Origin of the sequence: Sphingomonas sp. Leaf34 (assembly GCF_001421805.1) — a bacterium.
Classification (GTDB): domain Bacteria; phylum Pseudomonadota; class Alphaproteobacteria; order Sphingomonadales; family Sphingomonadaceae; genus Sphingomonas.
Genome location: NZ_LMLC01000003.1, coordinates 511213 through 568464 on the forward strand (window position 1 = coordinate 511213; position 57252 = coordinate 568464).

Below are 57252 nucleotides of genomic sequence, written 5' to 3' on the forward strand. Positions count from 1 at the left end.
ACTTCCCGGCCCCGGCAAGGACCGGTTCGGGAGGAAGGAGAGTTGAGCGGTGATGGGGTACCAATTCGCATATAGTCCTGAGTCGGAGCGAGCGTTTCCGCGCGCGATCCGCGCCCTCGCATCGAGCCGGATGACGAACGCGCGCGCGGGCCCGGCGCAGCCGCAGACCAAGCCACAATCCATCCCGCGACCCGCCGCGGTTTCGACCATCACGACGATCGGCGACGTCCTGCTGCACGGCCGCCCGGTGACGCTCGAGGCGAAAACCAAGCATTTCCCCGGTCTGCTGGGTCCGGTCCGGTACTCTCGGCGGGCGAAGCGCCCGCTGGCGGATGTGCCGCATTACCGCGACCTGCTGCGCAAGATCGCCGAGCGTGGTCCGTCGACACGATGACTCTCTTGCACCGAAGCGGCAATCGCATGAGAAACCGACCGTCGACCCTTGTCTCCGCCGCCGCACTGGGGCTCACCACAGCGTTGGGCGGCCCGGCTGGAGCGGCCGATCCTACCGGCCCACGCCTCGACGGGCTGATCGGTGATCATGCCGTGCTGCAACGTGGTCAGCCGATCGTCGTGCGCGGCGCCAGTGGACCAGGACAGCCGGTCACGCTCCGGCTCGCAGGGCGCAGCACGACGGTGACAGCCGATCGCCAGGGTCGGTTCGAGACGCGTCTGCCCGCACTCCCAGCGGGCGGGCCGTACGACCTGACTCTCACGGCCGCTGGCGGTACGACGACGGTGCGCGACCTGCTGATCGGCGACGTGTTCCTGTGTTCGGGGCAGAGCAATATGGAGCTTCCGGTCAACGCCGCGCAGGATCTCATCCCCGACGCGCATCCCCCGCTCGACGATCACCTGCGTCTCGTGACGATCGCCAAGACGAGCAGCGAGACGCCGTTGCCGCGGTTCGCGACGATGCCGCAATGGGCGGTGGCGGGACCGGACACGGTACCCGCTTTCTCCGCGGCCTGTTTCTACATGGTGCAGGCCTTGCGCCGCAGCGAGGGTGTGCCGATCGGTGCGATCCACGCGAGCTGGGGCGGCTCGCGGATCAGCGCGTGGATGGACGACGCGGCCTTGCGATCCGCCGGGATGGCGCGCGAGGCGGCGCTGCTCTCGCGACACGCCAGGGACCCGGTGGTCGCGGAGCGCGGCGCTTCGACGATCTGGGAGGAGTGGTGGCGGCGTGGCACCGGCGACGTGGCGGGTCGCGAACCGTGGCAGCCCGACGCCGCGCTCGACTGGAAGCCCGTGCCGAAGATGGCCAATTTCGAGCTTTGGGGCGTCGCCGCGCTCGCCGACTATCACGGCATGATCTGGTATCAGCGCGTCATCACGCTGACCGAGGCGCAGGCGCGCGGCGCGGCGACTCTGGCGATCGGCGTCGTCGACGATGCGGACCGCACCTGGATCAACGGGATCGGCGTCGGCGGCACCAGCAACGCGGCCCGCGCCCGCGTCTATGCGTTGCCCGCGGGTGCGCTGAAACCGGGGCGCAATGTCATCACCGTCAACGACGACGACGTCTATGCCTATGGCGGGATGACCGGCCCGGCGGACACGATGAAGCTGACGCTGGCGGATGGGACGCCTATGCCGATCGGCGACGGCTGGCGTTACGCGGTCGCCAAACGCGTGCAGGGCAATGCACCGCGCTCGCCCTGGGACGACATCAACGGCGCGGGGACGCTGTATAACGGCATGATCGCGCCGCTCGGATCGACCGCGCTCGCAGGGATTGCCTGGTGTCAGGGCGAGTCCGACACCGGCCTGCCTGGATACGAGACGCGACTCGCGGCGATGACCCACGGCTGGCGCGAGCAATTCGGACAGGCGACAATCCCGCTCGCGGTCGCGCAGCTCGCCAATTACGGCAAGCCGCCGATCGCGCCGGGCGAGAGTGGCTGGGCCGACGTCCGCGAGGCGCAGCGCCTGATGGCGGCGCGCGATGGTCATGCCGGTGTCGCGGTGACGGTCGATCTTGGCGATCCGCTCGATATTCATCCGGGCGAGAAGCATGCCGTTGGACAGCGTCTCGCGCGTGTCATCCGCCCGCTCGCCTATGCCGGCCGCAAGCCGATGGGTCCGAGTATCGCCACCGCGTCGCGCACTGATGACGGCGTGGCGCTGCGCTTCGCCGGGGTGACGGGATCGCTCCATGCGCAGGCGTCGCGCATCGCGATCGGCTTCGAACTCTGCGGTCCAACGGCCGGCAGTTGCCGCTACGCGAACGGCCTGGTCCAGGGCGACCGGGTGACGCTCGCGCCCGATGGCTGGCCTGTGGTCCGCGTCCGCTATGCCTGGGCGGACAGCCCGGTCGTCAATCTCGTCGACGACGCGCAACTGCCGGTCGGACCATTCGAAATCCCGCTTCCCTGACGTTAGACGATGGAGAAACGCCATGCGTGCATATCCAATTTCTTGGCGCGGTGGCGTGGTTGTGGCAGCGACCCTGGCGGCGACCGGGCAGATTTGCGCGCAGGCTCCTGCCCCGGCGATCGCGTCGAATGCGGTCGACCCCGACGCGTATCGCGCCGCAGCGGCTTTGGTCGCGCGGCTAACGATCGACGAGAAGATCGCGCAGTTGCTCAATGTGGCCCCAGCGATTCCCCGCCTTGGCATTCCGGCCTATAACTGGTGGACCGAGTCGCTTCACGGCGCGCTCGGCCCTGTCCCAACCACCAATTTCCCCGAGCCAATCGGACTCGCCGCAAGCTTCGACGCGCCGTTGCTGAAGACCGTGGCCGGCGCGATCAGCACCGAGGTGCGGGCGCTCCACACGCTCGGTCGCGCCACGGGGCGTCTCGGCAAGATCGGCACCGGGCTCGACACCTGGTCCCCCAACATCAACCTCTTCCGCGATCCGCGTTGGGGGCGTGGCCAGGAAACCTATGGCGAGGACCCGTATCTGACCGCCACCCTCGGCGTGGCGTTTATCCAAGGCATGCAGGGGCCCAACCCGGCCTCGCCCGACGTAATCGCCACGCCTAAGCATTTTGCCGTGCATAGCGGTCCTGAATCGACGCGGCACAGCGCCGACGTGATCGTCTCGCTGCACGATCTCGAGGACAGCTATCTGCCCGCGTTCCGCGCCGCGATCGTAGATGGCAGGGCGGGCTCGATCATGTGCGCGTACAACCGCGTCAACGGCCAGCCAGCCTGTGGCAGTACAATGCTGTTGAAGGACCATTTGCGCGGCGCATGGGGGTTCCGCGGCTATGTGGTGTCCGATTGCGATGCGGTCGTCGATATCTCCGAGCATCACAAATACGCACCGGACCCGGCGGCAGGTGTCGCAGTCGCGCTGAAGGCGGGCGTCGACAACGAGTGTAACGGCGCGACGCTGTCGGGAACGCCGAATCTCGGCGCGCGCTACAGGGAGGCACTGACCCGCGGACTGATCGTGCATGCCGATATCGATCGCGCACTGATTCGCCTGTTTTCCGCCCGCTATCGCAACGGCGATCTCGTGCGCGGCATCGTGGCGCGCACGCCGACCCCCGTCACCCGGATCGAGACCGCGGCGCACCGCGCGCTGGCACAGCGCATGGCGGCGGAAAGTTTGGTGTTGCTCAAGAACGACGGCGTCCTGCCGCTAAAGCCGGGCGCGCGGATCGCGCTGATCGGTCCGCTCGCGGATGCGACGCGCGTGCTGCGCGGCAATTATTCGTCGCCGCAGAGCGCCCCGCCAATCTCGGTCGATGCGGGCTTGCGGCAGGTGATGGTGGCGGGAGGCCGGGTGACGCTGATCCCGTTCACGGCGTCGATCACCGATGGCGATCCGGTCCCCGACACGGCCTTCGTCACCCCCGACGGCAGACCGGGTCTGCATACCGACTATTTCAACGCGCGCGCTGCGGCGGGCGGAGATCCGAACAAGGCGACCTATGCCACCACGGCGATCGCGACGCACATCGAGCGCAACGTTCGGTCCGGTGCCGCGCAACTGCGCACCGTCGGCGAGCGGCACAAGATCGTCTGGACGGGTGCGCTGGTCGCCCCCGAGACCGGCACATACCGGATCGCGCTGACCGGGGTGACGGGCGCGATCACGCTCGACAATAATCGCAGCATCGCCGCCAATACCGCATCGCGCTGGGCCGAACCGCTCCACCTGAGCGACGTGGACCTGGTCAAGGGCGCGCGGTATCCGCTGCGGCTCGAGGCGGAGTCGAGCGGATCGGGTCTTCCCGGCGTCGTCTGGAAACGCATCACCAGGACGCCCGAACGCGATCTGGCGGCCGGGATCGCCGACGCCGACGTGGTGATCGCGGTGGTGGGATTGACCTCCGATCTCGAAGGCGAGGAAATGCCCGTCAAGGTCGACGGATTCGCGGGCGGCGATCGCAGGTCGCTATCGCTGCCCGCCGACCAGATAGCGCTCCTCGAACAGGCAAAGCGCACGGGCAAGCCGCTGATCGTCGTCGCCATGAACGGCAGCGCGATCGATCTGCGCTGGGCCAAGGCCAATGCTGCGGCGATCGTCGAGGCCTGGTATCCCGGACAGTCGGGTGGGCTCGCGGTCGCCGAGACGCTGATGGGCACAATCAATCCGGCCGGGCGGCTCCCCGTCACCTTCTACGGCGACGTCGCGGCGCTGCCCGCGTTCGACGATTACGCGATGACCGGCCGCACCTATCGCTATTATACGGGGACGCCGGTCTTTCCGTTCGGTCACGGGCTCAGCTACACATCGTTCGACTACGCCCCGTTGCGCCTGACGCCCGCAGCCATCGGTGCCGAGTATGGGCTGCGCGCCACGACCACGGTCCGCAATACCGGCAAGCGCGCGGGCGACGAGGTGGTCCAGTTGTATCTAAACTTCCCCGATACGCCTGGCGTACCCCGGATCGCCTTGCGCGGGTATCGCCGGATCACGCTCGCGCCGGGCGAAAGCAAGGCGGTGACATTCGCCCTGTCGCCGCGCGACCTGAGCAGCGTGACGCCCGACGGCGTGCGCCAGGTCGTGGCTGGGCAATACCGGGTGAGTGTCGGCGCGGGCCAGCCCGGAACCGGCGTCCCCACCCGCTCGGCTAATTTCACCACCGCATCGACGATCGCGCTGCCGCGATGACGCTGCTTGCCCCACATCGGTTACTGGCTTGCAAAGCCGGGAGGGACATCGCTAATGATACCGCTACCGCGTATGGGCCGCGGAGTTGGGGTTCGGGCGACGCAGGTCGCGCGACCGTCGCCCGCTATGCACAGGTCGATCATTATCCCGATCCCATCCCTCCCCCAATGACCGATACAGACTCGCCGGAGACGTTGCCGTGACATTCGCTTTCGATACCCTCGACGCCCTTGGACCCGATTGGCGTGAGGGGCGCTGGATCGGTCGGATCGACCGCGGCGAAGGCCCTACCCCCGTGATCATTGCCGACGGCATCGTGTTCGACATGAGCAGGGTCGCGCCGACGGTGGCCGAACTCGTCGCGCGCGACCTGCTGGACGCCGATGCGGGCGAAGCGATCGGCGACCTTGATACGCTTGGATTGTCGGTCGAGGACCTGCCACGACTGCTCAGCCCGATCGACGTTCAGTGCGTCAAGGCAGCGGGCGTCACCTTCGCGGTGTCCGCGCTGGAGCGCGTTATCGAGGAGCAGGCGCGTGGCGACGCCGGTGCCGCAGCCGCGGTCCGTGGCCGACTTGAGGAGCGGATCGGCGGCGGGCTCGCACGCGTCGTGCCCGGCACGCCCGAAGCGGCGGCGTTGAAGACCGCGCTGATCGAGGAGGGGCTCTGGTCGCAATATCTCGAGGTGGCGATCGGCCCCGATGCGGAGATCTTCACCAAGGCGCCATCGCTGTCGACGGTCGGCTGGGGTGCGCAAATCGGTGTGCGATCGGACTCGACCTGGAACAATCCCGAGCCCGAAATCGTGCTGCTGGTCGCCCCCGATGGCCGCGCGGTCGGCGCGACGATCGGCAACGACGTCAATCTGCGCGATTTCGAGGGGCGCTCGGCACTGCTGCTCGGCAAGGCGAAGGACAATAACGCGTCCTGCTCACTCGGCGCGTTCGTCCGGCTGTTTGACGAACGCTTCACGATCGATCACGTCCGCGCCGCCGAAGTCGCGCTGCGGATCGAAGGGACCGACGGCTATGTGCTCGATGGCGCGAGTTCGATGAGCCAGATCAGCCGCGACCCTGAGGAGCTGGTGCGTCAGGCGCTAAGCGAGCATCAATATCCTGATGGCTTTGTGCTGTTCCTCGGCACGTTGTTCGCGCCGACCAAGGATCGTGACGATGCCGGTCGCGGCTTCACGCACAAGCCTGGCGACACCGTTTCGATCGCCACGCCGGGGCTCGGCCGGTTGGTCAATACCGTTACCACCTCGAAAGCCGCACCGCCCTGGGAATTCGGGCTGGTCGCACTGATGCGCAACCTGGCCGCACGCGGGCTGTTGTCGGCATGATCTATCCGAAGAACGACGTGCTGCAGAAAACCGCCGGCCGCCACGAAGGCGCCGTCTATCCCTCGCTCCGCAACAAGCGCGTGATCGTCACCGGCGGCGGATCGGGCATCGGCGCGGGCCTTGTCGAGGCGTTCGTCGCGCAGGGCGCGAAGGTCGCATTCGTCGACGTCGCACGCGCCGACAGCCTCGCTTTGGTCGAACGGCTGAGCGGAGGTGCGGATCATGCGCCGAGCTTTCATCCGCTCGATCTGACCGATCTCGACGCGCTGAAGGCTACGTTCACCGCGATGATCGACCAGCTTGATGGCGTCGACATCCTGCTCAACAATGCCGCCAATGACGATCGCCACACCGTGGATGAGGTCACCGCGGACTATTGGGACCAGCGGATGAATGTGAACCTGCGCCACGTGTTCTTCGCAGCACAGGCGGTGGTGCCGTCGATGAAGGCTGCGGGTGGGGGTGCGATCGTCAATTTCGGGTCGATCAGCTGGCATCTCGCGCTCAAGGAACTGATCCTCTACCAGACGGCGAAGGCCGCGATCGAGGGGATGACGCGCAGCCTCGCGCGCGATCTCGGCCGCGACAATATCCGCGTCAACGCGATCGTGCCGGGCAATGTCCAGACCCCCCGCCAGGAAAAATGGTACACCCCCGAGGGCGAGGCGGAGATCGTCGAGGCGCAATGCCTGGACGGTCGCATCCAGCCGTCCGATATAGCCGCGATGGCGCTGTTTCTTGCGTCGGACGATGCGCGTATGTGCACCGGACACAATTATTGGGTGGATGCAGGATGGCGGTAAACGGCGAGGTCGACAGTGGCGTGGAACGCGTCCTGGGTGTCGGTGCGGTGCTCGGCGAAGGGCCAGTGTGGCTCGACGATGCGCTGTGGTTCGTCGATATCAAACAGCATCATGTTCACCGCTTCGATCCCGCGACCGGCAATCACCGTACGTGGACCGCACCGGCGCAGGTCGGCTGGGTCCAGCCGATGGCGGATGGCGGTATGCTCGCGGGGCTGCAGACCGGGCTTTATCGGTTCGATCCGGCCGATGGCAGCTTCGCGCATTTGCACGTCGTCGAGCCAGACGCGCCCGGCAACCGTCTGAACGATTCGACCGTCGATGGGGCGGGACGGCTATGGTTCGGATCGATGGACGATGGCGAGAGCGCGACAACGGGCCTCATCTATCGCGCGGATGCGGCCGGCGTTGCGCCGGTGGTCGACGGGATCGCCATCACCAACGGCCCCGCGGTGTCGCCCGACGGAACGACGCTGTATCATTGCGACACGCTGGCCGGCACGATCCACGCCTGCACGATCGGCGAGGACGGCAGCCTGGCCGACACACGCATCTTCGCGGCGGTCGACGTCGCGACGCAGGGCTATCCCGACGGACCGATCGTCGATGCCGAGGGGTATGTCTGGGTGTCCTTCTATGGCGGCTGGTGCGTGCGGCGCTATGCGCCCGATGGCGAACAGGTCGCCGAGATCCGCCTGCCCGTCTCCAACGTCACCAAGATCGCGATTGGCGGCCCCGGTGGCCGTACCGCCTATGCGACGACGGCCGCCAAGGGGCTGTCGGACGAACACCGCGCGCTCCAGCCTTATGCAGGCGACGTGTTCGCGTTCGATGCGGGAGTGGCCGGCCAGCCGGCGCACCGGATCGCGACGATAGCGGGCCGCCGTATCGCCTGACCGGCGCGGCGCCGTCGAACACAAAAAGGGCACCGCGGATCGATCCGCGGTGCCCTTTTTCGTTTGGCTCTGTGTGATCCCCCCCGCCAGGGGGGAGCTGGCACCGAAGGTGACGGAGGGGGCGGAGACCGCACGGCGGTTGTCCTTCCCCCCTCCGTCTGGCAAACGCCAGCCCCCTCCCCTTTGCGACGGAGGGGCGACGATCAGCCGGTCATGTCCTCGAGTTCGCGACCGCGCGTTTCGTTGACCAGCGCCTTCACGAAGAAGAACGAGATCGCGGCGAAGAACGCGTAGCCGGCATAGGTCACCGCCAGGCCCGGCGACAGCGCAAGCGCGGGGAAGCTGACCGAGATGGCGGCGTTGGCGATCCACTGCGCGAAGCCCGACACCGCCAGACCGGATCCGCGGATCTGGTTCGGGAACATCTCGCCGAGCATCACCCACATGACCGGGCCCCAGCTCGCGTTGAAGAAGATGACATACAGGTTGGCCGCGACCAGCGCGATCATGCCGTTATGGCCCGGCAGCGACACCGCGCCGTCCGCCCCCGTCACCGCGGTCGAGAACGCATAGGCGACCACCGCCAGCGTGACGGCCATGCCCGCCGAGCCGACCAGCAGCAGCGGCTTGCGACCGATCCGGTCGACGGTCGCGATCGTGAACAGGCAGGCCGCAATCGACAGGACGCCCGACAGGATGTTGATCTGCAGCGCATTGTCTTCGGTGAAGCCGACCGCTTCCCACAGCACGGCGCCGTAATAGAAGACGACGTTGATGCCGACGAGCTGCTGGAACACGGCGAGGCCGATGCCGGCCCACAGGATCGGCCGGATCTTGCCCGTGGTCTTGTCGACCAGGTCGCTGAGCTTGGGCTTGTGATGATCGGCGGCGAGCGAATTGCGGATCTCGACGACCTTGCGGTCCGCCTCGGCAGTGCCGAACAGCCGCGTGAGCACGACATGCGCCTCGGCTTCGCGGCCCTTGGCGACCAGGAAGCGCGGGCTTTCCGGGATCACGAGCAGCGCGAGGAAATAGATCGCGGCCGGGATCGCCTGCAGCCAGAACATCCAGCGCCAGGCGGGATAGCCGAGCCAGAAATCGGCAGTCGAGCCGCCGGCATAGCGCGCGAGCGCGAAGTTGGCGACGAACGCACCGGTCAGGCCGGAGATGATCATGACCTGCTGGACGCTCGACAGGCGGCCGCGGATCGAGGCCGGCGTGACCTCCGAGATATAGACCGGCGAGATGACGCTGGCCGCGCCGACGCCCAGGCCGCCGATGATGCGCGCGAAGATGAAGATCCCCGATCCGGTCGCAGCCCCGGCCAGCAACGCGCTGAACAGGAACAGGCCGGCGGCGAGCATCATGACGTTGCGACGGCCGATCGCGTCGGCCAACCGTCCGGCGCCGAACGCACCGACCGCCGAGCCGACGAGGATTGCGCCGACGTTGACGCCGATCCCGAGCCGACCGAGACCAAAGGCGGCTTCGAGACCCTTTTGCGTGCCGTTGATGACACCCGAATCATAGCCGAACATGAACCCGCCGATCGTCGCCACTGCGACGATCGCGGCGATGAAGCCATGGTTTACCGCGGCGTTCCCCTGTAATCCCGCTCCCGGATCTCCACTGTGCATGTTCGACATGTTATTCCTCTCCTGTGCGCCGACCGTTGCGGCCTAGTGTCGTCTGTCTTGGTTTTGGTATTCGAAGCGGTCAGTGATTATGCCGCGGGGTGAGCGCCGCGATGCCGCGGTATTTGACCGCGAAGTCGAGCACCGCGCCATCGGCGAGCTGCCCGGTCTTTTCCCGGTACAGCTCCTCCCACGGCGTATTGCTCGGCGGTATCGGCGGCGCCGATTCGCCGCGCCGCCGTGCGATCTCGTCCGCGTCGACCAGCGCGTCGCACCGCCCCGCCTTGAGGTCGATGCGGATGATGTCGCCGGTCCGCAGCCAGGACAGGCCGCCGCCGACCGCGTTCTGCGGGCTGGCGTTCAGGATCGACGGGCTGTCCGACGTGCCCGACTGACGCCCGTCGCCGAGCGTGGGCAGGGTCATGATGCCGCGCTGGATCAGATGATCGGGCGGCTGCATGTTGACGACCTCGGCCGAGCCGGGCCAGCCAATCGGCCCAGCCCCGCGGATGACGAGCAACCAATCCTCGTCAATGTCGAGCGCGGGATCGTTGATCCGGTGACGATAATCGTCCGCCCCTTCGAACACGATCGCGCTCGTTTCGAACACGTCCTCGGCGCCGGCGCGCTCCAGATAGCGCGCGCGGAACGCCGGCGAGATCACGCTGGTCTTCACGATCGCGACGTCGAACAATTTGCCCGTGAGCACGAGGAAGCCCGCCTGTTCATTGAGCGGCGTGTCGTAGGCGCGCGCGGGGTCCGCGAACCAGTCCCGCGATCGGAAGGGCCGAACCGGTTGCCGTTGCACGCAAAACTCTCCCGTTGGCCCATCGCCGATCCGTCGACGTACGGTATTTCTGGTATCGCTACCATCTTCGGTGCCGACGTCAAGCGCGCTGCGGCATCGTCGAGCATCAGTTTATCGTGCTTTGCGGGCGCGGATCACGCTTGATCCGCGCGCGGCCGCCGCCGCGGTGCGGCGTCCGACTGGCGACGGATCAGCGTGTAGTCGAGCAATCGGTGGCGATCGGCGATTCCGATTCCGGCCGGGCGACGGATGGCGCCGACGAGCATCTCCACCGCGATTCGCGCCATGTCCGCAATCGGCTGGTAGACCGTCGTCAGTTCGGGCCAGATCGCGGTCGACATGATGGTGTCGTCGAACCCGCACACGGTGAGGTCGCCCGGCACGTCGAGCCCGCGGCGATGCGCGACCGCGACGGTGGCGGCAGCCATGTCGTCGTTGGACGAGAAAATGGCGGTCGGCGGCTCGGGGAGCGCGAGCAGTGCCTCGGCGGCGTCGAGCCCCGACCGGTAGGTGTAGAGCCCGGGCTGGATCAGCGTCTCGTCGACCGCGATCCCTGCTTCCTGCAACGCGGCGCCATAGCCTTCGAGGCGACGCGCGCTGGCCGACAAGTTCGGGTTGCCCATGATGAAGCCGATCCGGCGATGGCCGAGCGCCATGATGTGGCGGGTCATCGTCAGCGCCGCCTCGCGGTCGTCGATGCGGACCGCCAGGACATCGTCGGACGGCCGGCCGCTGGCGACCGACACCGTCGGGATCCGCGCCTCGGCAAGCAGGTCGAGGATCGCCTCGGCCTCGCACAGCGGCGGCGGCAGGACGATGCCGTCGATCCCGCCCGCGATCAGATGCCGCGTGACCTCTAGCTCATGCTCGCCGAGGTCGCATTTCTCGACGATGATCTGGACATCGCTGCGCGCCGCCTGATCGAGGCTGCCGAGCAGGAATTCGCTGAGAAAGCCCGCGCTCGGGTTGCTGTAGAGCAGGCCGATCCGAGTCTGCCCCGCCCCGGCCAGGCTGCGCGCGGCGGGGTTGGGCGCATAGTTCAGCGCGGTGATCGCGGCGTTCACCGCGTCGCGCGTGACCGGACGGACGTTGCTTTCGCCGTTGATGACACGCGACACCGTCATCGGCGAGACGCCGGCGCGTCGCGCGACGTCGCTGATCGTGGGTGCGCCGCCCGCGCGACGCGACGGCCTGATCGCCGGAGGGGAAGTGGTTTCCATCGGGCGTAGCGTTAGCGCAACCGCTCGTCGCAGGAAATGGCCGTCGACGTTCGACCGTCTTCGAACTGCGGCGTCCGGGGTGCCCGGTGCATAGGTACGGCGGCGACGGGCGACGGCGCGCCCCTCAAAGTCCGCTTGCCCGACCTGAGCGGCTTGTTATGGTAGCGCTATTTCCGTGACAAGGCGGAGGGCAGATCTCGCAGAGGATCGCTCACATTAGGAAGGATCGAACGGTCATGCAGATTCGTCTACCCGCTCTCGTCATGGGCCTGCCGCTGATACTCGGCGGCAGCGTTGCATTGGCACAGACCGCCGCGCCCACCGCCCCGTCGGCGTCGAAAACTGCGTCGGGCACCGCCAAGAGCGACCCGCGCAGCCCCGATGGCAAGCGCTATCTGTCGCAGCCGCTGGTCAGCAGCATCTATACCGCCGATCCGTCGGCGCACGTCTTCAACGGCAAGATCTACGTCTACCCGAGCCATGACATCGATGCGGGAATCGGCGACGACGATCTCGGCAACCAATATGCGATGCGCGACTACCGCGTCCTGAGCATGGACCGCATCGGCGGCCCGGTGAAGGTCAATGGCGTCGCGGTCGACGTGAAGGATGTGCCCTGGGCGTCGAAGCAGATGTGGGCGCCCGATGCAGCCTACAAGAACGGGACGTATTTCCTGTACTTCCCGGTCCGCGACAAGATGCTCGACAAGAACGGCCTCGGCACGTTCCGGATCGGCGTCGCCACGTCGAAAAGCCCGACCGGACCGTTCAAGGCCGATCCAAAGCCAATCGCGGGCAGCTTCTCGATGGATCCGGCGGTGTTCACCGACGCGACCGGCGCCAGCTACATGTATTTCGGCGGTATCTGGGGCGGCCAGCTCCAGCGCTGGAAGGACGGCAAGTTCGACGCCAACGGCTCGGACACCGACCTCGGCAAGGACGACCAGCCCGCGCTGTCGGGCAAGATCGCCAAGCTCAACCCCGACATGAAGAGTTTTGCCGAGACGCCGCGCGACGTCCAGATCCTCGACGAGGCCGGCAAGCCCGTCCTCGGTGGCGACCATGAGAAGCGCTTCTTCGAGGCGTCCTGGGTCTTCAAGCGCGGCGGCACATATTACTATACCTACTCGACCGGCGACACGCACTTCCTGAACTATGCGACCGGCGACAACCCCTATGGTCCGTTCACCTATAAGGGCCATATCCTGAAGCCGGTGCAGGGCTGGACGAGCCACCATTCGATCGTCGAGTGGAACAAGAAATGGTGGCTGTTCTATGCGGACACGCAGCTGAGCAACAAGAACCACCTGCGCAACGTCAAGGTGACCGAACTGAAGTTCGCACCCGACGGCTCGATCCCGACCATCGATCCGTTCGTCAACTGATGTTCCTCGGAATCGATATCGGCACCTCGGGTGTCAAGGCCGTGGTGCTCGACACGCATGGCAGCGTGGTGGGCCAGGGCACGGCCGCGCTGACCGTGCAGCGGCCGCACCCGCTCTGGTCCGAACAAGATCCCGACGCATGGTGGCAGGCGACCACCGCCGCGGTGCAGGCGATCGACCCGAGTGTCCGCCGTTCGGTGCGGGGCGTCGGCCTCGCGGGCCAGATGCACGGCGCGACGATACTGGATGCCGACGACCGTCCGCTGCGCCCGGCGATCCTGTGGAACGATGGCCGCAGCTTCGCGCAATGCGCGGCGCTGGAGCGCGCCGTTCCCGATCTCCGCACGATCTCGGGTAACATCGCGATGCCCGGCTTCACCGCGCCGAAACTGCTCTGGGTGCGCGAGCATGAGCCCGACGTCTTCGCGAAGATCGCCACCGTGCTGCTGCCAAAGGACTATGTCCGGCTGCTGATGACCGGCGACAAGGCATCGGACCTTTCGGACAGTGCCGGCACGCTGTGGCTCGACGTCGGAGGCCGCTGCTGGAGCGACGAGATATTGGCCGCCTGCGGACTGACGCAGGCGCAGATGCCGACCTTGTTCGAGGGATCGCAGATCGCGGGCACGCTGACCGCATACGTCGCTGCGCTCTGGGGCATGCCCCAGGTTGCGGTCGCAGCGGGCGGCGGCGACAATGCAGCGGGCGCGGTCGGTGTGGGTGTCGTCAAGGACGGCGACGCGCTGCTGTCGCTCGGCACGTCGGGGGTGATCTTCGTCGCGACCAGCGACTTCCGCCCCAACCCTGATCGCGCGGTCCATGCCTTCTGCCACGCGCTGCCGGGGCTGTGGCACCAGATGTCGGTGCACCTGTCGGCTGCGTCCTGCATCGACTGGGTCGCGCGGATCACTGGTGCCGCCGGCGCCGCCGACCTGTTCGCGCGCGCCGAAGCTGCCGGCCCCGCGTGTGGCCCCGAACTCTTCCTCCCCTATCTGTCGGGCGAGCGCACGCCGCACAACGACCCCGAAGTTCGCGGCGCATTCCTCCTCCTCGACAACGACACCGACGCCGGCCGCCTGTCGCAGGCGGTGCTGGAGGGCGTGGCGTTCGCGCTCGCTGACGGTCTCGATGTCCTGCGCGAAGCGGGCACCGTCGTCGAACGGCTCGCGGTCATCGGCGGCGGCGCGCGCTCCCGCTACTGGGGCGAAGTGATCGCGGCGACGATGGAGGTCGAACTCGTCTATCTCCAGGGCGGCGAAGTCGGCCCCGCGCTAGGCGCCGCACGGCTGGCCCAGCTCGCCGTCGATGGTGGCGACCCCGCCGACATCTGCGTCGCGCCCCCCGTCTCGCACAGCATCATCCCCGACCCTGCCCTCGTCTCGGCGCTCGCCGAGAAAAAGGCCGCGTTCCGCCAGGCCTATTCCCGCATCACGCCAAAATCGTAGGAATCCCGATGTCCGACTTCTTCGCCGCTATCCCCCAGATCAAATATGAGGGCCCCGACAGCACCAACGAGCTGGCCTATCGCGTCTACGACAAAGACAAGATGGTCCTTGGCAAGCGGATGGAGGATCACCTCCGCTTCGCCGCGTGCTTCTGGCATACCTTCTGCTGGCCGGGCTCCGACGTGTTCGGCGGCGGGACGTTCGATCGGCCCTGGCATCGCGGTGCCAATGACAGCGCTGCCGCGGCGATGAAGCGCGAGGTCGCGTTCGACTTCTTCAAGACGCTCGACGTGCCCTATTATTGCTTCCACGACGTCGACGTGATGGCCGATGCCGCCACCATCACCGAGCACCGCAAATTCTTCGCCGAGGCGGTCGACCATCTCGAACAGCTCCAGGCCAGTTCGGGTCGCAAGCTCCTCTGGGGCACCGCCAACCTGTTCAGCCATCCGCGCTTCGCGGCCGGCGGCGCGACCAACCCCGATCCGGAAGTGTTCGCGTTCGGCGCGATGCAGGTGCGCGACGCGCTCGAGGCGACGCATCGCCTGAGTGGCCAGAACTATGTGCTGTGGGGCGGTCGCGAAGGCTATGAGACGCTGCTCAACACCGACATGAAGCGCGAACTCGACAATTTCGGCCGCTTCCTGAGCCTGGTCGTCGAGCACAAGCACAAGATCGGCTTCACCGGCACGATCCTGATCGAGCCGAAGCCGTTCGAGCCGACCAAGCATCAATACGACTTCGACACCGCCACGGTGTACGGCTTCCTCAAGCGCTACGGCCTGGAGAACGAGGTCAAGGTGAACATCGAGGCGAACCATGCGACGCTGGCCAGCCACACCTTCGAGCACGAGATCGCGACCGCGGCGGCGCTGGGGATCTTCGGGTCGATCGACGCCAATCGCGGCGATCCGCAGAATGGCTGGGACACGGATCAATTCCCCAACTCGGTCGAGGAACTGACGCTCGCCAATCTCGAGATCATCCGCGCTGGCGGGTTCACGACCGGCGGCTTCAACTTCGACGCCAAGGTGCGGCGCCAGAGCATGGACCCGGCGGACCTGTTCTATGGCCATGTCGGCGCGATCGACGTCGTCGCGAAGGGCCTGCTGAACGCGGCCAAGCTGATCGAGGACGGCCGGATCGATGCGATCAAGGCCAAGCGCTATGCAGGCTGGGACGGCGAGTTCGGCGGCGCGATCGGCGGGCTGGACCTTGCCGGGATCGCCGATCTGGCGGTCGAGCGCGGCATCGATCCGAAGCCGGTTTCGGGGCAGCAGGAGCGGATCGAAAACCTGATCAACCGCGTGCTGTAACCCGGCGTCGGCTGTCCTCCCCCCGGCGGGGGAGGATTGCAGCGCCACACTATCGGCTGGCGGTATCTACCACTGCCGATTGCGGGGCAGCGCGCCGTTCGATCCGATATTGCGCGACGATGCCGATGTGATCCGACAGCATCGAACCATCGGCGCGGCGGCCGAACGGTGCGGCCAGCGCGATGGGCGTGATCGCGATCGTTGGCGAGGCGCGATACATCAGCCAGTCCTTCGCCCGGCCGAGCGATTCTGCCATCGCCAGCGGCTGGGCGACCGGACAGGCCGGTGCGGTGCTGCACGTGACGGCGGCGGCCTGAAGCAGGTCGCTCCCGCCGAACATCCGCAGATCGAAATGCGCACGCCGGGCCAGGTCGCGACCGACGTTGAAATCGCCCGCGACGAGCACCGGCCGATCACCCGCCCCCAGGGCGGCGATGAAGTTCGAAAGCAGATCGAGCTGCCGGCGATAGGCATAGATTGCCCGCGTATTTGCGGCGCCCGATGCGCCGTTCGAATTGAGATGCGTGTCGATTACCAGGATCGGTGTGGCGATCCCGGGCACCGCGATCAGCGCCGCCAGCGCGCCTTTGTTGGCGAGGCAGTCATATCCGGCGCACACCGGGTACGCCATGCGTCGCACCGCAACGATCGGATAGTCGGAGAAGATCGCCAAGCCGCTGTCGACATGCTTGCCGAGCCGCTCGCCGACCAGCCTGCTGCCATCCGCGACGAACCCGCCATCACCCGGCGCGCGGGCGCCATCCGCATCCTCGGCCGGGCCGAACGCGACATAGCGATATCCCGCAGTCCGGCCGATCGCCTTGGCCTCGGGGACGAACGCCTCCTGAACCGCGACGATGCCGGGCTGGACATGCCGGTCGCGCATGATCTTCAACTGGTCGCCAATCGCCTGCAACGCGGACGAGCGGTCCTCGACGATCGGCCAGGGCAGGCCGTGCACGTTATACGTCATCAGCGTGACGGCGCGTGCGGCGGGGGTGGCGGCAGGCGAAACGGTCGCCAGCATCGTTGCGGCCACGACAAGCGCCGTGAGATACCGAAGCATGATATCGTCCTATGCGAAGCAGGTAGAAAAAAGGCGCGGCTACCGCTTGATCGGGGCGAACGAGAACAGCCCGCTGCGATAGTTCATCACGACATGCGTCGTCGTCAGGCCGTCATGGACGACGACCGTCGCCTGATCGGCGTGCGGCTTCGAATGCCCCAGCCTCGGGTTGCTCGCAAAACCGATGCCGTCGTGCAGCAGGCTGAAACCGTGACCGCCGTCGCGCGCATGGACGACGCTCAGCGCATAGGCGCCCGGCGCAGGAACGCGCAGGCACAGCGACACGATTCCCGCCGCCGGCACGGTCACAACTGCGCGCCGGAACACCTTGCCCTGCCCGATCAGCACATTGTCGTCGGCAAGGAAATCGCCGTCCTTCGCCGGATAGAGTTCGGCGCGGAGCACGCCGACACGGTCCTTCAGTCCGTCCACGTCGACGATCAACGCCGGCCCCTGCTCGTGCGGACGGCAGCGCGCTTCGGCGGTACCGAGCGCCGGGGTCGAGGGCGGCGTCACCGCGAGGGTCAACAGGGCAAGCAGGATCACGTGGTACGCTCCATGGTCACGAGTTCGACGGCGGTCAGCACGGCGCCGAGCAGCAGATGAGTGATGAGCCAGAGCCCGGCGATCATCGTCAGCACCGCGGTCACGTCCGAGGTCCGCCCGACGGTGAACGCCACCAGCCCGGCGAACACGATGTCCTTGTTGGGCAACAGCGGCAGGCGCGACACCAGCAGGCGCAGGGTGGCCAACGCCAGCCACCAGGCGAGCGGCGCGGCGGGCATCACCACTGCCCACAGCACCGCGGCGAACAGCGTGGTTGCGACGATCCGGACGACGTGAATGACCGCGATCCGGCGCAGTTCGTGCCGCGGCAACGTCAGCAGCGTCTTGCGGAGAACGAGCGTGACGAGCGACGGGATCGCCATGCTGGCCGCCGATAGCGTCATCACCTTGGCATCCGTGCCCAGATGCAGCGCGCCGAGCGTCGGCCAGCTGACCAGCGCGAGCGCGAGCGTGCAGACATTGGCGACCACCGCCGACAGGATCGCGACGTCCTTGATCGCGCCGAACGGCGTCCCGACCATCGTCGCGTGTTTGCGGGCCCAGCCATAGAAATACAGCTCGCCCGAATAGCCAAGGACGATCTCGTTGCTGATCCGCTTGCGCAGCAGCGCCAGGATCCCGTTCGGCGGCAACTGCCACAACCGGCGATAGATTACCCATTCGCTGAACGGCGTGACCAGATAGCCGAGCGCGAAGATCGTCCAGAACAGCGGCGAGCGCGGCACCATGCGCAGCATCTCGCGAACGTCGATCCCGCGCAGTTGCCACAAGGCGGCGATCAGGATCGCGGCGGACAGCACGGGTGCGAGCCAGCGGCCGAGGACATTCTTGCGCACGATCGTCGGCGTCAGCGGCGGCAGATGTACGCGCGCCAGCGGCGGCAGTCCCAGCGGTATCGGCCTGTCGCTCATGCGTCTCTCCTTCGAACGATACGGGGTTCGGGACATCTTGCCGATCGCACGTCGGCGGGATGGGAGACGGGCAGGCAAACCGTGATCATGGCCGAACGACGCCGCCGTTTGCGGCTGGCCCCAGCCGCTGCTGTCGCTGCGGTGAAATAAATTTTTGGCAAGGAGGGGGCAGGACTGCGGACGCGGATCCGCCGTGCCGTCCCGTCGACAGTGTTGCCATGACGAACGAGAGCGAGAATATCGTGCAGACCGACAGTGCCGATCGGGCGTCGTTACGGGCGCCCCCTGCCGACAGGCGATTGATCGTATCGATCCACGACGTGTCGCCCACATTCGCGTTGCCGATCGCTATGCTTGCCGAGCGGATCGCGACGATCCTGGGCGGGCCACGGTTCGCAATGCTCGTGGTGCCCGATCACTGGGGCAGCGCGCGGATCGATCAGTCCCCCGCGTTCGTCCGGCGGCTGCGCGACTGGGCGGATGCGGGCGTCGAGATGTTTCTTCACGGCTGGTACCATCGCGACACGAGTGCGCATCGCGTCGGTGCCAGCGCGTTGAAGGCACGCTACATGACCGCTGGCGAAGGCGAGTTTCTCGGGCTCGACGCGGGCGAGGCGGAACGCCGCATGCGCGCCGGTCGCGATATGGTCGAACAGGCCATCGGCCGCCCCGTCGCCGGATTCATCGCCCCCGCCTGGCTCTATGGTCCGGGCGCGCATGCCGCGCTGAAAGCCTGCGACTTCGCGCTGGCCGAGAATCATGTCCGCGTCTGGCAGCCGCGGACCGGCGCGATCGTTGCGCGCGGTCCGGTCGTGACCTGGGCCAGCCGCTCGCCCGCGCGCACCGCCAGTTCGCTCGCTGTCGCCGCCGCCGCACGCATGTTGCCCGACTGGATGCCGACGATGCGCGTCGCGGTGCATCCCGGCGACGTCACCAAGTCGTCGCTGCTGACCAGCATCGACCGCACGCTTCGCACGCTCGCCGAACGCCGTACCGTGTCGCGCTATGCCGAACTGGTCTCCGAGCAGGTCCCGTTGGCGGTGGCAGCATGAAGATCGTCGACGTCTGCGCGTTCTACACGCCGACTGGCGGCGGGGTGCGGACCTATATCGATCGCAAGCTGGTCGCGCTCGCCGACCGCGGTCACGAGATCGTCGTGATCGCGCCGGGCGAAGAGGATCGCGAGGAACGGCGCGGGCCCAATGCGCGCGTGCGCTGGCAGCGCTCGCCACGCTTTCCGCTCGACCGGTCCTATCGCTATTTCGCCGATCGCGACGCGCTCCACGCCATGCTCGACGAAGAGGATGCGGATGTCGTCGAGGTGTCGTCGCCGTGGCGCAGTGCGTCGATGGTCGCGGACTGGCGGACGCGGTCGGGATCGCGCGCGCGGCTCTCGCTGATCGCGCATGCCGACCCATTATCCGCTTATGCCTATCGCTGGTTCGGCAACGTCGCGTCGACGCACGCGATCGATCGTGCGTTCGACTGGTACTGGCGCCATCTGCGGCGGCTCGACGCGCAGTTCGATCATATTGTCAGCGCGAGCGAAAGCCTGACGCAGCGGCTGCGCGAGGGCGGTCTGCGGAAAGTGACGACCGATCCGATGGGCGTCGAGCCGGGCCAGTTCTCGCCACGACTGCGCGATCCCACGCTGCGCCGCGAGATGCTCGCGCTGTGCGGACTTGGCGAGGATGCACTGCTGTTGATCGGCGTCGGGCGCCATGCACCCGAGAAACGCTGGGACATGGTCGCGCAGGCCGCAGCGATCGCCGGCACGCAGGCGCCGGTCGGGTTGCTGATCATCGGCGGTGGCTCTCGCCAGCGGCGCGTGATCGAGGCGATCGGCGACAATCCACACGTCCGCCTGCTCGAGCCGGTCCGCGATCGCGGCGCGGTGGCGCGGCTGATGGCCAGCGCCGACGCGCTGATCCATGGTTGCGAGGCGGAGACATTCTGCTTCGTTGCCGCAGAGGCGATCGCGTCGGGGTTGACGCTGATCGCACCCGACCGGGGCGGCGCGGCCGATCTCGCCTGCGCAAACGATGGCGCGCTGTATCGCTCGGGGGATGCGCAGGACGCGGCCGAGGCGATCCTCGCCGTGGCTCGCACGATCACGGCCTCCGTGCAGCGCCGCCGCCCGGTCCGAACGATGGACGATCATTTCGACGCGCTGCTCGCGCTCTACGGCGCCGCACCCGCGATCGATCACACCCGACGGTATCAGCAAGGAACGGGACGATGACCGCGATCGCGCCACAGCTTTTCATCGCAGACGAAACGCCGCGCTTCGTCACACCAATCGTGCGCGCGACGCGGAGCGAGCAGGACGATTTGCTCGACCTACCGCAGACGGTGGCGGCGTCGCCATGGCGTGCGCCGCTCTTCTACCTTTCGTTCGTGGCGGGCGCGGTGCTGCTCGTCGCAATCGCGATCGTCCTGACCTGGCGAATGGTCACCGGGTTGCGCCAAGCCTGACCGGCGCCGACATTTCGGGGGCGACTTCCGATCGGTCAACGGGCAAGACCCGCATGATGACGTTCGGAGCCATGCCGTAGCCGACACGGACCCTCTTCGGCCCGCCGGTCTGTCGGCGGTGCTTGCGGCGCATCGCCTGCAGCTCGTCCGGTTCTTCACCGGGCGGACGGGCAGCGTCGCGGACGCCGAAGACGTCGTGCAGGAGATCTGGCTGCACATCGCCGAACCTATCGCGGGTCCGATTGCCAATCCGGTGGCCTATCTTCACCGGATCGGTATGAACATCGTCCTCGACCGCGTCCGCGCGAACGGCCGGCGGGTGCGCCGCGACAGCGGCTATGTCGATGCGACGACGACCATCATGGGCGGTGCCGAGGCGGTCGACGACGCACCGTCCGCGTTCGATGCAGTCGCCGGACGCCAGCGGATCGCGCAACTCGCCGCCGCGCTCGCCGGTCCGCCCGAAGGCGCGATGCGCGTGTTTCGCCGCCACAAGATCGACGGCCTGTCGCACGCCGAGGTGGCCGCCGAGTTCGGCATCAGCCGTAGCGCGGTCGAAAAGCATGTCGCGGTCGCGCTGCGCCATCTCAGAAAGGCGCTAAATGATTGAGTTTAGCGCCGGACTGCGGTGGGCTGCCCGTGGTGGCGTCTATCAGGCGAGCGGGGGGCATCCGCTCGGAACGAGGGTGCCGTGATGGATGCAACGACCCAGGATCCGATCGACGCGGCGGCCGCCTGGCACGCGCGGATCGATGCGCCCGACATGGACTGGGCGCGCTTCGGCGACTGGCTCGCCGCCGATCCGTCGCACCGCGCTGCCTACGACTCGGTCGCGCTACTCGATGCAGAGATCGGCGCGGCGGCCCCGGCGATCGCCGCTGTGCTCCCGGCAAACGACGACCGCCTCGCCGACCGACCTCCTGTCGCGCGTTCGTCCCGCTGGCGCTGGATGGCGGGCGGTACCGGCGGTGCCCTCGCTGCGGGTCTGGCATTGCTCTTCGTCATGTCGCCCGTCGCGAATACCGGGGATCGCGCCGTGCTTTATGCCACCAACGCCGGTGACACGCGCGCAATCACGCTGGCCGATGGCAGTGCGATGCGGCTCGATCGCGGCTCGCGCGTGTCGGTGTCGGGCGGCACGACCCCATTGATCGAGATCGCGGACGGCGCGGCCAGCTTCTCCGTGCGTCACGATCCATCGCGCACGGTGATCGTTCGCGCCGGCGGCTATGACATCCAGGACATCGGCACGCGCTTTGCCGTCGTCAATGCGCAGGGGCGAATCTCGGTAGCGGTCGCCGAGGGCAGCGTCCGTGTTTCGCCGCATGTCGACGACGGCAGCCCGCCGACCACCCTGACCGCGGGCCAGCGGATCGACATCGACCCCGCCGTCGGGATCGCCGAGCGGCGCACTGTCTTACCGGCCTCGGTGGCGGACTGGAGCGACGGCCGCCTCGATTATGACGGCGCGCCGTTGACGCTGGTTGTCGCCGACATATCGCGGTATGCCCGCGCCCCGCTGGTGGTCGATCCGTCCGCCGCCGAACTGGTTTTTTCCGGGGTTTTGACGATTGGCGACGGCTCGCGGCTTCTCGATCAGCTTCGTGCGGTACTGCCGCTGCGCCTGCGTCGCGCTGACGGCGTCGTCCATATCGAGCGCATCGGTTCACGCTGAGCCCCCGCGCGGCAACCCCGCGCGCATCGTCCTTCCCGCCGGATCGCTGCGGATCGCGCTCGACGCGCTCGCCCGCCAGACCGGCATCTCGATCGGCATGGCCGGCGCACTACCCGATACGCCGCCCCGGAAGACAACGCGCGCCAGCAATGTTGCGCAGGCGCTGAAGCGATTGCTCGCGGGAACGCATCTGCGCGCGGTCCAAATCGATGTAGCAACCTGGCGGATCGAACCGCTGCCCCGTCGGCCGGACTCCCCGCATGCCGTCGCACCGCCGATCACCGAAGGTGGCGATATCATCGTCACCGCCAGCAAGCGCGACGAACGGCTATCGGACCTGCCCGCGTCGATCAGCATCCTCGGCGGCCCGTCGCTCGACCGGCTCGCCGGCAAGCGTGGCCTAGTCGATCTGCTCGCGACCACCGACGGCGCGTTTTCGACCAATCTCGGCCCCGGCCGTGATCGCGTATTCCTGCGCGGTGTCGCCGACAGCGCATTCAATGGCACCAGCCAGTCGCTCGTCAGCCTGTATCTGGACGACGCGCGGATAGGCTATTCCTCGCCCGATCCCGATCTGCGGATGGTCGACATCGACCGCGTCGAGATCCTTCGCGGACCGCAGGGTACGCTGTACGGCACCGGCGCGCTTGGCGGCGTGATTCGCATCGTCACCACCGCGCCCGAGCTCGACGACGTTTCCGGCAGCGTCGCGGGCGAAGCGACCGGCATCAACAACGGCGCGTTCGGGGGCGCGCTCGACGCGACGCTCAACCTGCCGATCGTCACCGGGACGCTCGCCCTACGCGCGTCGGGCTGGACCGAGACGATGCCCGGTTGGATCGATGACACCGGCCGAGACAAGAGTGATGTCAACCGAACCACCCGCAGTGGCGCTCGCGCCGCACTGCGCTGGGCGATCGGCAAGGGCTGGAGCGCGACCGCGAGCGCTGTCGCGCAATCTATAGAGGGGCGCGACAGCCAGTACGCGACCAAGGGGCTCGCGCGCGCGACCGCTCTTGCCGAACCGCAGGCCAATGACTTCGTGTCGGGCTCGCTCGATGTACACGGCCCGATCGGCAGCCTCGACGCGCAGTCGACCACCTCGGTCGTCTCGCATGAATTCGGCAGCACCTACGATGCCAGCATTCTGGCGGGGGCACTCGGGACGGCCGCGCCCGTTGCCTATGTCGAGGATCGGGCGATCCGGCTCCTGACTCAGGAGGTCCGGCTCAGCGACCCGACGGCGCGCCACCCCTGGATCGTCGGCGCGTCGATCCTGCATGCGACCACGCGCCGCAAAGGCCGCTTCGAAACGGATGCGACCCGCGCAATCGCACGCGACGACAAGGAAGCGGTGTTCGAGGCGGCGATGTTCGCGGAGGGCACGCAGCGACTGTCGTCCGCGCTCGACCTGAAGATCGGCCTGCGCGGCTTCCTGACGGTGAACGACATCGAGCAGCAGGGCCCCGACGAGCAGAGCACCACCAAGCTGGGCATCACCCCGAGCGGTACGCTCAGCTGGCATCGTGACGATGCCGGGATGGTCTGGCTGCGTTATGCCAGCGCCATTCGCCCGGCTGGTGTCACGCGCGCGACGATCAGCAACGAACGGCGCATCCCCGGCGACGAATTGCAGAGCATCGAACTCGGCTGGCGTATCCGCGGGCTGGACGATCGGCTGAGTCTCAGCGGGGCGATCTTTGGATCTGTCTGGGAGCATCTTCGCAGCGACGTGGTCGGCTCGGATGGGTTGTTCGGAACGGTCGATGCGGGGGACGCGACGAACTACGGCGTCGAGTTTGGCGGGCGGTTCGACGCAGAGCCCTATATGATCGACTTCGGTACCACGATCCAGCGTGCGCGGCTCACCTCGCCTGCGACGGAGCGTACTGAGCAGGTCGATCGCCGCTTGCCGGTCGTCCCCGATTATTCGGCGCGGCTGAGTGTCACGCGGCGGTTCGCGCTGAACGCGATGCCCGCGCGCGGGTATGTGACGGTGCGTTATATCGGCCAGACTCGACTGAGCTTCGATCCGCTGCTCGATCGTCCCGCGGGCGATTACGCGACTTTCGGCGCGGGCGCGACACTCGACGATGGTGCGCGCCACTGGTCGGTCACGGTCGACAATCTGCTCGACGAACGCGGCAACAGCTTCGGCTTCGGCAACCCCTTTACGCTGGCGACCACCACGCAGACCGTCCCGATCCGTCCGCGCTCGATCACGCTCAGGCTGGCGATCGGGCTCTGATCAACGCCGTAAAGCGGGGATTAATACCCCAGCGCATGCGCCAGCGTCAGCAGCAGCCAGTACAGCCCGCCCGACAGCAGCATCGCCACCGGCAGCGTCATCACCCACGCCAACGCCATGTTCATGACCGTCCGGCGCTGCAACCCGGCGCCGTTGGCGACGCTCGCGCCCGCGACGCCCGACGACAGGATGTGCGTGGTCGACACCGGCATCCCGAAATTCACCGCCAGCAGGATCGTCGACGCCGCGACCAGCTCGGCCGACGCCCCCATCCCATAGGTCAGATGCGTCTTGCCGATCCGCTCGCCCACCGTGACGACGATCCGCTTCCACCCGACCATCGTCCCCAGCCCCAGCGCCAGCGCGACGGTCACCTTCACCCAGGTCGGGATGTAGCGCGTGCCCTGTTCGAGCCCGCTATTGTAGCTCTTGAGCGTCGTGATCTCCTGCGCGGTGAAGCGGCTCTGCGCGGACGTGTCGGCGGCGATCAGCTTGGTCGTGTCGAGCACGAGGTACATGTCGTTACGCAGGTTCGGCGTCGCCGCGGCGGGCACTTTGCCCAGCGACCCATAGCCCGCGATCCGGCTCGACACGTCGTTCGACAGAGTGGCCAACGCGCCATAGATGACCGGATCCGAAACCTGCTTGGTCTTCAAGGCCTGCGTCACCTGCGCGCGCGCCTCACCGACGCCGGCGGGCGCGCCATTGGCGTGCGCGCGGTAGGCGGCCGACGCCGCCTGCGCGGTCTGCACGAACGCCGGCGTCGCGCTCTCGGGCATCGTCCGGTTAAGCGCATAGGCGGTCGGCGCGCAGCCGATCAGGATGAGCATGATCAGCCCCATCCCCTTCTGCCCGTCATTGCTGCCATGCGCGAAGCTGACCGCGGTGCACGTGCCGATCAGCAGCGCGCGGATGCCGCGCGGCGGCGGCGTCTGGCCTTCGGGCGCCTCGTACAGCGCCTTGTCGCGCAGGAACCGCTTCATCACGAGCAGCAGCAGGAGTGCACCGACGAAGCCGACGATCGGGCTGAACGCGAGCGCGGACAGCACTTTCCAGACCTGCGCCATGTCGACGCCCGACGTCCCGTCTGCGCCGCCGCGGATGAGCTGGTTGGCAAGGCCGACGCCGAGGATCGAGCCGATCAGCGCATGGCTCGACGAATTCGGCAGACCGACCGCCCAGGTCGCGAGGTTCCACACGATCGCCGCGAGCAGCAGCGCGAAGATCATCGCGAACCCGCCGACGCTGCCGACGTTGAGGATCAGGTCGACCGGCAACAGCGTGACGATCGAATACGCCACCGCGCCCGACGACAGCATCACGCCAAGGAAGTTGAAGAACCCCGACCACACGACTGCGAGCGGCGCGGGCATCGAATGCGTGTAGATGACGGTCGCCACCGCGTTGGCGGTATCGTGGAAGCCGTTCACGAACTCGAACCCGAGCGCGATCAACAGCGCGAGCGCGAGGAACGCGAACGCGCCGCCCGCGAGACTCTCGCCGACCTGCGCGGTGTCGAACGCGATGCTGAACCCGGCATAGGCAAGCCCGCCGATCAGCACCGCGAGGAAGATCCACCGCCCCGCCGGATGCAGCGCGTGATCGAGCTTGGGACCGGTACGCGGCGCCGCGTCGCTGGCGCTCGAATCAGCCGTCAGCGCGTCGCGTGCAAATGTGGATGTAACCATGGAGTCGCAGTCGGCCCTTACGATGACAATCTTATGACAGATGTAGATCAAGCGACGATTAGGCCTGATTTGGGACGCCCCCATAACGATCCTTCCCCGCCAGGGGGAGGTGGCGCCGAAGGCGACGGAGGGGGCGGACACGCAACCGAGGTTCCGCTCCCCTCCCCCTCCGTCTGGCAAGCGCCAGCCACCTCCCCCTTGCGGGGGAGGATCGGTCCACGCCGATGTCCTGGACTAGCGCGACAGATCAGCGCGTCCCGTTGATGCTGGCGAGCAGCGTGCCGTCGCGACGAAGGACGGCCGCCATCTTGACGCTCGCATCGGCGGTCATCTCCTGGCGGCAGCGATGCGCGTCGGCGAACGCATCGAGACCGCTCCAGTGCGGCTCACACGCCCTGGCGATCGCCGATTGCAGCCGGCGCTGGAACAGCGTCCGCCCCGCGGCGCTCGTCAGGTCGAGCCCCGCGTGCGAGACGCGCACGGACACGGGCTCACGCACGGAACTGGCCGATGCGGCCGTCGAGAACAGGCACGCGCCGACGATCGCCGCCGAAGCGACGCTGATGAAAATCTTCATGATGATGGTCCTCATATGGTCCTGCGGTCCGCAGGCATCGGCCTGCGGGCGACGGCGCTTGCGCATCGGGACGCCATTCTGAATGCGGCATCTCCGACGACGAACCACGTCGCTGCGCAGTCCCTAGTCGCGGTTCGTTACGCCCACGCGACGGTTCGGCGACGTTTCAAAGGTTGCCCCACCGCGCCCCGTTCCCTACCTGTTCATGGGTGAACCAGATCGTCCAAACGTCCGCGCCGCAAGCCGAGCCTCCCTATCTTCGTGGCCTCAATCCGCCGCAGCGCGAGGCGGTGCTGACGACAGACGGCCCCGTCCTGATCATCGCCGGCGCGGGCACCGGCAAGACCGCGGCGCTGACCGCGCGACTCGCACACCTGATCTTCACCAAGAAGGCATGGCCGTCGGAAATCCTGAGCGTCACCTTCACCAACAAGGCCGCGCGCGAGATGCGCGAGCGGGTCGGCCGACTCGTCGGTGATGCGGTCGAGGGGATGCCGTGGCTCGGCACCTTCCACGCGATCGCCGCCAAGATGCTGCGCCGCCACGCCGAACTCGTCGGGCTGCAATCCAATTTCACGATCCTCGACACCGACGACCAGCTGCGGCTGCTCAAGCAGCTCATCCTCGCCGCAGACATCGACGAGAAGCGCTTCCCGACGCGCAGCCTCGCCGGGCTGATTGACCAGTGGAAGAACAAGGGCCTCGTCCCCGCCGATATCGATGCGGGCGAGAGCGAGCGCTACGCCAACGGCCGCGGCGGCGAGCTCTACGAGCAATATCAGACCCGGCTGCGCGCGCTCAACGCCTGCGATTTCGGCGACCTGCTGCTGCACATGCTCGTCATCCTGAAGACGCACCGCGACGTGCTGGCGCAGTATCAGCAGCGCTTCAAATACATCATGGTCGACGAGTATCAGGACACCAACTCGTCGCAATATCTCTGGCTGCGGCTGCTCGCGCAGGAGCGCAAGAACATCGCCTGCGTCGGCGACGACGACCAGTCGATCTATTCGTGGCGCGGTGCGCAGGTCGAGAACATCCTGAAGTTCGAACGCGACTTTCCGGGCGCCAAGGTCATCCGCCTCGAACAGAATTACCGCAGCACGCCGCACATCCTCGGCGCGGCATCGGGCGTGATCGCCAACAATGGCGGCCGCCTCGGCAAGCAGCTGTGGACCGAGCTCGACGTCGGCGAGAAGGTGAAGGTCGTCGGTGTCTGGGACGGCCCCGAGGAAGCGCGCCGCGTCGGCGAGGAGATCGACAGCGTCCGCCGCTCGGGCAAATCCTTGGACGAGGTCGCGATCCTGGTCCGCGCGCAGCACCAGACGCGCGAGTTCGAGGATCGCTTCATCGCGATCGGCATGCCGTACAAGATCGTCGGCGGCTTCCGCTTCTACGAACGCGCCGAGATCCGCGACGCGCTGGCCTACCTCCGCGTCGTCAACCAGCCCGCGGACGACCTCGCCTTCGAACGCATCGTCAACGTCCCCAAGCGCGGCCTCGGCGACAAGGCGGTCGCACGCATCCACCAGCTCGCGCGCGCCACCGGTACGCCGCTCACGACGGCCGCCGCCCGCATCCTCGACACCGACGAGCTGACCGGGGCTGCAAAGAAATCGCTCGGCCGCCTCGTCGGCGACATCGCGCGCTGGCGCGACATGGCCACCACCCTGCCGCACGCCGAACTCGCGCGCCAATTGCTCGACGAGAGCGGCTACACCGCGATGTACCAGGCCGAGAAATCGGTCGAGGCGACCGGCCGCCTCGAGAATCTGAGCGAACTCGTCCGCGCGATGGAGGAATATGATTCGCTCGGCGCGTTCCTCGAGCACGTCTCGCTGGTCATGGACAATGAGGGCGGCGCGCAGGATCCGCAGGTCACGATCATGACGATCCACGCCGCCAAGGGCCTCGAATACGACACCGTCTTCTGCGTCGGCTGGGAAGAAGGGCTGTTCCCGTCGCAGCGTTCATTGGACGAGGGCGGCGTGAAGAGCCTCGAGGAGGAACGCCGCCTCGCCTATGTCGCGATCACGCGTGCGCGGCGGCTGGCCGTCATCCTCCACGCCGCCAATCGCCGCATCTACGGCCAGTGGAATTCGTCGATCCCCTCGCGCTTCGTCGCCGAACTCCCCGCCGAGCACACCGATACCGAGACGACGATGTCCGGCGGCGCGAGCCTGTGGCAGGCGAACTGGTCCGACCGCGCCGACCCGTTCGCCGACGTCGCCCGCGGCACCGGCCGCGGCCCCGGCTGGCAGCGCGCAGCCACGCCCGGCGGCGGCTTCTCCACCAAGCCCGCGCGCGTGGTCGAAAGCCGCGCGAGCGCGATCAGCCTCGGCAATAAGGGCCGCGACGACCTGTCGCTCGGCATGCGCGTGTTCCACCAGAAGTTCGGTTACGGCAGCATCGCCGAGATCGAAGGCAACAAGCTGGAGATCGACTTCGAACAATCTGGCCGCAAGCGCGTGATGGACAGCTTCGTGACACTGACGCCGTAGGGCCGCGGGTCGGCGAACCTGTACGCCAGCCGACAATCGCGTTCAGGAACCATGTCTTTCGATAGCCGTATCAGCGGGGCAGCCCGATCTTCGGGTTCGAGAGGACGTCCCATGAAGTTTACGCACATCATCGCCGCAGGACTCGCCTTCGCGACCCTCGGCCTCGGCGCCGCCGCTCCGGCCGAAGCGCAGCGTGATCGTGGTTACAGCCAGCATGACAATGGTCCCCGTGCCGATCATCGCGGCGACCACCGTTACGACCGGCGTGATTTCCGCGGCAACGGTCATCGTGGCGATCGCCATGACGACCGACGCTATCGCGGTCGCGGCAACGATCGCCGCAACTGGAACAACAATCGCCGCTGCCGCACCGAGTGGCGCCATCATCGCCGCGTGCAGATCTGCCGCTGAGATAGACCGTTGATAGAGGGCGGGCAGCAGTCGCATACTGCCACCTGCCCTCGTCGTGACACTCTAGAAGGATCCGGATCATGAAGCGTTTTCTCGGCACGGCTGCGATGATCGCCGCCACCTGCCTGTCGGTCGCCACCCCAGCCGTCGCACAGAGCAGTGCCGACGATGCGCGCTTCGCCGCCGCCCAGGCGCGGCTCGACAGCGAATTGCAGATTTTCCGTACAGAATTCGATCGCTACCAGTCGGTGCGCGGCAATCGCGGCGGCTATGCACCCCAGGGCGGGTATCGCCAGGCGCCCGACCGCGGCTATCAGGAAGCCTATCCCGACGAGCGCGACGAAGGCAATTACGACCCGTCGCGCTATTACCGCGCAGGGCCGAACTATCAGGAGCGCACGCTGGCGACCAACGACCGCGTCTATGCGGGGCAGGATGGCCGCTATTACTGCAAGCGCAACGACGGCACGACCGGGCTGATCATCGGTGCGGCCGGCGGCGGTATCCTCGGCAACGTGATCGATGGCGGCCGTTCGCGGATCGTCGGGTCGCTGCTGGGCGCGGCCGCGGGTGGCCTTGCCGGGCGCGCGGTGGAACAGAGCAACAGCCAGGTCCGCTGCCGCTGATCGAAATGCCGTCATCCTGGATCAGATCCAGGATGACGGCGAAAGCCTACTTCGCCGGCCCGACCAGCTTCTGCGTGAAATAGGTCATCTGCAGCGCCTGTATCCGCGCCCCCTGCGCGATATCAGCATCGCCCGAATGCCCACCCGCGGTATCCTCATAGAACAGATATGGCAGCCCATATTCCTTCAGCCGTGCAGCAAACTTGCGCGCATGCTGCGGCCCGACGCGGTCGTCCTTGGTCGTCGTCCAGATATAGGGCTCCGGATAAGCGACGCCCTTCTTGATGTTCTGATAGGGCGAGATCTTTTCGAGGAACGCCTTCTCCTCGGGCACCGTCACCGATCCATATTCGTCGACCCATGACGCGCCGGCCGCGATCCCCTCGTACCGGATCATGTCGAGCAGCGGCACCTGGATCGTCACCGCCTTCCACATATCGGGATGCTGGTTGAACTCGACGCCCATCAGCAGCCCGCCATTCGACCCGCCATAGATGCCGAGCTTGGCCGGGCTCGTCAGCTTGCGCGCGAACAGGTCCTTGGCGACCGCGGCGAAGTCGTCATAGATCACCTGCCGCTTCGTCTTGCGCCCCGCGTCGTGCCACTTCGGCCCGAATTCGCCGCCGCCGCGGATGTTGGCGAGCACGTAGCTGCCGCCGCGTTCCAGCCACAGCTTGCCGGTGCTCCCCGAATAGCTCGGCGTCATCGACACCTCGAAGCCGCCATACGCGGTCATGATCGTCGGCGTGGTCCCGTCGAGCGTGATGCCCTTCTTGTGGACCACGAAATACGGCACCTTCGTCCCGTCGGTCGAGGTCGCCTCGAACTGCTCGACCACGTCGTTCGACGCATCGAACTTCGGCGGCAGCGTCTTGATCGGCTTGGGTGCAGCGCCGGAGCCCGCATCGAGCGCATAGAGCGAGGTCGGCGTCAGGAACCCCGTCACTGTCAGATACGCGTCGTCGCTACGATCGGTCGTGCTCGCGACGTCGATCGAGGCGTTGTCGGGCAACGCGATCGGCTTGGCGGTCCAGCCCCCTGCCCCGTGCGTATACACCGACGCGCGGCCGCGGACATTGTCGGACACCACCAGCAGCAGCTTCGACTTCGTCAGCCCCATGCCATCGACCGACTGACGCGGGCTCGGCGCGAACACGATCGTCGGGTTGATCGTCCCCTTTTCAACCTCGGCAAGCGGTGCCGATGCAATCGCGCCCTCGGGAATCTTGCCCCAGGGGTCGCTCGTCGAGAAAATCACCTGACCGTCGATCATCCCCGCCGGGAACGTCCGGTCGGGCAAGTCGAGCGGTCGCGCACCGGCGGGCGTCCACACCAGCTTGTCCGCCCCGAAAAAGGTTTTGCGGCGCTGGATCACGATCAGGCGGTTGCCCTTCTCGTCCGTTAGCACGTTCGCCGCCGTACCGCCCTGGTCGGTCGCAGCACCACGATACACCTCGGTCGCAGCGCTGAGCGGCTGCCCACGCTTCAGCTGCTTCATCACGAACGCATAACCCGACTGCGTCGTCGTCCCCGCCCCCCAGTCGCGCGCGACCAGCAGCGTATCCTTGTCGACCCAGGTCGCATCCTGCTTCGACTTGGGCAAGTTGAACCCATTGGCGACGAATGCGCCGGTCTGCAGATCGAACTCGCGATAGGTCACCGCGTCCTCGCCGCCCTCCGACAGCGCGACCAGGCACAGCCGCTGCTCGGGCTCGAGACAGGTCGCCCCCTTCCACACCCACTGCTTGCCCTCGGTCTTGCCGAGCGCATCGAGATCGAGCGCGGTCGTCCAGTGCGGCGTGGCCGACGCATAGTCCGCCGCGCTGGTCCAGCGCCACAACCCGTGCGGATGATCGGCATCCCGCCAGAAATTGTAGATCCGCCCGAACATCTGGTTGGGCATCGGGATGCGATCCTTCGCCGACGCGATCGCAAGCGCCTCGGCATAAAAGGTCTTGTAACGCGGATCGTTCTGGAGCCGCGGGAGCGTCTTCGCATTCTCCGCCTCGACCCAGGCAAGCGGCTTGGCGCCGTCCTTGTCCTCGAGCCAGATATAGGGGTCGGCGGCGGTGTTCGTCTGTGTCATGGGTGCGACTTGGGCGAGCGTGGTGCCGCTCGCAAGGCCGGCGCCCCCGCTGAGTATTGTCGCCGCCAGCATCGAAGCCAGAACCCGCATCACCGTATCTCCCTGATTTGCTTGGCGCGCTACATGCCGGGGTCTATCGCTGTCCGCAATGCAACCGGACCAGATATCGGCCGCCGACGGCCTGCCCAAGCCGCGCCGCTTCATCGCCATCGCCGCGATCTCGGCGGGCACTGCGCTGACGATCATCGACGGGGGCATCGCCACCGTCGCGCTGCCGACGATCGCCCGCGACCTGAATGTCGGCAGCAGCGCGGTCGTCACCGTTGTCACGGTCTACCAGCTGATCCTGGCGATGGCGCTGCTCCCCTTCTCCGGGCTTGGCGGGCGGATCGGGCTGAAGCGCATGTATCAATATGGCCAGCTGATCTTCACGCTCGCCACCCTGCTCTGTTTCTTCGCCAAGAGCCTGCCCTTCCTGCTCGTCGTCCGCGCCGCGCAGGCGCTGGGCGCGGCGGCGGCGCTCAGCGTCTCGTCGGCACTGATCCGGTCGATCTATCCGGCCAAGCAGCTCGGCCGCGGGCTCGGCATCAACGGCGTCGTCGTCTCCAGTTCGGCCGCGCTCGCGCCGACCATCGGCGGGCTCGTGCTGGCGATCGCACCCTGGCCGTGGGTGTTCGCCAGCGCGGTGCCGTTCGCGCTGCTGAGCCTCGCGCTCGGCCGCGCGCTGCCCGAGCCGTGCAGGCAGGATGCACCGTTCGACGTGCTCGGCGCAGTGATGTGCGCGGCGATGATCGGGCTCGTCATCGGCGGCGCGGAGAGCGCAGTACACGGCGACAGCCCGATCGTCTCCGCTGCGATCGTCCTCACCGGCGTCGCGATCGGCTGGGTGTTCGTCCGGCGCGAGCGCGGCGAGGCCAGTCCGATCCTGCCGATCGACCTGCTCGCGCGGCCGGTGCTCGCGCTGTCGGCGATCGGCGCGTACACCGCGTTCATCGCGCAGATGACGTTGCTGCTGTCGACGCCGTTCCGACTGACGCACGCGTACGGCTTCAGCGCGGCGGAGGTCGGTGCGGCGATCGCACCGTGGCCGCTGGCGAACATGGTCGTGGCGCCGCTGTCGGGATGGTTGTCGGATCGCTATCCGGCGGGGCTGCTCGGCGGGATCGGGATGGGCGTGTCGATCTGCGCGTTGCTGCTGCTCGCGTTCATGCCCGCGGATCCGGGCTATTTCGATATCGCGTGGCGGATGGCGCTGTGCGGATCGGGGTTCGGGATGTTCATGGCGCCGAACGCGCGGCTGATCATCGGCTCGGCCCCCCGCGAACGCGCGGCGGCGGCGGGCGGTCTGGTCTCGACGGTGCGACTGGTGGGGCAGACGACGGGCGCGACGCTGGTGGCGGCGCTGCTGGCGATGGGCGTGGGCGCGGGCACGACTCCGCCGCTGGTGGCCGCAGGCCTCGCGCTGGTTGCCGGCCTCTGCAGCCTCAGCCGCCTCCGCCCCTCGATCCGCAACCCGCCGACCGAGGAGACGCAGGACGTGCAACCCGCGCAACAGACGCGGTAGCGCTGCTCCCTCTCCCCTCCGGGGAGAGGGTCGGGGTGAGGATCTGCCAAGCGATGCCGCGCCCGGAACAGCCCCTCACCCAAGCTCTCTCCCCATAGGGGAAAGGGAGCAAAAGAACGGTCGACCGCGAAGTTGGGTGCACACGCCTTGGCCTGAAGCGGCCTTACCAAACCACCCCGGCGAAGGCCGGGGCCTAATTGGGGGACGGTGATAACGGAGCGCCGTCCCTCGCTACTGCGACCTTTCCAACTGGGCCCCGGCCTTCGCCGGGGTGGTGGTTCGTGGGAGCGTCAGGACCCTCTCATCCCCCTCCCCTCAGAACGCCGCCTTCGCGGTCGCCTCCCCCATCATCGCCGCGCGGACCAGCGGGATCGGCGGACCACCATAGCTCAGCAACTGGTCGTGGAACGCCTTCCACGCCTTCCGCCCACCCCGGCTCGCGGTCCAGTCGGCGCGCAGCTTGCGGATCATCAGCTTGCCCATCGTATAGTTCAGATACGCCGGATCATACGTACCGCGCGCCGCCTGCTGCCGGGCATTGCCCTCGTCCTGATAGCAGTCGTCGACGAACATCCGGAACGACTGCTCCTGCGTCATTCCCCTGGCATGCATGCGGATCGCCGACAGATAGCGGCAATCGCGCAGCAACGCATTCGATATCTGCCCCACATGAGTCTCCGCGTCACCGCTATTGAGCCCCGCCTCCCACATCATCTCCTCGGCATAATGCGCCCAGCCTTCGGCAAACGCATAGCCGACGAACAGCCGCCCGAAGAGCGACGGCGAGCGGTTGGCGTGGAGGAACTGGACGAAATGCCCCGGCATGACCTCGTGCACCGAGGTGAACAGCAGGTCGTTCTTGCCGGGCACGAACGCGTTCTGCACCGCCTTGGTCCAGCTCGGATCGGGCGGCGAGATATAGTAGATCGACGGCACGCCCGTCTCGAACGGCCCCGGCGGATCGATATACGCCGAATTCTGCCGGTTATAGGGCGGCGATTCCTCGACCAGCGCCTCCTCGGTCCCCGGGATCGTCAGCAGATCGTGATCGACCACGAACTTGCGCAAGCTCGGGATCTGCCGCCGCGCCTCCGCCACCGGGCCACCAACGGGCTTGTTCGCGTTCATCTTGTCCATGCACGCGAGGATCGTCTGTCCCTTGGCGAACACGCCGCACGCCTGCGCCAGCGCCGCCTGGTTGCGCTTCAGATCGGCGACGCCCGCCGCCTCGAGCTGGTCGAGCGGCGTATCCACGCCCTCGGTCATCGCGACCATCCGCGCGAACGTGTCGGCCCCCAGTGCGAAATCCTGCGTCGCGGTCGCCCGCTGGCCCTCGGTCCACGTACCCAGATCGCGCATCGCCTTCGACGCCGCCTGCGCCGCATCCGTGAGCTGCTTCTGCGCCGCGGCATCCTTGACGCTCGCAAACGCCTTCACCGCGTCGCCCGCATAATAGTCCGCAAAGCCGTTGAACGCCGCCGCACCATAGTTGACGAAGCTCAGCGGCATCGGCGTCTTGAGGTTCAACTTGATGTTGCCCGTCGCCGCGGGGATCTTCTGCAGGAACGCAGTCAGCGCCTTCATCCGGGTCGGCGCATCGGCATAGTTGCGCGCGATATAGACGTTCGGATCGAGCCCCGCGCCGACATACCATGCCGGGTTGCGATGCGGCTGATCCGCGTCTTCCAGCCAGAACAGCTTGCCCTTGGCGACCTGCACCAGATAGTCGCGCTCGAACGCCTCGCTCGGCTTCAGGTCCTTGAACGCCCCCGCCTTGTCGATTGCAGTGTGCAGGAAGTCGGCCTGCCGCTTCAACCCCGCAGCACTCCAGTCGCCGAGCCCGCCGTCATAGTCGTGCTTGCCCTGATAGACCGCATTGGCCGGATCGATCTTGAACCAGCCGTCGATAAAGCCATCGCGGAACCCGGCCCAATCGCTGGCCGCGGTCGGCGTCGGTGCAGGTGCCACGGCCTGCGTATTCGACGTGGTCTGTGCGGGCCCACACGCGCTGAGCGCAAGTACGGCGCCTAGCGCCGTCGTCAGAAGTCCGATCCGCATCCTGTCTCCAATTCCGATTCGTCCGGCGCCATGCTGCCAGCCGACGCCTCGGTACGCCAGCGTGCGGAACGGCCCACGCGGTGAGCCGTTGAGCGTGCATCTGCTTTCAACAGACCGGAGACCCCCATGCCCTATATAAAAACCCGTGACGGTACAGATATTTACGTCAAGGATTGGGGCACCGGACGTCCGGTCATCCTGACGCATGGCTGGCCGCTCAACGCGGATAGCTGGGACGCGCAGGCGATGGCGCTCGCGCAGGCCGGCTTCCGCGCGATCGCGTATGACCGCCGCGGGTTCGGCCGCTCGGGCCAGCCCTGGAGCGGTTACGACTATGACACGCTCACCGACGATCTCGCCGACGTGATGGAAGCCACCGGTGCCAACACCGACGCGACGATCGTCGCCTTCTCGATGGGCGGCGGCGAGATCGCGCGCTACATGAGCCGCTACGACGGCAAGGGCGTGGTCGCCGCGGGGCTGATCTCGTCGGTCGTGCCGTACATGCTCAAGACCGACGATAATCCCGATGGCGTCGACGAAGAGACGCTCGCGGGAATCGGCGCGGGTATCGAGGACGATCGCCCGGCATTCTTCAAGACCTTCCTCCAGCAATTCCTCGGCGTCGGATTCATCACCTCGCCGGTCAGCGACGAGGTCGTCGACTGGGCCTGGGGCCTGGCGATGCAGGCAGGGCTCCATCCGACGCTGCGGTGTGCGGAGGCATTCGGCCACACCGACTTCCGCGGCGACCTGGCGGCGTTCCGCGTCCCGACGCTGGTCGTCCACGGCACGAGCGACAAGACCGTGCCGATCGACGCCACGGGCCGCGCCGCCGCGAAGGGTATCGCGGGCTCGCAACTCGTCGAATATGACGGCGCGCCGCACGGCCTGACGATCACCGAAAGCGACCGCTTCACGAACGACCTGCTGACGTTCCTGGGCCGGTAAGCACTCGATCCTCCCCCGCAAGGGGGAGGTGGCAGGCTCTCGCCTGACGGAGGGGGAGGAACGCGAAACGCCTTTTCCGTGTCCTCCCCCTCCGTCACCTTCGGCGACACCTCCCCCTGGCTGGGGAGGATGCAAAGAGATTAGTTCCCCAAAGGAACGATCACCTCGTCGGGATGCGCGACGTTCAGCTCCTTGCGGACCATCTCGTCGACCATATCGGGGTTCGCGTGATCAGGGTTGAGCAACGCAACCCGGTTCTTCAAAACCTCACGCTTGCGATCGAGCGCGGCATAGTCCTGCTCACGCTTCGCAAGCTGGCGCTTGTAATCGCCATAGGCGAACATCCCGTTCGGGCCGAGCACGGCATACGCGCCGAAAAAGGCCATCAGCGTCAGCCCCAGCGCAGGCCAGGCGGCCTTGCGCATCGTCTTCCGCAGCTTGCTGGTCTTCGTCGTCACGCGTGCCATGTCGTCCTCCGCGGGAATGAGAGTATCAGCCGCCGATCAGGATGTCGCGGCCCGCATAGCGCGCCGCGTCGCCTAGTTCTTCCTCGATCCGGATCAGCTGGTTGTACTTGGCCAACCGGTCTGACCGGGCAAGGCTGCCCGTCTTGATCTGCCCGCAGTTGGTCGCGACCGCGAGGTCGGCGATCGTCGAATCCTCGGTCTCGCCCGAGCGATGCGACATGACCGCGGTGTACTTGGCGCGCTGCGCCATCGACACGGCTTCCAAAGTCTCGGTCAGCGTGCCGATCTGGTTGACCTTCACCAGCAGCGAATTGGCGTAGCCGCCGTCGATGCCGCGCTTGAGGCGCTTCGGATTGGTCACGAACAGATCGTCGCCGACTAGCTGCACCTTGTCGCCGATCAGGTCGGTGAGCGTCTTCCAGCCCTCCCAATCGTCCTCGGCCATGCCGTCCTCGATCGAGAAGATCGGGTAGCGGCGCGTAAGGTCGGCGAGATACTCGGCCATCTCGGCGCTCTCGAGGATCCGGCCCTCGCCCGAAATGTCGTACCTGCCGTTCTTGTAGAATTCGGTGGCGGCACAATCGAGCGCGAGCATCACGTCCTCGCCGGGCGTGTAGCCCGCCTTCTCTATGCTCGACATGATGAAGTCGAGTGCCTCGGTCGTGCTGCCGATGTTCGGCGCGAAACCGCCCTCGTCGCCGACGCTGGTCGACAGGCCCTTCTCGCTCAGGCCCTTCTTGAGCGTGTGGAAGATCTCCGAACCGCAGCGCACTGCTTCGAGGATGTTCGACGCGCCGACCGGCACGATCATGAATTCCTGGAAATCGATCGGGTTGTCGGCATGCTCGCCGCCGTTGATGATGTTCATCATCGGCACCGGCAGCAGATGCGCCTGCACGCCACCGATATAGCGGTAGAGCGGCAGGCCGCGTGCTTCGGCCGCCGCCTTGGCGACCGCGAGGCTGACGCCGAGGATCGCGTTCGCGCCCAGCCGGCCCTTGTTCTCGGTGCCATCGAGTTCGATCATCGCGCGATCGAGGTCCGACTGGTCTTCCGCGTCCATGCCGAGCACGGTGTCGGTGATCTCGTCGTTGACCGCGTCGACCGCGCCGTCGACGCCCTTGCCGCCCCAGCGGGTCTTGTCGCCGTCGCGACGCTCGACCGCCTCGTGTGCGCCGGTCGAGGCCCCCGACGGCACCGCCGCGCGACCAAAGCTGCCGTCTTCGAGAAGAACGTCGACTTCGACCGTGGGATTGCCCCGGCTGTCGAGGATCTGGCGTGCATGAAGGTCGATGATTGCGGTCACGTAACGATGCTCCTACAAATCCCGGGGGGGGTCGTTCGCGCTGCCTCTATCGCCTCGCGCCATTCCGGGCAATCGCGCGACTGCCCCGGCGACTGACCCGCAACAGTGTCGTGCATTAGCGCGGCGATCCGGGAACCGCACTTCGATGGCGGTGTTGAGGGCGTAACAATTCTGAAAGGGACCGTCATGGCCGACTCCAGCGTAAACGATACCGTCAACGACCTGAAAACGACCACGACCCAGGTCGGCAACGAGCTCGCCACGACCGTCGACACCGAAGCCAGCAATCTGTCGGGCAAGACCGCCGATGCCAAGCAGGCGATCAAGGACGGCGCGAGCAAATATGGCGCGCAGGCCGCCGACAAGGCGCGCACCTTCGCCGAGGACGGCAAGGCCCGCGCGAGCGGCGCGCTGGAGCAGATCGCACAGCTGCTGACCGACGCCGCCGGCCAAGTCGACGAGAAGCTCGGGTCGCAATATGGCGGCTATGCGCGCAACGCGGCCGACAGCGTGTCCGGCTTTGCCGACCAGGTGAAGGCCAAGGATATTGACGAGCTTTTCGACGACGCGCGCGAACTCGTCCGCAAGTCGCCCGCCATCGCGGTCGGCGCTGCCGCCGCCGTCGGGTTCGTTGTCGCGCGACTGGTGCAGTCGGGCGTCGACGCCAACCCGAAGGGCTGAGGCCTTGACCAAGCCGATCCTGTCCGAGCCGGCGACGATCGCCGGTGAGGACGAGAGCCTGTCCACGATCGTCAGCCGCCTGGCGAGCGAAACGCGCAGCCTCGCGACTGCGGAAGTGGCAGTCTACAAGGCGAAGTTCGGCGAGACGGCGAGCGCCTACAAGTCGGCGGCGATGTTCTTCGCCGTCGCCGGCGTGCTGGCGCTGGCCGCGCTGATCGCACTGCTGGTCGGTGCGATCTTGACGCTGGCAACCGTGATGGGGCCTGGATGGTCGACCGCAATCGTCGTCGTGGCGGTGCTGGCATTCGCCGGCATCCTCGCGATGATCGGCAAGTCGAAGCTTCAGACCAAGAGCGAGCCCGTATCATGACATCCGCCAAAGTCGCCGCCGCAGAGATCGAGTCCGCCCTTGCCCGCCAGCGCGTCATGATGACGCTCGGGCAGTTGCAGGATCGGCTCAATCCCCGGAAGCTCGCGCTCAACGCCAGCCGCGACGTTGCCGAAGTCGGTACCGCTGCGCTGAACGCAAGCGTCGAAACGGTGCGGCGCAATCCCGGCCCGACCGCGGGCTTTGCCGCGGTCGCCGGGCTGTTCCTCGCCCGTCACCGGATCGTCGGCCTGTTTCGCCGCGGCCGCTGAAAGCCTTGAAACCATGAAGTCCCGGCTCACATTTAGAGACGAGCAGCTTGCCATTAGAAGGACCGTTCCATGACCGACGCAAAGACCGCCATTCACGATACCGAAAACCGCGTCCGCGACGGTCTCGACACCGTACGCGAGACCGCATCGAAGGTGTATCACGACGCCGGCGACAAGGCCTCCGAGGTCCTCGAAGTTTCGCGCGAGAAGACCAAGCGCGTCGTCAACACGCTCGAATCCAACCCGCTCGGCCTCCTCGTCGGCGGTCTTGCCGTCGGCGCGATCGCCGGCGCGCTCATCCCGCGTTCGGCGCGTGAAAAGGAACTGCTCGCCCCCGTCGGCAAGCGTCTGAGCGAGACCGTTGTCGCGGCGACCGCCGCTGCCAAGGCTGCCGGCCAGTCGGAACTCGGCGAGCTCGGCCTGACCAAGGACAATGCACGCGGTCAGGCACGCGGGCTGCTCGACGGTATCGTCAAGGCGCTCAGCACGGCGGGTACCGCAGGTGCGAAGGCCGTTTCGCAGAAGCCGGCCGTCTAAAAGACACCGGCAAAGGGTTCAAAGCGCGGGTCGAACACGCTAGGGCACCTGCAACCTCCCTCCCAAGGACAAGCAGCGCATGAGCAAGCTCCACCTCGTATTCGGCGGCCGCGTCAGCGACCCGCGCACCCTGGATTTCAACGATTTGAGCAAGATCGAATTCGTCGGCGTATTCCCCGACTATGCCAGCGCCGAAAAGGCCTGGCGTGCTGCAGCGCAGCGCACGGTCGATGATGCCGAGATGAAGTTCGTGGTCGTGCACCTGCACCGGATGCTCGAGCCGACGCTGCCGGGCCAGACCGCAGCGTAAATGATCCGCGTCGTGCGACCGACGCATACGCAACCATCCCCCCTCGCGTCATCCTGACGAAAGTCAGGACCCAGAGCCAAGAGCGGCATCGCCTGTAATCCCGGGTCCTGACTTTCGTCAGGATGACGTGAGCACTGGGGCCGACGGCCGTGCTTAAACGACCGCGAACTGCCCCTCAAGCCTGCCGGTAACGCCACAGCAACAGCGGTCGTGCGAGCACCAGCCCAGCCAGGAACCCGCCAATATGCGCGCCGATCGCGATCGGCCCGCTCGCGCCGACGGACGCGCCAAACCCGGCCAGCCCCATCAGCAACTGGATCCCGATCCAGGCCGCCGCGAGCCAGACGACATGCACGACGCCAGCCGGCACCGGCCCGATTGCCTTGGCGCGACGCTCGCCATAGAGCAGCGCGTACGCGCCAACGACCGCCGAGATCGCGCCACTGGCCCCGATCATCGGCGAAACGGACTCAGGCCCAAACGCCCAGTGCCCCGCCGCCGCCGCATACGCGCCAAGCACATACAGCACCACCAACCCGACAGCCCCTAACGCCCGCTCGACGAACTGCCCGCAATAGACCAGCATCACGAGGTTCAGCGCGATGTGCGCCCAGCCGCCATGGATCAACGTCGCGGTCAACGGCGTCGCCCAGGCGGGGATCACGAACATATGGTCGCTCGGAATACCGAGCTCGGTCGTCCGCAGCGGAATGAACCCGGCGTTCACCGCCCAATAGGGCAGCGACCCGCTCAGCACCAGAAATCCCGAGACGATGACCGTCACGATCGTGATGATCGCCGTCGCCCGCGTCTCGAAAAACGTCATGGGTTCAGATGAACTCGATCTTGGAGACGACGTAGTAACGCTCGCCGGCGGGCACCGTGACCTCGACCTCTTCGTCGAGCTTGCGCCCGATCAACCCGCGACCCAGCGGCGAGTTGTACGAGATACGGCCCGTCTTGGCGTTCGCTTCGGTCTGGCCGACGATCTGGTACTTGATCGGCTTGTCGTTCTCGTCGAGCAGCGTCACCGTTGCGCCGAACACGACCTTGTCGCCCGACAGGTCCTTCGGATCGATGATCTGCGCACGGGACAGCTTGTCCTCGATGTCGGAGATCGATGCCTCGACCTGCCCCTGGCGCTCCTTGGCCGCATGATATTCCGCGTTCTCGCTCAGGTCGCCATGCGCGCGCGCCTCTTCGATCGCGTCGACGATCGTCGGACGTTCGGCCTTCAGGCGCTTGAGATCCGCGGTCAGCGTCTCATAGCCTTCCTGAAGCATCGGCATCTTTTCGACGGTCGCCATTATCTCGTCCCCAAATCCATTTCCCCGCGCGGGGCCCTGTACCAGCCCCGCCCACACATCACGCTCATGTCGGGATCAGTTGTGCGACTGCGAATAATAGGATTGCAAGGGCCGTACTTCAAGGCTGTGCGTCGAAAGCTTGGCGATCGCCTTGGCCGCCTCGAGCGACGCGGGCGCGGTCGTGAAGTACGGAATACGCTGCCCGAGCGCCGACGCACGGATCGGCTGCGAGTCCTTCAGGCTCTGCCACCCTTCGGTCGTGTTGAAGATCAGCGCGATATCGCCGTCCTTGATCCGGTCGACGATATGCGGCCGCCCCTGCGCGACCTTGTTGACCTTCTCCACCGGAAGCCCCGCGCGCGCGAGGTGATCGGCGGTGCCACCCGTCGCGACGATCGTAAAGCCGGTATCGACCAGTGCCTTCACCGCCTCGACGATCATCGCCTTGTCGCCGTCCTTGACGCTGACGAAGACGTTACCCTTGGTCGGCAGGATCGTCCCCGCCCCGAGCTGTGCCTTGGCGAACGCGATCGTGAAATCGGGATCGATTCCCATGACTTCGCCGGTGGACTTCATTTCGGGTGACAGCACCGGATCGACGCCGGGGAACTTGTTGAAGGGGAACACCGCCTCCTTCACCGCATAATAGTCGATATGCCGGTCGACCTTGGGCAGGTCCTTCAGCTGCTCGCCCGCCATCACGCGCGCGGCGATCTTGGCGATCGGCGCACCGATTGCCTTGGCGACGAACGGCACGGTGCGCGACGCGCGCGGGTTCACCTCGATAAGGTAAACCAGACCGTCCTTCACCGCGAACTGGATGTTCATCAGGCCGACGACCGACAAGGCATGCGCAAGCGCCACCGTCTGCCGCTCGATCTCGGCGATGACCTCCGCCGACAGCGAGTAAGGCGGGATCGAGCAGGCGCTGTCGCCCGAATGGACGCCCGCCTCCTCGATATGTTGAAGCACACCCGCGACGACGACATCGGTCCCGTCGCAGATCGCATCGACATCGACCTCGATCGCATCGCGCAGATACTGGTCGATCAGCACCGGTGAATCGCCCGACACCTGCACCGCGGTCGCGATATAATGCTCGAGCTGCCCCAGCGTATCGACGATCTCCATCGCGCGCCCACCGAGCACGTACGAAGGCCGCATCAGCACCGGATAACCGATCCGCTCCGCCGCAGCGACCGCCTCGTCGCGGCTGCGCGCGAGGCCATTGGCGGGCTGCAACAGCCCCAGCTTGGTGATCAGCGCCGCGAACCGCTCGCGGTCCTCCGCCAGATCGATCGCATCCGGCGTCGTCCCCAGGATCGGAATACCGGCGGCTTCGAGCGCCCGCGCGAGGTTCAGCGGGGTCTGCCCGCCAAACTGCACGATCACCCCGACCAGCGTCCCGTTCTGCTGTTCGACATGCAGGATCTCCAGCACGTCCTCCGCGGTCAGCGGCTCGAAATACAGCCGGTCGCTGGTGTCGTAATCGGTCGACACGGTCTCCGGGTTGCAGTTGACCATGATCGTCTCATAGCCCGCATCGGCGAGCGCGAAGCACGCATGGCAGCAGCAATAATCGAACTCGATCCCCTGCCCGATCCGGTTCGGCCCGCCGCCGAGAATCACGATTTTCTTGCGGTCGGTTGGCTCGGACTCGTTCTCGGGCTCGCCGAAGCTCGGCGCCTCGTAGGTCGAGTACATATACGGCGTCTTGGCGTCGAACTCGGCCGCGCACGTGTCGATCCGCTTGAACACGGGCCGCACGCCGAGCTTCACGCGGTGCGCGCGCACCTCCTCCTCGGTCACGCCGCCGGTCATCGCCTTGACGACCTCGTGGATCAGCCCCGAGCTGCGCGCGATCCCACGGTTCATCCCGCGCAGATTGACCGATTGCAGCGCCAGCCACGCGAGCCGCTTGTCGCTGAACCCCATGCTCTTCAGGCGGCGCATGCCCGTCGCGTCGATCGGCAGCCCGTCCTTCATCACCTCGGCCTCGGCCGCGATAATCTCCGCGATCCGCTCGAGGAACCACGGATCATGCTTCGCAATCGCATGCACCTCGGCGACGGTGAAGCCCTCACGCAACGCCTGCGCCGCGACCAGCAGCCGGTCCGGCGTCGCAATGGCCAGCGCCGCCTCGATCTCCGCGCGCGGCGCTCCGACCAGATGATCGACCTGGTTGAACCCGCTCAGTCCCGTCTCGAGCCCGCGCAACGCCTTCTGCATCGATTCATGGATGTTGCGGCCGATCGCCATCACCTCGCCGACCGACTTCATCGCGGTGCCCAGCGTGCTCGACGCACCCTTGAACTTCTCGAATGCGAAGCGGGGAATCTTGGTCACGACGTAATCGATCGTCGGCTCGAAGCTCGCGGGCGTCTCGCCGGTAATGTCGTTCTCGATCTCGTCGAGCGTGTAGCCGACCGCGAGCTTGGCCGCGACCTTGGCAATCGGGAAGCCCGTCGCCTTCGACGCGAGCGCGGACGACCGCGACACGCGCGGGTTCATCTCGATGACGATCAGACGGCCGTCCTTCGGATTCACTGCGAACTGGACGTTCGAACCGCCTGTTTCGACACCGATTTCGCGCAACACCGCGATCGATGCGTTGCGCATGATCTGGTATTCCTTGTCTGTCAGCGTCAGCGCCGGCGCGACCGTGATCGAGTCGCCGGTATGGACGCCCATCGGATCGACATTCTCGATCGAGCAGATGATGATCGCGTTGTCGTTGCGATCGCGCACCACCTCCATCTCATATTCTTTCCAGCCGAGCAGCGATTCCTCGATCAGCACCTCGGTGGTCGGCGAGAGGTCGAGCCCGTTGCGGACGATCGCGATGAACTCCTCGCGGTTATACGCGATGCCGCCGCCCGAGCCGCCCATCGTGAAGCTCGGCCGGATGATCGACGGAAGACCCGTCTTTTCAAGGCCTTCGAGCGCTTCTTCGACCGTATGCGCGATCACCGAGCGCGCGCTCTCGAGGCCGATCCGGTCCATCGCGTCGCGGAACTTCAGCCGGTCCTCCGCCATGTCGATCGCATCGGCATCCGCGCCGATCATCGTCACGCCGAACTTCTCCAGCGTGCCGTCGTGGAACAGCGCCAACGCCGTATTCAGCGCGGTCTGGCCGCCCATCGTCGGCAGGATCGCGTCAGGACGCTCCTTCTCGATGATCTTGGCGACGATCGCGGGCGTGATCGGCTCCACGTACGTGGCGTCGGCCAGCTCGGGATCGGTCATGATCGTGGCGGGGTTCGAATTGACGAGGACGATGCGATAGCCCTCCTCCTTCAACGCCTTGATCGCCTGCGTGCCCGAATAATCGAACTCGCACGCCTGGCCGATGACGATGGGTCCTGCGCCGATGACGAGGATCGAGGAGATGTCGGTGCGTTTTGGCATCTTATTTTCTACCGAGAGCGATGATTGAGATAATTAGGGCGGCGATGGAAGTCAGCGTTGCAAGGACAGTTGCTACTGCGCTGACGGCGTTCCAATTTACGAGCTTTAAGCGACCACGTAATCGCGAAGCCTCGCGTGTCTCCAAGATAGATTTCGTCCGGATTTTCGCCTTGTCGCTAGGCGTAAAGTGATAGCGCACAAGATTATCGGATGTCTCCTCGATGACCCGTCCATAACCCCCCGCCTGCCAAAGTTTCAGCAGCTTACCGAGGTCGGCCACCGACAAATTCTGAGCAGCCTCCATTCGGGCGACATCGATAGTCATTCTTCCGTCACGCTGTGCCTCGCCAACGAGCTGAACAAGGAGGTCCTCCCTCCGTCGTTCCGCTAAAGAGCGAAGCCGGTTCACTAGGCGAGCATCCCCACGAACCGCTCGAACAGGTACAGACTATCCTGCGGCCCTGGGCTCGCCTCAGGATGATACTGCACCGAAAACGCCGGCTTGTCGGTCAGCTCCAGCCCCGCATTCGACCCGTCGAACAGCGATACATGAGTCTCGCGGACGTTCGCCGGCAGGCTGTCGCGCTCGACCGCGAAGCCGTGGTTCATGCTGGTGATCTCGACCGCGCCGTCGCTGAGCCGCTTGACCGGATGGTTGGCGCCGCGGTGGCCCTGGAACATCTTGGTCGTGGTCGCGCCGACCGCGAGGCCGAGCAGCTGGTGGCCGAGGCAGATGCCGAACAGCGGCTTGCCCGTCTCGAGCAGCTCGCGGATCACCGGTACCGCGTATTCGCCGGTCGCGGCGGGATCGCCGGGGCCGTTCGACAGGAAGATGCCGTCGGGATTGAGCGCCATCACCTGCTCGAAGCTGGCGGTGGCGGGCACGACGGACACCTTCGCGCCCGCCGCGACGAGGTTGCGGAAGATGTTGCGCTTCGAGCCGTAGTCGATCGCGACGACATGGGGTCTCTCGACTTCGCTCGAGACGAACGGCTGGGGGGACGTTTCCGATTGGAGAGCGAGGCCATCACCCCCCTCCCCGTTCGTCTCGAGCGAAGTCGAGAGACCGCTCTCCCCATACCCAAACCCAAGCCGCCACGTGCCGCCGGGGCCCTTGTCGCCCCAGCCATAATGCATCTCGGTCGACACATCCTTGGCGAGGTCCATGCCCTCCAGCCCCGGCCAGCCCTGCGCCATCGCCAGCAGCGCAGCCACGTCGAACTCGCCGCTCGCCGAATGCGCGATCACGCCGTTGGGCGCGCCCGCCACCCGGATCCGCCGCGTCAGCGCGCGCGTGTCGATCCCCGACAGGCCGATCCGCGCATGCCGCTTCATCCAGCCATCGAGTCCCTCGACGGCGCGGAAGCTCGACGGCTCCGTCACGTCCTCGCGGACGATGATGCCCAGAGCGTGCGGGTCGTCCGCCTCGATATCGTCGGGGTTCGCGCCGACGTTGCCGATATGCGGGAAGGTGAAGCAGATCATCTGCCCGGCGAAGGACGGATCGGTCAGCACCTCCTGATAGCCGGTCATCGCGGTGTGGAAACACACTTCGCCGACCGCCTGGCCTTCCGCGCCGAACCCGCGCCCCCAGATCACGTCGCCATTGGCGAGCACGAGCACGCCGGTGGCGCCCGCGGGCTTTGCCGAAGACATGGGTGTAGGCTGGGCGTCGGCCATCAGGCTGGGCACTCTCTTTACGTTGACGATGTCGCTAAGTGGTGTCCGCTAAGGCCGGCGTGCCGCAGCGTCAATCTGTTAAACGGGCGGCGGACGCGCTATCCCGTCGGGCTATCCCGAACCGCCTGAAAGACCAGTACATGATTCGCGACGACATCAAGGCTGCGCAGCTGACCGCCATGAAGGCCGGCGACAAGCAGAGCCGCAACGCTATCTCGTTGATCCAGGCCGCGATCAAGAACCGCGACATCGAAGCGCGCACCGGCAAGGCCCCCGAGAGCGACGACGCGCTGGTCGTCGAGGTGCTCCAGAAGATGGTCAAGCAGCGCCGCGAGTCGATCGAGATGTTTTCGAACGGCGGCCGCCAGGAGCTCGCCGACGCGGAGTCGGCCGAGGTCGCCGTGATCGAACGCTTCCTCCCCGCGCAGCTGAGCGAGGCGGAGACGACCGCGGCGATCCTCAAGATCAAGGACGAACTCGGCGCGACCGGCATGAAGGACATGGGCCGCGTGATGGCCGAACTGAAGGCGCGCCACGCGAGCGAGCTCGACATGAGCAAGGCGAGCGGGCTGGTGAAGGCCGCGCTCTCGTAACTTCTGCTCCCCTCCCGCTCGCGGGAGGGGTCGGGGGAGGGCAGCGCCACAAAGGAGACGGAGCATTGGAACAACGCACCCGCATCCGAGCCCTCCGCGCCACCCCCACCCGCGCCGAAAGCGCGCTATGGCAACACCTCGCCGCGCGCCGGACGTCCGGCGTCAGGTTCAACCGCCAGGTCCCGATCGGCCCGTTCATCTGCGACTTCGTAGCGCGCGGGCCCCGGCTCGTGATAGAGATCGACGGCGGTCTGCATGGCTGGCAATCCGACGACGATGCACGCCGGACGCGCTTCATCGAACAACAAGGCTACCGCGTGATCCGGTTCTGGAACAACGACGTACTGGAGCGGACGGAGGGCGTGGTGGCCGAGATCACGCGCGCGCTCGCGGAACGCCCCTCCCCTAACCCCTCCCGCAAGCGGGAGGGGAATTCGGTCGAACCTCTTCTACTCCCCTCCCGCTCGCGGGAGGGGTCGGGGGAGGGCATGGCCGCACACGCCACGCCGGAAAAAGCCACCCCATGGCGCTAACCCCACAATTCCTCGACGAACTCCGCGCCCGCACCTCGCTCAGCGCCCTCGTCGGCAAGACCACCAAGCTCACCAAGGCCGGGCGCGAGCACAAGGGCTGCTGCCCGTTCCACAACGAGAAGACGCCGTCCTTCTACGTCAACGACGACAAGGGCTTCTACCACTGCTTCGGCTGCTCAGCCCATGGCGACGCGATCAAGTGGATGACCGACCAGCGCGGCCTCCCCTTCATGGATGCGGTCAAGGAACTCGCGCAGGCAGCAGGCATGGACATGCCCGCGATGGACCGCCAGTCCGCCGCCAAGGCCGAACGCGCCAAGGGCCTGCATGAGGTGATGTCCGACGCCGCCGACTGGTTCACCGAACAGTTGAACGGCCTCCCCGGCTCCGACGCCCGCGCCCTCCTCGACCGCCGCGGCATCACGCCCGAGACCGCCCGCGCGTTCGGCATGGGGTTCGCCCCCGACAGCCGCGGCAAGCTGAAAGCCGCGCTGAAAACCTACGGCGACCCGATGCTGGTCGAATCCGGCATGCTCATCAACGTCGAGGGCAAGGACCCCTACGACCGGTTCCGCGGCCGGCTGATGATCCCGATCCGCGACCCGCGCGGCCGGACGATCGCCTTCGGCGGGCGCGTGCTCGACGGTGGCGAGCCGAAGTATTTGAACTCCCCGGATACCCCGCTCTTCGACAAGGGCCGCACGCTCTACAACCTCGACAAGGCCGCCCCCGCCTCGCGCAAGTCGGGCCGCATGCTGGTAGTCGAAGGCTATATGGACGTCATCGCGCTCGCCCAGGCGGGGTTCGGCGAAGCGGTAGCCCCGCTCGGCACCGCGCTTACCGAAGCGCAGCTCGAAAGACTCTGGCGGATGGTCGACGTCCCCCTGCTCTGCTTCGACGGCGACAGCGCAGGCCAGAAGGCAGCCCTCCGCGCCGCACACCGCGCGCTCCCCCTGCTCGCCCCCGGCCGCAGCCTCGCCTTCGTCACGCTTCCGCAAGGCCAGGACCCCGACGATCTCGTCCGCTCAGGCGGCCCCGGCGCGTTCGAGGCGCTGCTCAAAACCCCCGAACCGCTCGTCGAGCGCCTCTGGGCCTCCGAAGTCGCCGCCGAGGCACTCGACACCCCCGAACAGCGCGCCGGCCTCAAGCGCCGCCTCCACGAGCTTGCCGAAGGCATCGCCGACCCGTCGGTGAAGCAGGAATATCAGTCCGAGTTCAAGGACCGCTTCTACAAGCACTTCAAACCCGTCCGCGCGCCCTTCGTGCCGCGCGGAGAACGCCCCAAGGGCGGCTGGAAGCCCCCCGCTGCCCCCGTCACCGAGGATGCGAAGGCCTTCCTCGCCACCGGAATCGACCGGGTATTGGCCAAGGCCGTCCTCGCCGGGCTGATCCGCCATCCCGTTGAAATCGCCCGCCACATGGAGGTGCTTGGCTCCCTCCAAATGATCGACGGCGCGCTCGGCCGGCTGTTCGAGGCGGTCGTCGATGTTGCACTCGAGGACCAGAAGCTTGATAGCGGGCGACTTCTCACCATATTGGCGAGGTCCGGTTTCAATTCAGTCGCGAGTGATCTGTTGCGAGCCGATACGATGCCCTATTCGTTCACGCAGACCACGGCCGATCCCGACCGCGTCCGCGCCGACCTCGACGAGGCGATCGCGATCATGGTCGCCCGTCCCGAGGTCGATGCGGCGCTGAAACAGGCGACCGCGGCGATGCAGACGCACTTCACCGAAAGCGCGTTCGAACGACAAGTGGCTATGGTAAGAGAGAAACAGGCGTTGGAAGTCCGACTTGCAAATCTTGTACAGTCGAACGAAGACGCCCGAGCGTTGGGTACCGAGGGCGATTGATGGCTAAGGCGAACATGGCGGAACCCGCCGAGACGAACGACACCGGCGATGCGCCGCTGATCGACATGAACGATGCGTCGATCAAGAAGGTCATCGCGCGCGCCAAGAAGCGTGGCTACATCACCTATGAGCAGCTCAACGAAGCGCTGCCGCAGGGCGAGATGTCCTCCGACCAGATCGAGGACATCAGCGCCGCGCTGAGCGAGATGGGCATCAACATCGTCGAGAACGACGAAGCCGGCGAAGACGGCGAGACCGAGCCCGCCAAGGACGACGAGGACGAGCCCGAGGCCGCCGACGCGGATGCCGACACAGGCCCCGCGGTCGAGAAGAAGAAGGAGACCGTCGATCGCACCGACGATCCGGTCCGCATGTACCTGCGCGAAATGGGCGCGGTCGAGCTGCTCAGCCGCGAGGGCGAGATCGCCATCGCCAAGCGGATCGAGGCGGGTCGCGACACGATGATCCTGGGTCTGTGCGAATCGCCGATCACCTTCAACGCGATCATCGACTGGTCGACCGCGCTCAACGAGGGCACGATGCAGCTGCGCGAGATCATGGATCTCGACGCGATGCTCTCGAAGGATCCCGCGCCCGAGGCGATGGCCGAGGACGGCGAGGCCGACGACGGCGAGATCAGCGAAAAGAACGCCGGCCCCTCGTTCAAGGAAGAGGCCGAGCCCGAAGAGCCCTCCGCCGACGAGGACGAGGACGGCGAGCGCCGCACCCCGCGCGCGTCGGACGACGAGGAGGAGGACAACACCCTCAGCCTCGCGCAGATGGAGGAACAACTCAAGCCGATCGCGCTCGAGCGGTTCGCCAACATCACCGCGCTCTACAAGAAGTTCAGCAAGATCCAGCAGAGCCGCGTCGACGCCATGGGCATCGGCGGCGAATTCTCGGCGGCCGACGAGCGCAAGTATCAGAAGCTGCGCGAGGAACTCACGGCGGAAGTCGAGAGCGTCCAGTTCCACAACGCCAAGATCGAATATCTCGTCGATCAGCTCTATGCCTATAACCGTCGCCTGACCGCGCTGGGCGGCCAGATGCTGCGCCTCGCCGAGCGCCACAAGGTGCCGCGCAAGGACTTCCTCGATCGCTATATCGGCCACGAGATCGACGAGAACTGGCTGACGACGGTCAACAAGGTCGACAAGAAGTGGACCGCGTTCGTCGCGAACGAGGCCGACGCGGTCGAGCGCATCCGCGCCGAGATCGCCGACATCACGCAGCAGACCGGCATGGCGCTCGCCGAGTTCCGCCGCCTTGTCAACATGGTCCAGAAGGGCGAGCGCGAGGCGCGCATCGCCAAGAAGGAGATGGTCGAGGCGAACCTGCGGCTCGTCATCTCGATCGCCAAGAAATACACCAACCGCGGCCTGCAGTTCCTCGATCTCATCCAGGAGGGCAATATCGGCCTGATGAAAGCGGTCGACAAGTTCGAGTATCGCCGCGGCTACAAGTTCAGCACCTACGCGACCTGGTGGATCCGCCAGGCGATCACCCGCTCGATCGCCGACCAGGCGCGCACGATCCGCATCCCGGTCCACATGATCGAGACGATCAACAAGCTGGTCCGCACCAGCCGCCAGTTCCTCCACGAGCAGGGCCGCGAGCCGACCCCGGAGGAGATGGCCGAGCGCCTCTCCATGCCGCTCGAGAAGGTGCGCAAGGTGATGAAGATCGCCAAGGAGCCGATCAGCCTCGAAACGCCGATCGGCGACGAGGAGGATTCGCATCTCGGCGACTTCATCGAGGACAAGAACGCGATCATCCCGGTGGACGCCGCGATCCAGGCGAACCTCAAGGAAACTGTCACGCGGGTGCTCGCCTCGCTGACGCCGCGTGAGGAACGCGTGCTGCGCATGCGCTTCGGCATCGGCATGAACACCGATCACACGCTCGAAGAGGTCGGCCAGCAATTCTCGGTGACCCGCGAGCGCATCCGCCAGATCGAGGCGAAGGCGCTGCGGAAGCTCAAGCATCCGAGCCGCAGCCGGAAAATGCGGAGCTTCCTCGACCAGTAAGGGTTGGCGATTTTCTGATCGAACGAACGGGCCGCGGTGGAAACACCGCGGCCTTTTTTATTTGCCCAGCGTCGAATGTAGGCTGGCATTTACACCGGGCTACGCGTCGAAAAACGCAACTGCGCCTTGGCAGCCTGCGCCTGAACATCGTTAGGTAATTCTGGACGGAGCCGATGAAGGATCGCTCGGTGACTGTGACACGTCATGCAGGTCGCACTAGGCGTGCCATAATGATGCGAGCCCCCGAGGACCCATGGGGATGAACCGCGTCCGACTTCGTCGAAGGCCGCCCCTTGCGTAACTATAACGGTTTCAGGTCGTGAGCGTATTGGGTACTCAATAGCATTGCACCGCTAGTACACCGGACGATACCAAGTGCGAAGATTGGAAGCAGACGTTGGAACCTCCCCGCCGTAGCCCCTATTGGCATGACGAGCACCAACTTGAGGCGGAGGCCTACGCTTGGTTTAACGACCTGTTTTATGATCCCGAGGCTGAGCGCGCGGCAGGCATAACGCGGAGATACCGATGGCTGCCGGAAGATACGATTGCGCCTTGTGAAGTCTTGCAGTCTCGGTATGGAAAAACGATGAGCCCGTGGCTTATTCGAGACATAAGTGAGCGCCTATCCGAAATGTCATCGAACTGGCGTTCTAGACCTGATGAATTCGTCAACAGAGATGATCGACCCAACCCCCAAGTATCAACAATAAGGCCGAATGAGGTTGAGATCGAGCGGGAGGCTTTTCTAGCAGCTATCGCGGCTTTGGAAACGGCGGTTGCAGCTATACAAAATCCTAAGCCGCTGTTCGGGCACAACATGCCGCCCGAGGGGCTGGATTATGACCCTGTATCGCGGTAAGAACTAGCCGATTTAGTCGTGACCATCAATCAGATGAAAGAGCAGGCAAAGTCCCCCGCTCCTGACACGCAGGTCGTAATAGATGGGCAAAGCAAGCTATCTAAGTTTGCGCAAACGGCGATGACCTGGGGCGGAGGAAGGGGCACTAAGTTTACCGATGCCATGCTAGAAACTAGTGGAAAGGCAATAGGTGCCGCCTTGGTTCTGAAGATGACTGGGATACTGCCAGAGGTGTATGCCGTGATCGCCGCCTCCGCAAAATTTGTTGGAGCAATAGCGCATTCAATGACGGGGTAGCCTTATAGGAATATGCCTAGCAATCCTCCCCCGCCAGGGGGAGGTGGCGCCGAAGGCGACGGAGGGGGAGGATACGGAACAGCGGTTCTCCCTTCCCTCCCCCTCCGTCTGGCAAGTGCCAGCCACCTCCCCCTGGCGGGGGAGGATTGTTTGGCTCTGACTTTCGTGAATGCCCCCCGATCTTCCCTTGTAAGGGGAGGTGGCGCGAAGCGCCGGAGGGGTGTCGCCGTATCGTGAGCAGGTTACCCCTCCGTCAGCGCCCTACGCTGCCACCTCCCCTTGCAGGGGAGGAATTACGGTCGAACCGGGCCGACAATACCTCTAAAGCCCCGCCATGCCCCGCCTGATCCTCTTCAACAAACCCTACGACGTCCTCAGCCAGTTCACCGACGCGGGCTCCCCCACCCCGCGCGCGACGCTGTCGCAGTTCGTCGAGGTGCCCGGCGTCTATCCGGCGGGGCGGCTCGATCGGGACAGCGAGGGGCTGTTGCTGCTGACCGACGACGGTCGCCTCCAGGCGCGGATCGCGGATCCGAAGTTCAAGCTGGCCAAGACCTATCTCGTGCAGGTCGAGGGCGAGGCCGACGAGGCCGCGCTCGATCGGTTGCGCGAAGGCGTCGTGCTGAAGGACGGCCCCACCCGCCCCGCCGACGTCGAACGGATCGCCGCGCCCGATCTTTGGCCGCGCGTGCCGCCGATCCGGGTGCGCGCGAGCATCCCCGATTGCTGGCTGCGCATCACGATCCGCGAAGGCCGCAACCGCCAGGTCCGCCGGATGACCGCGGCGATCGGCCACCCGACGCTGCGCCTCGTCCGCTGGAGCATCGGCGAGTGGACGCTGGCAGATCTCGCCCCCGGCACGTGGCGCGACGCCTGAGCGGGGCCTGAGCGGGGCCTGAGGCCGGCACAACGCGCGCTCCAACGCGCGCAGTCGGTGTCCGCCCACCGGGTGCCACCCACCCAAAATCTTCATTCCCGCGAAGGCGGAAACCCATACTGGCAGCCCTCGCGATCCGCTCGCCAGCCCCTGAGGCTATGGATCCCCGCCTCCGCGGGGATGATGAAGCTGGGGAGATGGGTGCCGCCACAAAACCCCCTCCCCTTCAGGGGAGGGTCGGGGTGGGGGAGTGCCGCACACGCGCCGCGCCTGAGCCCATCCCGCCCCAACAGCGCCGCTCCACGCGGAAGCCCCCCACCCCCAGCCCCTCCCTGAAGGGGAGGGGTGAAGGAAACGCTGTCCTACACGCCGCCAACCATGCAGCATCACCACATGCACGCCGCCCGCCGCATACCAACCGCAGCCTCACCGACCCGAACCGCCACGGCGCGGGGGGATTCCAGCGGGGACGTAGCGTGAACTTCGTGAACTTCCGCGCACCGCCGGCCCGGCGCGACTCGGGCCCCGCACAGTCGCGTCACGCCCCCAACGATGGTTCGACGCGGACCAAGGCCTTGGACACGAAAAAGGGCGCGGGGACCATCGCCCCCGCGCCCTTCTCCAACCCTAACCCGGAGAACCGGGCCGCGCGATTACTCGGCGGCGGCAGTGCCCTTGGCGGGGCGCGTGTCGCGACGCTCGGCGATACGCGCTGCCTTGCCGGTGCGGCCACGCAGGTAATACAGCTTGGCGCGACGCACGGCGCCCTTGCGGACGACTTCGATCGAATCGACGTTCGGCGAGTAGAGCGGGAAAACGCGCTCGACGCCTTCACCGAAGCTCATCTTCCGCACGGTGAAGTTCGAACCCATGCCCTTGTTCGAGCGCGCGATGCACACGCCCTCATAGTTCTGAATACGCGTGCGCTCGCCTTCGACGACCTTCACGCCGACCTTCAGCGTATCGCCGGGACGGAAATCGGGGATCGTCTTGTTGGCCAGGAACTTGGCGATGTTCTCGGCTTCGATCGTCTGCAACAGGTTCATAGTCAGTCCTCGTGTCGCTGCGCGCCAGAGGGCGACTGGACCCGAACGCCCTCATGGCGTTCCCAAAGGTCCGGTCGCCGTGACCGTGTATCGATCTCCGCACGGCGTTTGCGCCATGCGTCGATCTTCGCGTGATCCCCCGATCGCAGCACCTGCGGGATCGCGCGCCCTTCCCACATCTGCGGTCGGGTATAATGCGGATATTCGAGCAGCCCCGTTTCGAAGCTCTCGTCATCCCCACTGGAAGCCGCGCCCATTACGCCGGGGAGCAGCCGAATGCAAGCATCGAGCAGCACCAGCGCCCCCATCTCGCCCCCCGACAGGATATAGTCGCCGATCGACACCTCCTCGATATCGCGCGCCTCGAACAGCCGCTCGTCGAACCCCTCGAACCGCCCGCACAGGATGGTGACGCCCGGCCCCTTGGCGAGTTCGCGAACGCGCTCCTGGGTCAGCGGCTTGCCCCGCGGCGTCATCGCGAGAACAGGCCGCCCATCGGCCACGCTGTCGACCGCCGCGGCCACTACGTCGGCCCTGAGCACCATCCCCGCCCCGCCCCCCGCCGGCGTATGGTCGACCGACTTGTGCTTGTCGGTCGCAAAGTCGCGGATCTGCACCGGAGTACACGACCACCGCCCCTCCCCGAGCGCCCGCCCGGCAAGCGAGGTGCCGAGCGGCCCCGGGAACATCTCGGGGTACAACGTCAATATCGTGGCAGCGAAGGTCACAGCGTCCAATTCTCTATGCAAAGACCCGGCACATCGGCAAAGTCTCGTTCGTTGTTGGTGATCAGCGTCAGGTCGAGCGACAGCGCATGCGCTGCGATCAGCCTGTCGAAGCTTCCGCGCCTGAACGGCAGCGTCGCATACAGCCTGGCCGACCGTTCGTCGAAGGGTAGTACCGGCACCCAGCGGCTGAACGCTTCGACCACGGGCAAGGGCGGCAGCTTCCCCTGCCAACTGCCCACCGCCAGTTCGGCAAAGACGATCGCGGACATGCCGAGTTCGCCTTCGTCGCAGCGCTCGACGCGGTTTCGCACGCGCGGGACGTTGCCACCGAGCAGCAGGATACAGATATTGGTATCGAGCAGATACTTCATTGCGGATCGGATGGCCCCGGCCATGACGGGTCGTCCCAGGGGCGCGGCGAGGGTTCGAACATCCGATCCTCACGGTCGAGGAGTTTCAACCCCGGTATCGAACCATAGATACCCGTCAGGTCGATCTTCTTCGGCTTGGGCGAATAGGGCTCGACGATGAAACTGCCCCGGTCCTCGCGTACCGTCATTTCAGCGCCCTCGACGATGCCGAGCGCCTTTGGCAGCCGCAGCGCAACCGAATTGCCCGACTTGAAGACCTTCGCGCGATATTCCTTGGCCATCACCGACTCCGTATGCACGGCATGTATATACACGGACTCCTCGCGCGGAACAATTACGCTGCCGAAACGCTCGCCCCGGATGGAAAGCAGCATGGACGATTGCATCATCATCGGCGCCGGAC

At 66.4% G+C, this 57252-nt stretch carries 53 protein-coding genes (1 of these 53 only partly in view); 31 read left to right on the plus strand and 22 right to left on the minus strand.

Annotation, left to right across the window (positions count from 1 at the left end; all coding sequences use genetic code 11):
• Positions 1–130 precede the first annotated feature (130 nt).
• The 6 genes from ASF00_RS10860 to ASF00_RS10885 all read left to right on the plus strand — a co-directional run bounded on the left by ASF00_RS10860 (position 131) and on the right by ASF00_RS10885 (position 8115).
• Entirely contained in the window at positions 131–394 is a 264-nt protein-coding gene (locus ASF00_RS10860; protein WP_055878396.1) for a hypothetical protein, read from the plus strand.
• 26 nt (positions 395–420) lie between these two features.
• Entirely contained in the window at positions 421–2379 is a 1959-nt protein-coding gene (locus ASF00_RS10865) for a sialate O-acetylesterase (protein ID WP_055878398.1), read from the plus strand.
• Positions 2380–2401: 22 nt separating this feature from the next.
• Complete coding sequence (locus ASF00_RS10870) at positions 2402–5074, plus strand: glycoside hydrolase family 3 C-terminal domain-containing protein (RefSeq protein ID WP_055878400.1); 2673 nt, start codon at positions 2402–2404, stop codon at positions 5072–5074.
• 199 nt (positions 5075–5273) lie between these two features.
• The gene (locus ASF00_RS10875) at positions 5274–6416 is read left to right on the plus strand and encodes a fumarylacetoacetate hydrolase family protein (RefSeq protein ID WP_055878402.1); all 1143 of its coding nucleotides are present in this window, start codon (positions 5274–5276) and stop codon (positions 6414–6416) included.
• Complete coding sequence (locus ASF00_RS10880) at positions 6413–7219, plus strand: SDR family NAD(P)-dependent oxidoreductase (RefSeq protein WP_055878404.1); 807 nt, start codon at positions 6413–6415, stop codon at positions 7217–7219. The genes ASF00_RS10875 and ASF00_RS10880 overlap by 4 nt, the downstream gene beginning before the upstream one ends.
• Complete coding sequence (locus ASF00_RS10885; protein ID WP_055878407.1) at positions 7210–8115, plus strand: SMP-30/gluconolactonase/LRE family protein; 906 nt, start codon at positions 7210–7212, stop codon at positions 8113–8115. The genes ASF00_RS10880 and ASF00_RS10885 overlap by 10 nt, the downstream gene beginning before the upstream one ends.
• Before the next feature lie 203 nt (positions 8116–8318).
• Here the strand turns inward: ASF00_RS10885 and ASF00_RS10890 are convergent, their stop codons facing one another.
• The 3 genes from ASF00_RS10890 to ASF00_RS10900 all read right to left on the minus strand — a co-directional run bounded on the left by ASF00_RS10890 (position 8319) and on the right by ASF00_RS10900 (position 11777).
• Positions 8319–9752 carry a sugar porter family MFS transporter gene (locus tag ASF00_RS10890; protein ID WP_156348322.1) on the minus strand — a complete coding sequence of 478 codons (1434 nt, stop codon included), beginning with the start codon at positions 9750–9752 and terminating at the stop codon, positions 8319–8321.
• Between the two features lie 79 nt (positions 9753–9831).
• The gene (locus ASF00_RS10895) at positions 9832–10557 is read right to left on the minus strand and encodes a dihydroxy-acid dehydratase domain-containing protein (protein ID WP_235525749.1); all 726 of its coding nucleotides are present in this window, start codon (positions 10555–10557) and stop codon (positions 9832–9834) included.
• A 134-nt stretch (positions 10558–10691) separates the two neighbouring features.
• A complete protein-coding gene (locus tag ASF00_RS10900; protein WP_055878411.1) occupies positions 10692–11777 on the minus strand; it encodes a LacI family DNA-binding transcriptional regulator in 1086 nt (361 codons plus the stop codon).
• 236 nt (positions 11778–12013) lie between these two features.
• Here ASF00_RS10900 and ASF00_RS10905 point away from each other — a divergent pair, with 236 nt between their 5' ends.
• Genes ASF00_RS10905 through xylA form a run of 3 tightly spaced genes read left to right on the plus strand, consistent with a single transcriptional unit; the run spans position 12014 to position 15923 of the window.
• Positions 12014–13162 (plus strand): glycoside hydrolase family 43 protein, encoded by a 1149-nt coding sequence (locus ASF00_RS10905; RefSeq protein WP_055878413.1) that lies wholly within the window; start codon positions 12014–12016, stop codon positions 13160–13162.
• A complete protein-coding gene (gene xylB, locus ASF00_RS10910; RefSeq protein WP_055878416.1) occupies positions 13162–14607 on the plus strand; it encodes a xylulokinase in 1446 nt (481 codons plus the stop codon). Before ASF00_RS10905 ends, xylB begins: the two co-directional genes overlap by 1 nt.
• Before the next feature lie 8 nt (positions 14608–14615).
• The gene (xylA, locus tag ASF00_RS10915) at positions 14616–15923 is read left to right on the plus strand and encodes a xylose isomerase (protein WP_055878419.1); all 1308 of its coding nucleotides are present in this window, start codon (positions 14616–14618) and stop codon (positions 15921–15923) included.
• A 49-nt stretch (positions 15924–15972) separates the two neighbouring features.
• Here the strand turns inward: xylA and ASF00_RS10920 are convergent, their stop codons facing one another.
• From ASF00_RS10920 to ASF00_RS19020, 3 genes are read right to left on the minus strand one after another with little or no spacing between them, the layout of a single operon-like run.
• Positions 15973–16989 carry an endonuclease/exonuclease/phosphatase family protein gene (locus tag ASF00_RS10920; protein ID WP_055878421.1) on the minus strand — a complete coding sequence of 339 codons (1017 nt, stop codon included), beginning with the start codon at positions 16987–16989 and terminating at the stop codon, positions 15973–15975.
• Between the two features lie 39 nt (positions 16990–17028).
• Positions 17029–17535, minus strand: a complete 507-nt coding sequence (locus tag ASF00_RS19015; RefSeq protein ID WP_055878423.1) for a DUF2141 domain-containing protein — start codon at positions 17533–17535, stop codon at positions 17029–17031.
• Positions 17532–18467, minus strand: coding sequence for a hypothetical protein (locus tag ASF00_RS19020; RefSeq protein WP_235525750.1), 936 nt, complete (start codon positions 18465–18467; stop codon positions 17532–17534). The genes ASF00_RS19015 and ASF00_RS19020 overlap by 4 nt, the downstream gene beginning before the upstream one ends.
• A 218-nt stretch (positions 18468–18685) precedes the next feature.
• Between ASF00_RS19020 and ASF00_RS10935 the strand changes: the two genes are divergently transcribed.
• The 6 genes from ASF00_RS10935 (at position 18686) to ASF00_RS10960 (ending at position 24865) form a co-directional block, all read left to right on the plus strand.
• Positions 18686–19519: a DUF2334 domain-containing protein gene (locus ASF00_RS10935; protein WP_082463375.1), complete on the plus strand. Its 834-nt coding sequence runs from the start codon at positions 18686–18688 to the stop codon at positions 19517–19519.
• Positions 19516–20709 carry a glycosyltransferase gene (locus tag ASF00_RS10940; protein WP_055878425.1) on the plus strand — a complete coding sequence of 398 codons (1194 nt, stop codon included), beginning with the start codon at positions 19516–19518 and terminating at the stop codon, positions 20707–20709. Before ASF00_RS10935 ends, ASF00_RS10940 begins: the two co-directional genes overlap by 4 nt.
• Positions 20706–20942 (plus strand): hypothetical protein, encoded by a 237-nt coding sequence (locus tag ASF00_RS10945; RefSeq protein WP_055878426.1) that lies wholly within the window; start codon positions 20706–20708, stop codon positions 20940–20942. The genes ASF00_RS10940 and ASF00_RS10945 overlap by 4 nt, the downstream gene beginning before the upstream one ends.
• Positions 20943–21060: 118 nt before the next feature.
• Positions 21061–21552: an RNA polymerase sigma factor gene (locus tag ASF00_RS10950; RefSeq protein WP_235525752.1), complete on the plus strand. Its 492-nt coding sequence runs from the start codon at positions 21061–21063 to the stop codon at positions 21550–21552.
• Positions 21553–21636: 84 nt separating this feature from the next.
• The gene (locus ASF00_RS10955; RefSeq protein ID WP_055878430.1) at positions 21637–22617 is read left to right on the plus strand and encodes a FecR family protein; all 981 of its coding nucleotides are present in this window, start codon (positions 21637–21639) and stop codon (positions 22615–22617) included.
• Entirely contained in the window at positions 22514–24865 is a 2352-nt protein-coding gene (locus tag ASF00_RS10960) for a TonB-dependent receptor (RefSeq protein ID WP_156348300.1), read from the plus strand. The genes ASF00_RS10955 and ASF00_RS10960 overlap by 104 nt, the downstream gene beginning before the upstream one ends.
• 20 nt (positions 24866–24885) lie before the next feature.
• Here the strand turns inward: ASF00_RS10960 and ASF00_RS10965 are convergent, their stop codons facing one another.
• Positions 24886–26553: an inorganic phosphate transporter gene (locus tag ASF00_RS10965; RefSeq protein ID WP_082463376.1), complete on the minus strand. Its 1668-nt coding sequence runs from the start codon at positions 26551–26553 to the stop codon at positions 24886–24888.
• Positions 26554–26800: 247 nt separating this feature from the next.
• Complete coding sequence (locus tag ASF00_RS10970) at positions 26801–27130, minus strand: UrcA family protein (RefSeq protein WP_162233582.1); 330 nt, start codon at positions 27128–27130, stop codon at positions 26801–26803.
• A 218-nt stretch (positions 27131–27348) separates the two neighbouring features.
• Between ASF00_RS10970 and ASF00_RS10975 the strand changes: the two genes are divergently transcribed.
• A complete protein-coding gene (locus ASF00_RS10975) occupies positions 27349–29631 on the plus strand; it encodes an ATP-dependent helicase (RefSeq protein ID WP_055878903.1) in 2283 nt (760 codons plus the stop codon).
• 42 nt (positions 29632–29673) lie between these two features.
• Here ASF00_RS10975 and ASF00_RS18520 read toward each other — a convergent pair whose 3' ends face one another.
• Complete coding sequence (locus ASF00_RS18520; RefSeq protein ID WP_156348301.1) at positions 29674–30078, minus strand: hypothetical protein; 405 nt, start codon at positions 30076–30078, stop codon at positions 29674–29676.
• 44 nt (positions 30079–30122) lie between these two features.
• On the opposite strand from ASF00_RS18520, the gene ASF00_RS10985 reads away from it, so the two are divergent.
• Positions 30123–30668, plus strand: coding sequence for a glycine zipper 2TM domain-containing protein (locus ASF00_RS10985; RefSeq protein WP_055878438.1), 546 nt, complete (start codon positions 30123–30125; stop codon positions 30666–30668).
• A gap of 46 nt (positions 30669–30714) precedes the next feature.
• On the opposite strand, the gene ASF00_RS10990 is transcribed toward ASF00_RS10985, so the two are convergent.
• Positions 30715–32844 carry a prolyl oligopeptidase family serine peptidase gene (locus ASF00_RS10990; RefSeq protein ID WP_055878439.1) on the minus strand — a complete coding sequence of 710 codons (2130 nt, stop codon included), beginning with the start codon at positions 32842–32844 and terminating at the stop codon, positions 30715–30717.
• A gap of 58 nt (positions 32845–32902) precedes the next feature.
• On the opposite strand from ASF00_RS10990, the gene ASF00_RS10995 reads away from it, so the two are divergent.
• Complete coding sequence (locus ASF00_RS10995) at positions 32903–34318, plus strand: MFS transporter (protein WP_055878441.1); 1416 nt, start codon at positions 32903–32905, stop codon at positions 34316–34318.
• Positions 34319–34633: 315 nt separating this feature from the next.
• Here the strand turns inward: ASF00_RS10995 and ASF00_RS11000 are convergent, their stop codons facing one another.
• A complete protein-coding gene (locus ASF00_RS11000) occupies positions 34634–36376 on the minus strand; it encodes a DUF885 domain-containing protein (RefSeq protein WP_055878443.1) in 1743 nt (580 codons plus the stop codon).
• A 126-nt stretch (positions 36377–36502) separates the two neighbouring features.
• Between ASF00_RS11000 and ASF00_RS11005 the strand changes: the two genes are divergently transcribed.
• Complete coding sequence (locus tag ASF00_RS11005; protein WP_055878444.1) at positions 36503–37327, plus strand: alpha/beta fold hydrolase; 825 nt, start codon at positions 36503–36505, stop codon at positions 37325–37327.
• Positions 37328–37467: 140 nt separating this feature from the next.
• On the opposite strand, the gene ASF00_RS11010 is transcribed toward ASF00_RS11005, so the two are convergent.
• Both ASF00_RS11010 and eno read right to left on the minus strand, forming a co-directional pair.
• Entirely contained in the window at positions 37468–37752 is a 285-nt protein-coding gene (locus tag ASF00_RS11010; protein ID WP_235518634.1) for an FtsB family cell division protein, read from the minus strand.
• A gap of 67 nt (positions 37753–37819) precedes the next feature.
• Positions 37820–39100: a phosphopyruvate hydratase gene (eno, locus tag ASF00_RS11015; protein WP_055878457.1), complete on the minus strand. Its 1281-nt coding sequence runs from the start codon at positions 39098–39100 to the stop codon at positions 37820–37822.
• A 186-nt stretch (positions 39101–39286) separates the two neighbouring features.
• On the opposite strand from eno, the gene ASF00_RS11020 reads away from it, so the two are divergent.
• The 5 genes from ASF00_RS11020 (at position 39287) to ASF00_RS11040 (ending at position 41267) form a co-directional block, all read left to right on the plus strand.
• Positions 39287–39781: a hypothetical protein gene (locus tag ASF00_RS11020; protein WP_055878460.1), complete on the plus strand. Its 495-nt coding sequence runs from the start codon at positions 39287–39289 to the stop codon at positions 39779–39781.
• Between the two features lie 4 nt (positions 39782–39785).
• Positions 39786–40151, plus strand: a complete 366-nt coding sequence (locus tag ASF00_RS11025) for a phage holin family protein (RefSeq protein ID WP_055878463.1) — start codon at positions 39786–39788, stop codon at positions 40149–40151.
• Positions 40148–40420, plus strand: a complete 273-nt coding sequence (locus tag ASF00_RS11030) for a hypothetical protein (protein ID WP_055878465.1) — start codon at positions 40148–40150, stop codon at positions 40418–40420. The genes ASF00_RS11025 and ASF00_RS11030 overlap by 4 nt, the downstream gene beginning before the upstream one ends.
• Positions 40421–40489: 69 nt before the next feature.
• Positions 40490–40957: a hypothetical protein gene (locus tag ASF00_RS11035; RefSeq protein WP_055878467.1), complete on the plus strand. Its 468-nt coding sequence runs from the start codon at positions 40490–40492 to the stop codon at positions 40955–40957.
• Between the two features lie 79 nt (positions 40958–41036).
• On the plus strand, positions 41037–41267 hold the full coding sequence (locus ASF00_RS11040; RefSeq protein WP_055878470.1) for a DUF4170 domain-containing protein: 231 nt from the start codon (positions 41037–41039) through the stop codon (positions 41265–41267).
• A gap of 175 nt (positions 41268–41442) precedes the next feature.
• Here ASF00_RS11040 and ASF00_RS11045 read toward each other — a convergent pair whose 3' ends face one another.
• From ASF00_RS11045 to carA, 5 genes are all read right to left on the minus strand, one after another.
• Positions 41443–42093: a rhomboid family intramembrane serine protease gene (locus ASF00_RS11045; protein ID WP_055878472.1), complete on the minus strand. Its 651-nt coding sequence runs from the start codon at positions 42091–42093 to the stop codon at positions 41443–41445.
• A gap of 4 nt (positions 42094–42097) precedes the next feature.
• Positions 42098–42574, minus strand: a complete 477-nt coding sequence (gene greA / locus ASF00_RS11050; protein WP_055878474.1) for a transcription elongation factor GreA — start codon at positions 42572–42574, stop codon at positions 42098–42100.
• A 75-nt stretch (positions 42575–42649) separates the two neighbouring features.
• Entirely contained in the window at positions 42650–45982 is a 3333-nt protein-coding gene (gene carB, locus ASF00_RS11055; RefSeq protein ID WP_055878476.1) for a carbamoyl-phosphate synthase large subunit, read from the minus strand.
• Between the two features lies 1 nt (position 45983).
• The gene (locus ASF00_RS11060; protein WP_156348302.1) at positions 45984–46307 is read right to left on the minus strand and encodes a hypothetical protein; all 324 of its coding nucleotides are present in this window, start codon (positions 46305–46307) and stop codon (positions 45984–45986) included.
• A gap of 83 nt (positions 46308–46390) precedes the next feature.
• The gene (gene carA / locus ASF00_RS11065; RefSeq protein WP_055878479.1) at positions 46391–47662 is read right to left on the minus strand and encodes a glutamine-hydrolyzing carbamoyl-phosphate synthase small subunit; all 1272 of its coding nucleotides are present in this window, start codon (positions 47660–47662) and stop codon (positions 46391–46393) included.
• Between the two features lie 140 nt (positions 47663–47802).
• Between carA and ASF00_RS11070 the strand changes: the two genes are divergently transcribed.
• The 6 genes from ASF00_RS11070 (at position 47803) to ASF00_RS11095 (ending at position 54704) form a co-directional block, all read left to right on the plus strand.
• Positions 47803–48255 carry a GatB/YqeY domain-containing protein gene (locus ASF00_RS11070; RefSeq protein WP_055878482.1) on the plus strand — a complete coding sequence of 151 codons (453 nt, stop codon included), beginning with the start codon at positions 47803–47805 and terminating at the stop codon, positions 48253–48255.
• Positions 48256–48320: 65 nt separating this feature from the next.
• Positions 48321–48788, plus strand: coding sequence for an endonuclease domain-containing protein (locus tag ASF00_RS11075; RefSeq protein WP_082463378.1), 468 nt, complete (start codon positions 48321–48323; stop codon positions 48786–48788).
• The gene (dnaG, locus tag ASF00_RS11080) at positions 48779–50641 is read left to right on the plus strand and encodes a DNA primase (protein WP_055878484.1); all 1863 of its coding nucleotides are present in this window, start codon (positions 48779–48781) and stop codon (positions 50639–50641) included. The genes ASF00_RS11075 and dnaG overlap by 10 nt, the downstream gene beginning before the upstream one ends.
• The gene (gene rpoD, locus ASF00_RS11085; protein ID WP_055878486.1) at positions 50641–52668 is read left to right on the plus strand and encodes an RNA polymerase sigma factor RpoD; all 2028 of its coding nucleotides are present in this window, start codon (positions 50641–50643) and stop codon (positions 52666–52668) included. Before dnaG ends, rpoD begins: the two co-directional genes overlap by 1 nt.
• An 880-nt stretch (positions 52669–53548) precedes the next feature.
• Positions 53549–53827 carry a hypothetical protein gene (locus ASF00_RS11090; RefSeq protein WP_055878488.1) on the plus strand — a complete coding sequence of 93 codons (279 nt, stop codon included), beginning with the start codon at positions 53549–53551 and terminating at the stop codon, positions 53825–53827.
• A 334-nt stretch (positions 53828–54161) separates the two neighbouring features.
• Entirely contained in the window at positions 54162–54704 is a 543-nt protein-coding gene (locus tag ASF00_RS11095; protein ID WP_055878491.1) for a pseudouridine synthase, read from the plus strand.
• A 653-nt stretch (positions 54705–55357) separates the two neighbouring features.
• On the opposite strand, the gene rplS is transcribed toward ASF00_RS11095, so the two are convergent.
• From rplS to ASF00_RS11115, 4 genes are read right to left on the minus strand one after another with little or no spacing between them, the layout of a single operon-like run.
• A complete protein-coding gene (gene rplS, locus ASF00_RS11100; RefSeq protein WP_055878492.1) occupies positions 55358–55750 on the minus strand; it encodes a 50S ribosomal protein L19 in 393 nt (130 codons plus the stop codon).
• Positions 55751–55752: 2 nt separating this feature from the next.
• Positions 55753–56478: a tRNA (guanosine(37)-N1)-methyltransferase TrmD gene (trmD, locus tag ASF00_RS11105; protein WP_055878494.1), complete on the minus strand. Its 726-nt coding sequence runs from the start codon at positions 56476–56478 to the stop codon at positions 55753–55755.
• Positions 56475–56849: a type II toxin-antitoxin system VapC family toxin gene (locus ASF00_RS11110; protein WP_055878496.1), complete on the minus strand. Its 375-nt coding sequence runs from the start codon at positions 56847–56849 to the stop codon at positions 56475–56477. Before ASF00_RS11110 ends, trmD begins: the two co-directional genes overlap by 4 nt.
• A complete protein-coding gene (locus tag ASF00_RS11115) occupies positions 56846–57130 on the minus strand; it encodes an AbrB/MazE/SpoVT family DNA-binding domain-containing protein (RefSeq protein WP_055878906.1) in 285 nt (94 codons plus the stop codon). The genes ASF00_RS11110 and ASF00_RS11115 overlap by 4 nt, the downstream gene beginning before the upstream one ends.
• 91 nt (positions 57131–57221) lie before the next feature.
• Here ASF00_RS11115 and ASF00_RS11120 point away from each other — a divergent pair, with 91 nt between their 5' ends.
• Positions 57222–57252, plus strand: the start of a protein-coding gene (locus ASF00_RS11120; RefSeq protein ID WP_055878498.1) for an NAD(P)/FAD-dependent oxidoreductase. The gene runs 875 nt beyond the window's last position; only the first 31 of its 906 coding nucleotides appear in the window; the start codon lies at positions 57222–57224; its stop codon lies off the right edge, out of view.

What these genes read in the sequence shown, in the direction of transcription:
- carA (WP_055878479.1), bottom strand. Translation starts at nt 47,662, where the DNA reads ATGGCCGACGCCCAGCCTACACCCATGTCTTCGGCAAAGCCCGCGGGC.
- ASF00_RS10890 (WP_156348322.1), bottom strand. Translation starts at nt 9,752, where the DNA reads ATGCACAGTGGAGATCCGGGAGCGGGATTACAGGGGAACGCCGCGGTA.
- ASF00_RS10970 (WP_162233582.1), bottom strand. Translation starts at nt 27,130, where the DNA reads ATGAAGATTTTCATCAGCGTCGCTTCGGCGGCGATCGTCGGCGCGTGC.
- ASF00_RS10985 (WP_055878438.1), top strand. Translation starts at nt 30,123, where the DNA reads ATGAAGCGTTTTCTCGGCACGGCTGCGATGATCGCCGCCACCTGCCTG.
- rplS (WP_055878492.1), bottom strand. Translation starts at nt 55,750, where the DNA reads ATGAACCTGTTGCAGACGATCGAAGCCGAGAACATCGCCAAGTTCCTG.
- ASF00_RS10885 (WP_055878407.1), top strand. Translation starts at nt 7,210, where the DNA reads ATGGCGGTAAACGGCGAGGTCGACAGTGGCGTGGAACGCGTCCTGGGT.
- ASF00_RS11020 (WP_055878460.1), top strand. Translation starts at nt 39,287, where the DNA reads ATGGCCGACTCCAGCGTAAACGATACCGTCAACGACCTGAAAACGACC.
- xylB (WP_055878416.1), top strand. Translation starts at nt 13,162, where the DNA reads ATGTTCCTCGGAATCGATATCGGCACCTCGGGTGTCAAGGCCGTGGTG.
- ASF00_RS11115 (WP_055878906.1), bottom strand. Translation starts at nt 57,130, where the DNA reads ATGGCCAAGGAATATCGCGCGAAGGTCTTCAAGTCGGGCAATTCGGTT.
- ASF00_RS10900 (WP_055878411.1), bottom strand. Translation starts at nt 11,777, where the DNA reads ATGGAAACCACTTCCCCTCCGGCGATCAGGCCGTCGCGTCGCGCGGGC.
- rpoD (WP_055878486.1), top strand. Translation starts at nt 50,641, where the DNA reads ATGGCTAAGGCGAACATGGCGGAACCCGCCGAGACGAACGACACCGGC.
- ASF00_RS10880 (WP_055878404.1), top strand. Translation starts at nt 6,413, where the DNA reads ATGATCTATCCGAAGAACGACGTGCTGCAGAAAACCGCCGGCCGCCAC.
- ASF00_RS10920 (WP_055878421.1), bottom strand. Translation starts at nt 16,989, where the DNA reads ATGCTTCGGTATCTCACGGCGCTTGTCGTGGCCGCAACGATGCTGGCG.
- ASF00_RS11040 (WP_055878470.1), top strand. Translation starts at nt 41,037, where the DNA reads ATGAGCAAGCTCCACCTCGTATTCGGCGGCCGCGTCAGCGACCCGCGC.
- ASF00_RS11070 (WP_055878482.1), top strand. Translation starts at nt 47,803, where the DNA reads ATGATTCGCGACGACATCAAGGCTGCGCAGCTGACCGCCATGAAGGCC.
- ASF00_RS10905 (WP_055878413.1), top strand. Translation starts at nt 12,014, where the DNA reads ATGCAGATTCGTCTACCCGCTCTCGTCATGGGCCTGCCGCTGATACTC.
- ASF00_RS10995 (WP_055878441.1), top strand. Translation starts at nt 32,903, where the DNA reads ATGCAACCGGACCAGATATCGGCCGCCGACGGCCTGCCCAAGCCGCGC.
- ASF00_RS11045 (WP_055878472.1), bottom strand. Translation starts at nt 42,093, where the DNA reads ATGACGTTTTTCGAGACGCGGGCGACGGCGATCATCACGATCGTGACG.
- ASF00_RS11110 (WP_055878496.1), bottom strand. Translation starts at nt 56,849, where the DNA reads ATGAAGTATCTGCTCGATACCAATATCTGTATCCTGCTGCTCGGTGGC.
- ASF00_RS19020 (WP_235525750.1), bottom strand. Translation starts at nt 18,467, where the DNA reads ATGAGCGACAGGCCGATACCGCTGGGACTGCCGCCGCTGGCGCGCGTA.
- ASF00_RS11005 (WP_055878444.1), top strand. Translation starts at nt 36,503, where the DNA reads ATGCCCTATATAAAAACCCGTGACGGTACAGATATTTACGTCAAGGAT.
- ASF00_RS11095 (WP_055878491.1), top strand. Translation starts at nt 54,162, where the DNA reads ATGCCCCGCCTGATCCTCTTCAACAAACCCTACGACGTCCTCAGCCAG.
- ASF00_RS10865 (WP_055878398.1), top strand. Translation starts at nt 421, where the DNA reads ATGAGAAACCGACCGTCGACCCTTGTCTCCGCCGCCGCACTGGGGCTC.
- ASF00_RS11030 (WP_055878465.1), top strand. Translation starts at nt 40,148, where the DNA reads ATGACATCCGCCAAAGTCGCCGCCGCAGAGATCGAGTCCGCCCTTGCC.
- greA (WP_055878474.1), bottom strand. Translation starts at nt 42,574, where the DNA reads ATGGCGACCGTCGAAAAGATGCCGATGCTTCAGGAAGGCTATGAGACG.
- ASF00_RS11060 (WP_156348302.1), bottom strand. Translation starts at nt 46,307, where the DNA reads ATGACTATCGATGTCGCCCGAATGGAGGCTGCTCAGAATTTGTCGGTG.
- ASF00_RS10955 (WP_055878430.1), top strand. Translation starts at nt 21,637, where the DNA reads ATGGATGCAACGACCCAGGATCCGATCGACGCGGCGGCCGCCTGGCAC.
- ASF00_RS10870 (WP_055878400.1), top strand. Translation starts at nt 2,402, where the DNA reads ATGCGTGCATATCCAATTTCTTGGCGCGGTGGCGTGGTTGTGGCAGCG.
- ASF00_RS11000 (WP_055878443.1), bottom strand. Translation starts at nt 36,376, where the DNA reads ATGCGGATCGGACTTCTGACGACGGCGCTAGGCGCCGTACTTGCGCTC.
- ASF00_RS10965 (WP_082463376.1), bottom strand. Translation starts at nt 26,553, where the DNA reads ATGGTTACATCCACATTTGCACGCGACGCGCTGACGGCTGATTCGAGC.
- ASF00_RS18520 (WP_156348301.1), bottom strand. Translation starts at nt 30,078, where the DNA reads ATGCGACTGCTGCCCGCCCTCTATCAACGGTCTATCTCAGCGGCAGAT.
- ASF00_RS11035 (WP_055878467.1), top strand. Translation starts at nt 40,490, where the DNA reads ATGACCGACGCAAAGACCGCCATTCACGATACCGAAAACCGCGTCCGC.
- ASF00_RS10990 (WP_055878439.1), bottom strand. Translation starts at nt 32,844, where the DNA reads ATGCGGGTTCTGGCTTCGATGCTGGCGGCGACAATACTCAGCGGGGGC.
- ASF00_RS11010 (WP_235518634.1), bottom strand. Translation starts at nt 37,752, where the DNA reads ATGCGCAAGGCCGCCTGGCCTGCGCTGGGGCTGACGCTGATGGCCTTT.
- ASF00_RS10860 (WP_055878396.1), top strand. Translation starts at nt 131, where the DNA reads ATGACGAACGCGCGCGCGGGCCCGGCGCAGCCGCAGACCAAGCCACAA.
- xylA (WP_055878419.1), top strand. Translation starts at nt 14,616, where the DNA reads ATGTCCGACTTCTTCGCCGCTATCCCCCAGATCAAATATGAGGGCCCC.
- ASF00_RS10945 (WP_055878426.1), top strand. Translation starts at nt 20,706, where the DNA reads ATGACCGCGATCGCGCCACAGCTTTTCATCGCAGACGAAACGCCGCGC.
- ASF00_RS10935 (WP_082463375.1), top strand. Translation starts at nt 18,686, where the DNA reads ATGACGAACGAGAGCGAGAATATCGTGCAGACCGACAGTGCCGATCGG.
- ASF00_RS10940 (WP_055878425.1), top strand. Translation starts at nt 19,516, where the DNA reads ATGAAGATCGTCGACGTCTGCGCGTTCTACACGCCGACTGGCGGCGGG.
- dnaG (WP_055878484.1), top strand. Translation starts at nt 48,779, where the DNA reads ATGGCGCTAACCCCACAATTCCTCGACGAACTCCGCGCCCGCACCTCG.
- carB (WP_055878476.1), bottom strand. Translation starts at nt 45,982, where the DNA reads ATGCCAAAACGCACCGACATCTCCTCGATCCTCGTCATCGGCGCAGGA.